Source organism: Streptomyces sp. NPDC051051 (assembly GCF_040682975.1).
Classification (GTDB): Bacteria; Actinomycetota; Actinomycetes; order Streptomycetales; family Streptomycetaceae; genus Streptomyces.
In genome coordinates this window covers 1-56,038 of record NZ_JBFBCB010000022.1, presented here as the reverse complement: position 1 = coordinate 56,038, position 56,038 = coordinate 1, and the positions used below count along the sequence as shown (strand labels likewise).

Genomic DNA, 56,038 nt, shown 5'->3' with positions numbered 1-56,038 from the left:
CGGGACAGAACCCGACCTCGATCCCCGCTACCGTCCCCGCATGAGGAAGACGAGGAAGACGACGTCCACCGCCCAGGCCCCCCTGCTCGGCCCGCGCGCCCTCAACCGGGCCACCCTCGCCCGCCAGCTCCTCCTGCGCCGGTCCCGGATGCCGGCGAAGGCCGCGGTGGAACACCTCGTCGGCCTCCAGGCCCAGAACGTGAAGCCGCCCTACTTCGCCCTCGCCGCCCGCCTCGACGGATTCGCACCGGAGCGGCTGTCGGCGCTCATGGCCGACCGCGAGGTCGTCCGCATCGTGACCATGCGCTCCACCCTCCACACCCACACCGCGGACGACTGCCTCACCCTGCGGCCGCTGGTGCAGCCCGCCCGCGACCGCGAGCTGACGGCCTTCCGCACGAAGCTGCCGGGAGTCGACCTCGACCGGCTGACCGCCCTCGCCCGTGACCTCGTCGAGGCCGAGCCGCGCACCATGAAACAGCTGCGGGAGGCGCTCTCCGCGAAGTGGCCGGACGCCGATCCGCAGGCCCTCGCCATCGCCGCCCGCTGCAGGCTCCCGCTGGTCCAGGTCACCCCGCGCGGGCTGTGGGGGAGGAGCGGGCAGGTCGCGCTCACCACCGCCGAGCACTGGCTGGGCCGCCCCGCCGAGCCGGCCCCGGCACCCGAGGCCGCCGTCCTGCGCTACCTCGCCGCCTTCGGGCCGGCCTCCGTCAAGGACATGCAGACCTGGGCCGGACTGACCCGGCTGCGCGAGGCCTTCGAACGGCTCCGCCCGCGGCTCGTCACCTTCCGCGACGGCGACGGCGTCGAACTCTTCGACCTCCCCGACGCCCCGCGACCCGACCCGGACACCCCGGCCCCGCCGCGTTTCCTGCCCGAGTTCGACAACCTGCTGCTGTCCCACGCCGACCGCCGCCGGGTCGTCCCGCCCGAGTACCGGGGCCGTTCCTGGCAGGGCAACCAGGCCTACGCCACCCTCCTCGTCGACGGTTTCCTCGCCGGGGTGTGGAAGCCGGAGGCGGACGCCCTCGTCGTCGAGCCGTTCGGCCGGCTCGGCGAGGAGCGGCGGCGGGAGGTGACGGCCGAGGGGGAGCGGCTGCTGCGGGTGATGTACGGGGAGTCGTCGTACGGCGTCCGGTTCGGCACGGTGGTCCGGTAGGAGCCGGGCACGGGTGCCGCGGGGATCCGGCGCGTGGAAAGGGGGCGCTGCGGGCCGCTCGTGGAGGCTCGCAGCGCCCCCCGGTCATTCACCTGAGGGATGCTCAGGGGTTCTTCCGGGTCGCGCGGTGACTTACGAGTTCACCTGCGCGGTCACGAGGTTGGAGAAGGTGGTCAGCCGGGTGTAGACACCCGGGTAACCGGCCTGCGCGCAACCCTCGCCCCATGAAGTGATGCCTGCCAGGACGCCCCCGATGAGCAGGGGACCGCCGCTGTCGCCCTGGCAGGTGTCTACGCCGCCGGAGGTGTATCCGGCGCACACCATGTCGCTCGCGACGAAGTCGGAGCCGTAGCTGCCCGCGCAGCTGGAGTCGGACACGATCGGCACGGTCGCGGTGCGCAGCTGGTTGGAGGAGCTGCCGTTCGCCGAGGTCGTGCCCCAGCCGAGGACGCGGGCCGTGGTGCCGGCCGCGTACACGCCGGTCTGGGAGGAGGTGACGTACGGCGCCGTGGTGTACGGCATCGACGTGGACAGGGTCAGGACGGCCACGTCGTCGCCGTTGGTGGCGTCGGTGTAGGCCGGGTTGATCCAGATCTTGCTGACCCGGCTGACCGTGCCGTTCGTGCCGCTGAGGTAGGTGCGGCCGCCGACGACCCGCACGCTGCTGGTCGTCTCGCCGACCATGCAGTGGGCCGCGGTGACCACCTTGGTCGCCGACACCAGGGTGCCGCCGCAGAACTGGTTCTGCGAGGCGTCCGTGATCTGCATCATGAACGGGTACGCGGTCGTCGTGGTGGTGGTGCCGCCGACGATCGGCTGGGGGGCTGCGACAGCGGTGGGGGCGCTGAGCAGGGCGGTCGCGACCGCGGCGGCCGAGGCCGTCGCGAGGGCCGCGGCCTTCTTGGCACGGGTGAGCCCGAACATCGATCTCCTTGCTGAGGGAGTTGCCGGTGGGGGGTCGCGCGGGTGTGGGGGGAGTGCACGGGGGTCTCGGGACCGACCCCCGTGTGCCCGGCGAGCGGCACGTCCCCTACGCTAGGACCGGGTGCGTCACGGCCCCAATGAGGGAACCCCCTAAGGGAGTTGGGGAGGGAAAACCCTCGGTCGCACCGGGAACCCGCGCTCAGGTCCCCGGACCGGGGCCCCGCGCTCCGCGAACCCGGGCGCACCGGACCCGCGCAGCCGGTGAACCCGCCCGGCCGTCACTTCGCGTGGTGCCCCGCCGCCAGCCGGACGATGTCCACCCGCGAGCGGATCCCCAGCTTGCGGTAGACCCGGGTCAGGGTCGCCTCCACCGTCTTGACGCTGATGAACAGCCGCGCGGCTATCTCCCGGTTGGTGGCGCCCTCCATCACCAGCGCCGCCACCTGACGCTCCATCGACGCCAGCCCCTCCAGCGCGTCGAACGCGGGCACCGGCGCCGGCACGACGGCCGGCCCGGCGGGCTCCTCGGCGGCCGCCACCTCCACCTGACGCAGCCACGGCAGTGCCCGGCACCGCCGGAACAGCCGCGCCGCCTCGTCGTACGACGTCGGCCCCGGCCGCCGGGTGCGCAGCCGGGCCATGGCGAACGCCGCCCGCGCCTCCTCAAGCCCGTACCCGAGCTTGGCGAACCGGTCCTGAACGGACGTCAGACGGGCCAGCGCGCCCTCCTGGTCGCCCCGCGCGGCCCGCACCAGCGCCTCCGCCCGGTCCAGCGTCGCCAGGATGCTCTCGCGGCCCAGCCGCAGCGCGTCCTCGCGCGTGACGTCGACGACCTCCTGCGCCTCGCCCGGCTCGCCCACCCGCACCAGCGCCTCGGCGAGGTCGCCCTGCCAGCGGCCGCGGGCCGGGTCGTTGATGCCGAGTCCCGTCTCCAGCTCCCGCACCCGGCGCAGCGAGGCCACCGCGTCCGCGGCGTCCCCGGCGACCAACTGGGCGTGCCCCAGGGCGGCCAGGGCCCGCGACAGGTACATCTGGTCGCCGTCCTCCTCGGCGCGTCCCGCGGCCTCCCGGGCCAGCTCCAGCGCGCGGCCCACCTCGCCGCCGGACGCCTCGGCGAGGGAGGCGAGCATCGCGGAGGCACCCAGGCCGATCCCCGAGTCGCGGGCCAGCCGCAGGCTCTCGCGGGCCAGGTCCAGGGCGCGCCCGCAGTGCCCGGAACGCAGTTCGGTCTCCGCGAGGAAACGCTGGAAGTGCACCTCGCTCTCGACCATGCCGCGCCGGCGCGCCTCGCGCAGCAACGCCGTGATCGTCGAGCGGCCCTCGGACAGCTGATCGCTCATCAGCAGCCAGCGGAACCTGGCCGTGCCCGCCCCGTTGTGATGGCACGCCACGTAAGGGTCCTGAGGCTCCTTCAGCGCCCGCTTGATCGTCATGGGCGCGTCCGGATGCCCCATGAGCGTCTCCGTCGACGCCTGGAGGGCCAGCGCCATCAGCTCGCTGCGCCGGTCGGCGCCGCGCGCGGCCAGCTCCGCGGCGTGCGCCGCCTGCTCACGGGCCTCCGCGAAGTCCCCCTGCACCACCAGTCCGCGCCAGGCCAGCTGGTAGTGGACCTGAGCGAGCAGCACGGGGTCGTCGCCCGCGTCGGCGAGCACCTGCGGGTAGACGGCGTCGACGTCCCCGAGCGCCTGCCCGGCCGCCTCGATCACCACCATCCAGGCCCGCACCCGCTCGGCGGGCGCCGTCGCCCGCGTCAGCACCTCGCGGGCGATGTCCCGGGCGAGGTCCACCTCGCCGGCGATGATCGCGTCCTCGGCGGCCTCCAGCCGCCGCTCGTCCGGGGCCGGCCCGCCGTCCGCGGGGGTGTGCCGGGCCGCGAGCAGCCCGAGCGAGGCCGCCACCGAGGGCGCCCCCCGGTCCCGGGCCAGCGCGGCGGCCTCCGAGAGCCGGGCGGCCACCTCGGGGTCGGTGCCGGTGGTCGACAGCGCCAGGTGCCGGGCCCGCTCGATCGGGTCGGAGGCGGCCGTGGACAGCGCGGTGTGCGCGGCCCGCCGCTCCTGCGCGGGCGCCTCCGCGTACAGCGCCGCCGAGATCAGCGGGTGCGCGAAGCGTACGGCCGGCCCCTCCTGCTCCGTCGCCAGCAGGCCGAGCGCGGCGGCCTGGGCGGTCTCCGCCTCGGCGTTCTCGCGGCCGGCCGCGTGCAGCAGCGCGAGCGTGGGGCGGGCGCCCGCGCTGGCCACCAGCAGGGTGCGGCGCGCCTCGTCGGAGAGCATGTCGAGCCGGCTGAGCACCAGGGCGCGCAGCGAGGTCGGCACGGGCAGCGGCTCGCCGGGGCGCGGCGGGGTCGGGTTCTCGCCGAGGGCGCGGCCCAGCTCCAGGGCGAACAGGGGGTTGCCGCCGCTGGTGCGGTGGATCTCGCGGACCGTCGAACGGGGCAGGTCGGTGTAGCCGCGGTGGTCGAGCAGCGCGGAGACCTGGGCGCGCGAGAGGGGGTTCAGGCGGACGGCGAGGGTGTCGGGCGGAGACGCGCGTAGATGGCGGTCGTACTCCTGCCCCTCGGTCCGGACCGCGCAGAGCAGCTGGACGGGGGTGTCGCCGAGGCGGCGGGCGGCGAAGCCGAGGAGCTCGGCGCTCGCGGAGTCGAGCCACTGCATGTCGTCGGCGACGAGCAGCACGGGCCCGGCGGCGGCGAGGGCGCGCAGCGCCGAGAGCACGGCCAGGCGCAGGGCGAGGCCGTCGCGTTGCAGCGTCGACTCGCCGCGGCCGGTCAGCGCCGACTCCAGGGCGGTGCGCTGGGCGGAGGGCAGCTTGTCGGCCACCTCGTCCAGGACCAGGCCGAACAGATCGGCCAGGGCCAGGAAGGGGAGGTGGCTTTCGGACTCGGTGGCCGAGCAGCGCAGGACGGTGCGCGCCGCGTCGCCGTAATCCGCGGCCAATGCCCGCAGCACGGTCGACTTTCCTATTCCGGCCGGGCCGTGCAGCAGCACACTGCCGCCGCGGGTCAGCTGCTCGCGGGCGGAGGTGAACAGCTCGTCCCTGCCGATGACCAGGTCGGGGCGGCATCTGGCAGGCTCCTTGAAGTCCCGTCGCACGGTCACCGCTCCCTCCGAGTGTCGTGTCCGACCGAATTCTAGGCAACGTCTCTTTGAAATCCGGAAGGACGGCGTCGTGAGGGAGATAACAACGGGAGCATACGGAAATTCATCGAGGTGACGTTTGAATGAACACTCATCGTACCGGTCCCTCCCTGGCTTGATCCTTACGCTCCCGCACGGCCCCGCCGCCGCTACGGCAGCACCCCCGCCCTCCGTGCCGCGACCACCGCCTCCCCACGGGTGTGGGCGCCCAGCTTCCGCATCGCGGACCGGAGGTAGCCCTTGACCGTCTCCGGGCGCAGGCCCAGCCGTTCGGCGGCCGTCCGGTTGGTCGCGCCCGCCGCCACGTACGCCAGCACGTCCAGCTCGCGGGGCGCCAGGGCGACCGTCGGCGACGGCGCGCCCCGGGTGAGCAGCCCGCAGGCCTCCAGGAGCTCCGCGCGCAGCACCGGGTCGGCGATGCGCGGGGCGAGGGCCCGCAGGCAGGCGTGGGCCTCCCGCACCTGCTCCCAGCCCGCCGCCGACCCGGCCCGCGGCTCCGGGCGGGCCGCCGCCAGCAGATCCCGGGCCTCGTCCCCGACCGCCAGGGTCTGCTCGACGTCCCGCGCCACGTCGACGGCCGCGTTCAGCGTGCGGTCGCCCAGCGGCTGGGCCGTGCGCAGCGCGCCGTACAGGACACCGCGCACCCGGCGGCGTACGACCACCGGGACCGCGAGGACCGAGCGCAGGCCCTCCTCGGCGACCGCCGTGTCGTACTCGTGGCTGATCTGCCGGGAGAGGGAGTAGTCGGTCACGGCGCACGGACGGCCCAGGGCGACCGCCTTTCCGCCGAGCCCGTTGCCCGAGGTCACCGCGAGCCCGCGCAGCGCCGGGGTGGCCGCGCCGCTCAGCTCGCTGATGCGCATCCGCGGGCGCCCCGGCTCGACGAGCCCGCCGAAGGCGACCGGCAGTCCCGTCGCCCGCCGCAGCCGCGCCAGCGCGCCGCGCATCTCCATCGCTCCGGCCGTGTCCGCCGCTGTCACCTGCCCGCCCTTCTCCGCGGCGGTTCGCCGCGGTGCCCCCCGTTCGGGGGTGGTGAGACCTGTATCACGGATTACACGATGGCAGAGAGCCGCCCGGCAATGGTCCGGCAACCAGGAGGACAGATGACGACGGCGACGGAGCAGTTCCGCAGGGCACGGGACTTCCTGCTGGAACACCGAGAGGACTACGAGACCGCTTACGAGGGCTTCGACTGGCCCCGGCCCGCGCACTTCAACTGGGCCCTGGACTGGTTCGACGTCATCGCGGACGGCAACGACCGCACCGCGCTGCACATCGTCGAGGAGGACGGCTCCGAGGTCCGCCTCTCCTTCGCCGAGCTGTCCGAGCGGTCCGACCGCGTCGCCAACCTGCTGCGCGAGCGCGGGGTCGGCGCCGAGGACCGGATCCTCGTCATGCTCGGCAACCAGGCCGAACTGTGGGAGACGGCGCTCGCCGCGATGAAGCTGCGCGCGGTGGTCGTCCCGGCGACACCACTGCTCGGCCCCGCCGACCTGCGCGACCGCGTCGAACGCGGCCGGGTCCGCCACGTCGTGGTGCGCGCCGAGGACACCGGCAAGTTCGACGACGTGCCCGGCGGCTACACGCGCATCGCCGTCGGCGGCGTGCCCGAGGGCTGGCAGCGGTACGAGGACGCCCAGCAGGCCTCCGCCGAGTTCCTGCCCGACGGGCCGACCCTCGCCGACGACCCGCTGATGCTGTACTTCACCTCCGGTACGACGGCCCGCCCCAAGCTGGTCGAGCACACGCACGTGTCGTATCCGATCGGGCACCTGGCGACCATGTACTGGATCGGCCTCCAGCCGGGCGACGTGCACCTGAACATCTCCTCACCCGGCTGGGCCAAGCACGCCTGGTCGAACCTCTTCGCGCCGTGGAACGCCGAGGCCACCGTCTTCATCCACAACTACACGCGTTTCGACCCGGCCCGGCTGATGGCGGAGATGGACCGTGCGGGGGTGACGACCTTCTGCGCCCCGCCGACCGTGTGGCGCATGCTCATCCAGGCCGACCTCACCCAGCTGCGCACCCCGCCGCGCGAGGCCGTGGCCGCGGGCGAACCGCTGAACCCCGAGGTCATCGAGCAGGTCCGGCGGGCCTGGGGCGTGACCGTCCGGGACGGCTTCGGCCAGACGGAGACGGCCGTGCAGATCGCCAACAGCCCCGGTCAGACGCTGAAGACGGGCTCGATGGGCCGCCCGAGCCCCGGCTACCGCGTCGAGCTGCTCGACCCGGTGTCCGGCGCGCCCGGCGCCACCGAGGGCGAGATCGCGCTCGACCTGTCGGCCCGGCCGGTCGGCCTGATGGCCGGTTACCACGGCGACGCCGACCGCACGGCGGAGGCGATGGCGGGCGGCTACTACCGCACCGGCGACATCGGCGAACGCGACGAGAACGGATACATCACCTACGTCGGCCGCAGCGACGACGTCTTCAAGGCGTCCGACTACAAGATCAGCCCCTTCGAGCTGGAGAGCGCGCTGCTGGAGCACGAGGCCGTCGCCGAGGCGGCCGTGGTCCCCGCCCCGGACGAGCTGCGGCTGGCCGTGCCCAAGGCGTACGTCGTCCTGGCCGAGGGCTGGGAGCCCGGTCCCGACACCGCGAAGGTCCTGTTCGAGCACTCCCGCGAGACCCTCGCGCCCTACAAGCGCATCCGCCGCCTGGAGTTCGCGCCGCTGCCCAAGACCGTCTCCGGCAAGATCCGCCGCATCGAGCTGCGCGAGGCGACGGCCGGGGGGTCGGCGGACGAGTACCGCGAGGAGGACTTCCGGTGACCGCGGCGTCCTACAGCCACGGCACGAGCACCACGGCGCTGCTCGGCGACACGATCGGCGGCAGTCTGGACCGGGCCGTCGTCGCCTGGCCGGAGCGCGAGGCGCTGGTCGACGTGCCCTCCGGTCGGCGCTGGACCTACGCCGGGTTCTCGGCGGACGTCGACCGGCTGGCGTGCGCGCTGCTGGCGAGCGGGGTCGCCAAGGGGGACCGGGTGGGCGTCTGGGCGGTCAACTGCCCCGAGTGGGTGCTCGTCCAGTACGCCACCGCCCGCGTCGGCGCGATCATGGTGAACATCAACCCGGCCTACCGCACGCACGAGGTCGCGTACGTCCTCCGACAGGCCGGTGTCTCCCTGCTGTTCGCCTCCGCCCGCCACCGGACGAGCGACTACCGGGCCATGGTGGGCCAAGTGCGCGGCAGCTGCCCGCAGTTGCGGGAGGCGGTGTTCTTCGGGGAGCCGGAGTGGGACGCCCTGCTCAGCCGTGCGTCCGCGGTCCGGCCCGAGGAACTGCGCGCCAGGGCGGACGAGTTGTCGTGCGACGACCCGATCAACATTCAGTACACCTCGGGCACCACGGGCTTCCCCAAGGGGGCGACCCTCTCCCACCACAACATCCTCAACAACGGTTACTTCGTGGGGGAGATGATCGGGTACAGCGAGCAGGACCGGGTCTGCATCCCGGTGCCCTTCTACCACTGCTTCGGCATGGTGATGGGCAATCTCGCGGCGACCTCGCACGGCGCCTGCATGGTGGTCCCGGCACCGTCCTTCGACCCGAAGGCGACCCTGGACGCCGTCCAGCGGGAGAGGTGCACCTCCCTGTACGGCGTCCCGACCATGTTCATCGCGGAGCTCAACCTGCCCGACTTCGCGGCCTACGACCTCTCCTCCCTGCGCACCGGCATCATGGCGGGCTCGCCCTGCCCGGTCGAGGTGATGAAACGGGTGGTCGCCGAGATGCACATGGCGGAGGTCTCCATCTGCTACGGCATGACCGAGACGTCCCCGGTCTCCCTCCAGACCCGCCGCGACGACGACCTGGAGCACCGCACCGGCACCGTCGGCCGCGTGCTCCCGCACATCGAGGTCAAGATCGTCGACCCGGTCACCGGCGTGACCCAGCCGCGCGGCACCGCCGGTGAGCTGTGCACCCGTGGGTACAGCGTGATGCTCGGGTACTGGAACGATCCCGAGAAGACCGCGGAGGCCGTCGACCCCGGCCGCTGGATGCACACCGGCGACCTGGCGCACATGCGGGAGGACGGGTACGTCGAGATCGTCGGCCGCATCAAGGACATGATCATCCGCGGCGGCGAGAACATCTACCCGCGCGAGGTCGAGGAGTTCCTCTACGGCCACCCGATGATCAGGGACGTCCAGGTCGTCGGCGTACCGCACGAGAAGTACGGCGAGGAGGTGCTGGCCTGTGTGATCCCGCACGACGCCGCCGCGCCGCCGACCCTGGAGGAGGTGCGCGCCTACTGCGAGGGCAGGCTGGCGCACTACAAGATCCCGAGCCGGCTCCAGGTGCTGGACGCCTTCCCGATGACGGTGTCCGGGAAGGTGCGCAAGGTGGAACTGCGGAACGACTACGGCGGCCGGTGACGCCGGGCCGGTGCGGCGGCCGGCTCAGGCGCCGCGGGTGCCGAACCGCTCGGCCGCCGCGTTGACCGGCCGGGGCGTGCCCGTCGGGTCGAGGACGAACAGGGGGACGGCGAGGGAGTCGGCGCGGGCGCGGGCCTCGGCGGTGTAGCCGGCGAGGGAGAAGTACCCGCAGTCCGCCGAGTCCGTCATCGCCGTCAGCCACAGGCACTCCACGTCCCGCAGCGAGGCCGGGTGCACGCCGGGATCGACGTGCGCCAGCAGCCCGCGCCCGGCGAGTCCGACCCCGGACGTGGGCCGCTGATCCGCCCGCCGGACGTCCCGGTGCCCGAGCCATCGCAGATACAGCGCGACGGCGGTGACGGCATCACGGGCGGTGCGGACGGCGACGGACCGGAAGGGGGCGCGGGCGGGCGGGGAGGCATCGGCTGCGACGCCGGGCCGCCCGGTGTCCCCGGTCCTCGCCCCGGGGTTCTCGGTCTGCGGCCCGGTGCCCCCGGCCGACGCTTCGGGGTTCTCGGCGTGTGGCCCGGCCGGCCCGGCGTGAGGCTCGGCTGCTCCGGCCTCCTGCTGCCCGGCCGGCCCGGTTCGCCCACCGGTGGCCCCGGCTCCCGCTTCCCGCTCCGGATCGGCCACCGGGATGCGCAGCACCGCTCCGCAGGCACAGCCCAGTTCCGGGCGGGGCCACGGGGTGTGGCCACCGCAGGACGGGCAGCGCAGGGTGATCCACTCCTCCTCCCACGCCCGGTGCGCGACGACGGCGGGAGCCGTGCGGCGGTCGAGGCGGGGCGCCACGGAGGCGCCGCACGCGCAGGGATAGGAGGCCGCGGTGTAGACGCGCTCGCGCCGACAGGCCGGGCAGCGCACCGGCACGCTCTCGGACATGGCACCCATCGTCCTCCAGGCCGCCCCCGCTTGTCCGTCTCTTGACGGTGTTCCCCGCCTCCTCCGGTACCGGAGGGCCCCGCGTGGTCGCGATGTGCCCGTGCCCGGGGGCGTCGAAGCCTGTCGGGCCGTGTTCGGAGGTTGATCCGAGGTGGTCGTACCCGGCCTACGCCTGGTGCTGTCCGTGGTGCTCCGACAGTCCGGGCCAGTCGTCGGGACCGCCGCCCTGCCATTCGACGAGGTCGGTCTCCTCCACCTCGACGCGGTCCAGGTCGGCGAGGCGGAGGATCTCGACGACGTCGTCGAGGTGTGTGGCGATCCCGAGGGTGGCATCGTCCCGGGTGACCCGGCGGGAGCCGTCCAGAGCCGGCGGATGGACCACGATGTGCGGATGCTGCGTCGGATTGCCCATGCCCTCAGACTCCTGCGGGTGAGGCCCGTCCGCACGCCGGGGACGGGCAGGGGCCGCCCGTCCCCGCTCGACGCCCCCGGAGGGGTGCCGCGGAGCCGGGGCTCCGACGCCGCCCGGACCGACCCGCCGGTCGGTTAAGGTCGGGTCCGGGAGCCGTGCGAGCGGTTCTGCCGTACGCCGACAGGCCGTGCCCGGACCGCCTCCCAGGGGAGGGCAGTCATGAAAAGCACAGGTCAGGTAGGTCAGAGAGGTGTGGGGCGCGTGCGACTGAGGGTTGAGTTCACCACCGAGCCCTTCGATCTCGACGAGGCGCCCGCGCACGCGCTGGTCGCCCGCGAGGTCGTCGAGGCCGCCGACCTGGACGCCGTGGACGTCGGCCCCTTCGGAAACACCGTGGAGGGCCGCGCCGACTCCGTGCTCGGCGCGGTCGACGCCCTGCTCCGCAGGACCCTGGAGGCGGGCGCCACCCGGGTCTCCCTCCAGGTCAACGTGCTCGGGGAGGGCGAGTGACCGGGACCGGGCAGGAGTCCTTCATCGCCGCCGTGAAACCCCTGGTCGACGCCATGGGCGGGGAACTGGTCCCGCCGGACGAGGCCGGCCCCGACGACGTCGTGCTGTCCTGGGAGGACGCGGACGCCGTCGCCGTACGGCTGCCGCAGCTCGCCGACTCCCTCGACCACATCCTGGCCGCGATGGAGCGCAAGAAGGGCAAGCCCCTCGCGGACCTGGACCGCAAGGCCAAGCAGGAGGTCGTGCGGACGCTGGAGGCGCGCGGCGCCTTCTCGGTGCGGCACGGCGTGGAGACCGTGGCCGGCGCACTCGGCGTGAGCCGTTTCACCGTCTACAACTACCTCAACCGCGAGAAGGGGAGCTGAGCGGACGCCGGCGACCCCGAGGGACCCCGGGTTTCGTTAACCCGGAATTTTCAACAAAGTGTTGACGGGTTGTGGCGGGTGGGCGTTAGCTGGCCGCAGTCCGTTCAGCACGACGGCCGTTCACGGCCACGGAGGCTCCCGTGACGTCGACTTCCCCGCTCCCGGGGCTGGCCCGGTTCAACGCCCTGGAGGAGTCCGCGGCCCGCGCCGCGCTCCACGAGGCCTGCGCCTCCACCACCTGGGCCGGGCACCTGCTGGCGGCCCGCCCGTACGCCACGGCCGAGGATCTGTACGCCACCAGTGACGCCGCCATGGTCCACCTGACCGCCGCGGACCTGGACGAGGCGATGGCCGGGCACCCGCCCATCGGCCGCCCCCGGCCCGGCGACCCGGCCTCCGCCCGCGAGCAGCGCGGCATGGCCGGCGCCTCCGAGACGCTGAGGGCGCAGATGCTCGAACTGAACCTGGCCTACCAGGAGAGGTTCGGCCATGTCTTCCTGATCTGCGCGACCGGCCGCACCGGCGAGCAGATGCGGGACGCCGTGCGGGAACGGCTCGGCAACCCGCCGGAACGCGAACGGGAGATCGTCCGCGCCGAACTGGGCAAGATCAACCGCATCCGCCTGGCACGACTCGTCGGGGACGACCGAGACGACCGAGAAGGACGCCCGACACCATGAGCACCAGCACCGGTACCGGCACCACCGCCTCCGTGTCCACGCACATCCTGGACACCAGCGTCGGCCGCCCCGCGGAGGGCGTCGCCGTCCACCTCTCGGCCCGCCCGGGCCGGGACGCGGACTGGCGGGCGCTCGGCGGTTCCGCGACCGACGCGGACGGCCGGTGCAAGGACCTCCCGCCCCTGCCGGAGGGAACCACCCAGGTACGGCTCGACTTCGCCGTGGAGCCGTACCTGGAGACAACCGCGAGGAAACAAGCCGATGCGCAGCAGGACGCCCCCGCGAACCGGGACGGCGGACCGGGCGTGTTCTTCCCGGAGGTGGCGATCACGTTCGCCGTCGTGCCGGGCGAGCACTACCACGTGCCGCTGCTGCTCAACCCGTTCGGCTACTCCGTTTACCGAGGGAGCTAGCTAGATGCCCACCCTTCTGGGACAGAACCAGTACGGCAAGGCCGAGAACCGAGTCGTCAGGATCACGCGGGACGGCGACACCCACCACATCAAGGACCTCAACGTCTCGGTGTCGCTGAGCGGCGACATGGACGAGGTCCACCACTCCGGCTCGAACGCCCACGTGCTGCCGACCGACACCACGAAGAACACGGTGTACGCGTTCGCCAAGGAGTACGGCATCGAGTCCGCCGAGCAGTTCGGCATCCACCTCGCCCGCCACTTCGTCACCTCGCAGGAGCACATCCACCGGGCCCGCATACGCGTCGAGGAGTACGCCTGGGCGCGGATCGAGACGCCCGGCAGCAAGCACTCCTTCGTCCGCCAGGGCCAGGAGACCCGCCTCACCCAGACGACTTTCGACGGCTCGACGTGGGAGGTCGTCTCCGGTCTGAAGGACCTGGTGGTCATGAACTCCACCGACTCCGAGTTCCGGGGCTACGTCAAGGACAAGTACACGACGCTCCCCGAGACCCGCGACCGCGTCCTCGCCACCGAGGTGTCCGCCCGCTGGCGGTTCAACTGGACCGACGGCGAACGGGAGATGCCGGACTGGGAGGAGTCCTACGAGCAGACGAGGAAGCACCTGCTCCAGGCGTTCGCCGAGACCTACTCCCTCTCGCTCCAGCAGACGCTGTACCAGATGGGCTCGCGGATCATCGAGCACCGCGACGAGATCGACGAGGTCCGCTTCTCCCTCCCGAACAAGCACCACTTCCTCGTGGACCTGGAGCCGTTCGGGCTGAAGAACGACACCCCCGACGGAGCCGTGTACCTCGCCGCCGACCGGCCCTACGGCCTCATCGAGGCGACCGTCCTGCGGGACGGCTGCGAGGCCCGCATCCCGGTGGACCTCACCACCCTCTGACACCCCCACCGCGGCACCCGTGGCCGGGGAAAAGGCCACCGGCGGGGAGGCGTCACCATGTCCCCTCCGTCCCGCCCCCGGCCACGGCACTCGAACCTCCCGGGGTCCTGCCGTGCCCTCTCCCTCCCACCGCAAAGGACGAACCATGGCAGCAGACCGGCGCATCGTCATCGAGAACTGCGCGATCGCGACCGTCGACGCCCACGACACCGAGCACGCGGACGGGCACGTCGTTATCGCCGGCAACCGCATCGAGACGGTCGGCGCGGGTCCGGCCCCGGAAGGCCTGGAGGACGTCGCCCGCCGCATCGACGCCACCGGGCACCTGGTCACTCCCGGCCTGGTCAACACCCACCACCACTTCTACCAGTGGATCACCCGCGGCCTGGCCACGGACCACAACCTGTTCGACTGGCTGGTCGCGCTCTACCCCACCTGGGCCCGCATCGACGAGCCGATGGTCCGCGCCGCCGCGCAGGGCTCCCTCGCGATGATGGCCCGCGGCGGCGTCACCACCGCCATGGACCACCACTACGTCTTCCCGCACGGCTCCGGCGACCTGTCCGGCGCGATCATCGGCGCCGCCCGCGACATGGGGGTGCGCTTCACCCTCGCCCGCGGCTCCATGGACCGCGGCGAGAAGGACGGCGGCCTGCCCCCGGACTTCGCCGTCGAGACCCTGGACGGTGCGCTCGCCGCCACCGAGGAGACCGTACGGCGGCACCACGACGCCTCCTTCGACGCCATGACCCAGGTCGCCGTCGCCCCCTGCTCCCCCTTCTCCGTCTCCACCGAACTCCTCCGTCAGGGCGCCGAGCTGGCCCGCCGGCTCGGCGTGCGGCTGCACACCCACGGCTCCGAGACGGTCGAGGAGGAGAAGTTCTGCCACGAACTGTTCGGCATGGGCCCCACCGACTACTTCGAGTCCACCGGCTGGCTCGGCGAGGACGTGTGGATGGCGCACTGCGTCCACATGAACGACTCCGACATCGACGCCTTCGCCCGTACGAAGACCGGTGTCGCGCACTGCCCGTCCTCCAACGCCCGCCTGGCGGCCGGGATCGCACGGGTGCCGGACATGCTCGCGGCCGGCGTCCCGGTCGGCCTCGGCGTCGACGGTACGGCGTCCAACGAGTCCGGCGAACTCCACACCGAGCTGCGCAACGCCCTCCTGATCAACCGCCTCGGCGCCCACCGCGAGGCCGCCCTGAACGCCCGCCAGGCGCTGCGCCTCGGCACCTCCGGCGGCGCCCGGGTCCTCGGCCGCGGGAGCCAGATCGGCTCGCTGGAGCCGGGCAAGCTCGCCGACCTGGTGCTGTGGAGGATGGACACCCTCGCCCACGCCTCCATCGCCGACCCGGTGACCGCGCTGGTCTTCGGCGCGGCGGCCCCGGTCACCGCCTCCTTCGTCAACGGCCGTCAGATCGTCGAGGACGGCCGGCTGCTCACCGCCGACGAGGACGCGATCGCCCGCGCCACGCGCGAGGAGGCCCGGCGGCTGGCCCGGATCGCCGCCCGGGGCTGACCCGCCGAGACTCCGGCCGGGAGGGACGGCTCCCGGCCGGTGGCCCTGGACCTGCAGGGGACCACGGCGGCCGTGACCGGGGCGCACGCGGACGCGCGCGCCCCGGAAACGGTCCGGCCCGCGCCACGGCGTCGTCCACGGCGAGGGCCGGTCGGTCAGAGTCCGAACAGGCCGGGGTCGGAGGCCAGTTCCTTGAAGTGGTCCTGGGGGTCGGTGACCATCCGCCGGGTCTTCAGGTCCAGCAGGCCGCCCACCCCGGAGAGTTCGGCCGCGACCGTGCCGTCCGTCCTGCGGATGGTCTGCTCGATGCGGAACGTCTTGCCGCCGCTCCACTCGAAGACGCACGTCACGTCGACCTCGTCGCCCGCCAGCAGTTCGCGCCGGTAGCGGATGGTGGTCTCCAGAGCGACGGGTCCGACGCCCCGGCCGATCAGTCCGGCCTGGGTGATGCCGGCGGCCCGGAGCAGCGACCAGCGCGCGTGCTCCGCGTAGTTGATGTACACGCTCTGGTTGAGATGGCCCTGCACGTCGGTCTCGTATCCGCGGACGGTGACCCGCACGGAAAACGGCTCGCTCACGGCTTCCCCTTCTCGTCGACGAGCACGGTCGATGCCCTGCCCGCCGATCTTGGCACGCCCGTCACACCCGGCGCGGGGAAGCCAGCAGATAACGCGTCCTGTTCCGGGGGTCGGTGTGCTCGCTCGCCTGCCAGCCCGCCTTCTCCAGGGTCGCCGCGCAGTCCCGCAGCGTCCCGTCGTCCGGCCCGCGCACGGCGACGGCGTCCGGCTGCGGGGTGGCGCGCACCCGGTAACCGTCGGCGTCCGGTCCGGCGGGCCGGTGGCCGGCCGCCTCCAGCGCGAGCGCGGCGGCCGGCACCAGATGCGTACGCTCCCACCCGCACGGCCGGTCCACCGCCCCGTCCGGGTTGGTCATCCGGCGCAGCTCCAGCAGTCCCTGCCAGGCGCTGCGCACCTCCCGCAGCCGCGCCGGCCCGCCGTCCGGCGGTTCCACCTCCCCGCCGACCCGCGCGGTGAACACACCGGTCCCCGCGTGCGGGGAGTCATGGGCGGCGGGCTCCGCCTCGGGCTCCGCCTCCCGGATCCGGTGCCCGGCCGGGGTGAGGAAGTGGTCGTGCGGCGGGCGCGGGTGCCGGAAGGCGAGCCCCCGCCCGACCAGCGCGGCCAGCTGGGCCCCCGTGCCCCGCAGGCGCCCGGTGACGGGATCGGCGGCGTCGATGACACGCCGCTGGGCGGCTGTCGGCGGACGTGTCACGGTGTGCTCCCTCCCCGGCGGCGGTACGGCTGTACCACCGCTACGAAGGTTACGGCCCGGCACCGACAACCCGGCCCGACCATCGACGGCCCGGCTCTCAGGCCCCCGGCCGGATGTTCCACCCCGCGATCACGTGCCGGCCGTGCTCCGTGCCGAGCCGGCACAACGCCCCGGTCGCCAGCTGGAACAGGGCGCCCTCCGACGGCGGCAGCCCGAGCCGGCGGGCCGTGAGCACCCGCAGGAAGTGCCCGTGCGCCACCAGCACCACGCACCCCTCCGTGTTGGCGAGCGCCGCGTCCGCCATCGCCAGCACCCGGTCGGCACGCTCCCCGACCTGCTCCGGCGTCTCACCGGGATGCGCCTGCGGGCCGGGCGCGACACCGTCCGTGAACAGGAACCAGCCCGGCCGCTCCCGCTGGATCTCGACGGTCGTGACGCCCTCGTACCCGCCGTAGTCCCATTCCTTCAGGTCCGCGTCGACCTGCACCTCGTGCAGCCCGATCAGTTCCGCGGTCTCCCGCGCCCGCTGGAGCGGGCTGGAGAACGCCGCGCCGATCCGGTGCGAGCGGATGAGCGGCACCAGGCGCCGCGCCTCGTCCCGGCCGTGCTCGGTGAGCGGGACGTCCGTCAGTCCGGTGTGCCGGCCGGAGCGCGACCACGCGGTCTCTCCGTGCCGGACCAGGAAAAGATCACCCATGCCGCACAGAGTCGCACAGGCGTGCGCCGGTGCCCCGCACCGCGGGGTGCCGGACTGTCGTGGGCCGTGATCCGCGGACGCCGCGCCCCCGCGGTCTCCTACTGCCGGTAACCGCTCAGGAAACGTCCGATGCGTCCGATCGCCGCCTCCAGGTCCTCCGCGTGCGGGAGGGTGAGGATGCGGAAGTGGTCCGGGGCCGGCCAGTTGAAACCGGTTCCCTGGACCACCTGGATCTTCTCGCGCAGCAGCAGGTCCAGGACGAACTTCTCGTCGTCGTGGATGGGGTGGACCTTGGGGTCGATGCGCGGGAACGCGTACAGGGCGCCCCGGGGTTTCACGCAGGAGACGCCGGGGATCTCGTTGAGCTTCTCCCAGGCGATGTCGCGCTGCTCGTACAGCCTGCCGCCCGGCGCGGTCAGCTCCCGGACGGACTGGCGGCCGCCGAGCGCGGCCTGGATGGCGTACTGGGCGGGCGCGTTGGCGCACAGCCGCATGGAGGCCAGCATGGTGAGGCCCTCGAGGTAGTCCTTCGCGTGCTGCTTCGGGCCGGTCACGACCAGCCAGCCGGAGCGGAAGCCCGCCACCCGGTACGTCTTCGACAGCCCGCAGAAGGTCAGGACCACCAGGTCGGGGGCGAGCGCGGCGGCCGAGTGGTGCACGGCGTCGTCGTAGAGGATCTGGTCGTAGATCTCGTCGGCGAAGACCATCAGGCCGTGCCGGCGGGCCAGGTCGAGGATGCCCTCGATGATCTCCTTCGGGTAGACCGCGCCGGTGGGGTTGTTGGGGTTGATGATGACGACGGCCTTGGTGCGGTCGGTGATCTTGGACGCCATGTCGTCCAGGTCCGGGTACCAGTCGGCCTGCTCGTCGCAGAGGTAGTGGACCGCCTTGCCGCCCGCGAGCGTGGTGACGGCCGTCCACAGCGGGAAGTCGGGGGCCGGGATGAGGATCTCGTCGCCGTCCTCGACCAGCGCCTGTACGGCCATGGAGACCAGCTCCGAGACGCCGTTGCCGAGCCACACGTCGTCGACGTCGACGTCCAGGCCCCGGTCCTGGTAGCGCTGGGCGACCGCCCGGCGGGCCGGGAGGATGCCGCGCGAGTCCGTGTAGCCGTGGGCCTGCGGGAGCATCCGGATCATGTCCTGGAGGATCTCCTCCGGCGCCTCGAAGCCGAAGACCGCAGGGTTGCCGGTGTTGAGGCGCAGCACGCTGTGCCCCGCCGCCTCCAGCGCGTTGGCGTGCTCGATGACCGGGCCGCGGATCTCGTAACAGACCTCGCTGAGCTTGTTCGACTGCCGGAACTCCATGCGCCCCTCCGGTATCTGGTGTTGCTTGGTTTTACCAAGTTCGAGCTTGGAAAGTCCAACGACATGTCTAGACTGCGTCGCATGCCACCTCGCCGAAGCTACGACCAGTACTGTTCCGCCGCCCGCGCCCTCGACGCCGTCGGCGACCGCTGGACCCTGCTGATCGTCCGGGAGCTGCTCGCCGGCCCGCGCCGCTACACCGACCTGCACGCCGACCTGCCCGGCGTGAGCACGGACGTCCTCGCGTCGCGGCTGAGGGACATGGAGCGCGACGGACTGGCGACCCGGCGCCGGCTGCCGCCGCCCGGCGCGGCGTACGTCTACGAACTCACCGGACGGGGGCGCGCGTTGCTGCCCGTGCTCCAGGCCCTCGGCGCGTGGGGGCAGGCGGAACTCGGTGAGCGCGGGCCCACCGACGCGATCCGCGCGCACTGGTTCGCACTGCCCCTGCTGCGCGCGCTGGAGGGCGGGGGACTCGTGGAGGTCCGGCTGGAGGAAGGCCGCTTCCACCTCTTCGCCGGAGCGACGGAGGGCCCCGTCTACGGCCACGGTGCGGCCCCCGGCGAACCGGACGCCCGGCTCGTCATGGACACCGGCACCTGCACGGCCGTGGCCCAGGGTGAGCTGAGCCTGGTCGAGGCCGTGCGTGCCGGACGCGTCGAGGTGAGCGGCGAGGGCACCCTCGCCAAGGAGCTGCGGGAGGCCTGAGGAAGGCAGAAGGCCCGCTCGGGGCGGGCCTTCTGAGGGAGCGACAAGCGACAAGCGTCAGGCGCCCGGCGGCACCTGCCTCGGCCGCCCCGGACCACGGGTCAGCACGTATCCGCCGATCCCGGCGAGCGCGGCCAGCACGCCGCCGATCGCGGTCCACACCCAGCGGTCCGACCACCAGCCGGACGACCAGCCGTCGTCCGGCTCGATGCTCGACAGCACGGCGGAGGCCGACGAGTCCTCCTCGTCCTTCGCCGCCGACGTCACGGCGATGCCCGGCACCAGGGGTTCGGCCAGCGAGCCGTCCACCGCCGCCGCGCCGCCGATGTCCTTGGACTCGACCCGCAGTTCGGCGTCGACCGGCAGACCGAGGTCGGCCGTCTTCAGACCGACGACGGTCAGCCGGACGTAGTACGTGCCGGGCAGCGGGTCGTCGGCCCACGGCTCCGACCAGGCGCGGACCGTGCGCAGGACGCAGGCCAGCTCCACCGAGCCGGCGCCGGGGGCGGCGGTGCGGGTCTGCGCGCCGTACTGGCATGCCTGGCGGCGCCGCAGACCGTCGTAGACGTCGACCTGCCAGGTCTGCCCGGCGTGCTCGGCGGGCAGCTTCACCTTCGCCTTCACGGTGGGCCGCTGTTCCGCGTCGGCCGGGAACGACCAGTACAGGTAGTCGCCCGCGGAGCCGCTCGCGGTGGCGGTCTCCCCCTGGCCGACCTCCGTCGCCGTACGGAACGACGTGCCCGCGGTCGTGGGCGCCGAGCCGTCGTCCGAGGGGCTCGCGGACGGCGTGGAGTCGGCGGCGGCCGGCGCGGCCGCGAGGCCGAGCGCCAGCAGGGCCGTGCTCAGTGCACGGGTGAACCGTGCCCGGTCGGTTCGCGCACGGTTGATCCGTACCTGGTCGATCCGCATCAGTTGGTCCTCCAGACCGCGACACGCCAGCGTGACAGCCAGCCCCACAGCAGACCCGCCAGGAAGCCGGCCAGCACCAGGGCGCCGAGCAGCCACCAGCCGCGTCCGAGACCGAACGAGGCCACGTCGCTCGCCTGCGACGGCCCCTCGACCACGTCCACGGTCAGTTCCAGCGGCATGCCCGGCGTGGTCTTCACGCCGGCGGCCGCCGAGTAGGAGTTGGTCACCTGCACGCACACCGTCTCGGCCGGCGCCTCGTCGTCGTCGCTCTCCGCCTTCGGGTAGCGCAGACCCGTCGAGATGACGTCGGTACGGCCGTTGCCCGCCGCCTCACCGCGCACGATCTCCCGGCCGTGCACCGTGACCGCCCGCAGCAGCACCCCGTAGTCGGGGTTCATCGCCCGGTCCGCGGACACGCTCACCGAGGCCCGCAGCTCCTTGCCCGGGTCCAGGTCCACGCGGTACCAGCGCTCCTGGCCGAACTCCTCGCGGTCCGTGTACAGGCCCGACTTCAGCGTCGGCGCCTTCGCGCAGGAGTCCGCGCCCTGCGTGGCGACCGGCGTCACCACGGGGTCCGCCGCCCGGTCCACCAACTGGTTGACCCGGTCAGTGAGTTCGTCGGTGTGCTCGACCGAGGTGTAGCTGCCGCCGGTGGCCTCGGCGATGCAGCTGAGCTGCTGCCGCATCTTCACGTTCGGCACCAGGCCGAGGGTGTCGATGGTCAGGCCGATGCCCTTGGCCGCTATCTCGCGGGCCACCTCGCACGGGTCGAGCGGGGCGCAGGTGTCCTCGCCGTCGCTGATCAGCACGATCCGCTTGGAGCCGGTGCCCCCGTCGAGGTCGCCGGCCGCCTTCAGCAGCGCGGGGCCGATCGGCGTCCAGCCGGTGGGGGACAGGGTGGCCACCGCCGTCTTGGCCTCGGTGCGGTCCAGCGGGCCGACCGGGTAGAGCTGCGCGGTGTCCTTGCAGCCCCTCTTCTGGTCGTCGCCGGGGTAGTTGGCGCCCAGGGTGCGGATGCCGAGAAGGACGTTCTCCGGGGTCGCGTCCAGTACCTCGTTGAACGCCTGCTTGGCCGCGGCCATCCGCGTCCCGCCGTCCATGTCCTTGGTCCGCATCGAACCGCTGACGTCGAGAACCAGGTCGACCTTGGGCGCATTGGCTGTGGTCTCGTCGGCGACCGCCCCGGCCGGGAACGCGAGCCCGGCCGCGAGCGCGGCGAGCAGGGCGCAGACGCCCGCCGCCAGCCGTTGTGTTCTGATCATCGGCGGATCCTATTGACCAGAGGTGTCCCGCTTCAAAACGGGTTCAGAACTCGTGCCCCGCGAGCGGATTGGGCAGCCGCGCCCACTGGTCCCCGGACACGTCAGGCGACAGCCGCATCAGCGTCAGCGCCTTCACCGGCACCGGCTCCTCGCGCAGCGCCCGCAGGTCCGCCGTGTCCGGCACCTGCGCCACGGCCGCCGCCAGCGCCGTGCCCAGCGCCTCCCCGCCGCCCACGGTGGCGGCCAGCGCGCCCGCGACCAGTGAGCCGAACAGCTTGCGGCGCAGGGCCCGCACGTCGTCCGTCAGGATCCGGGCCGGCAGCTCCTGCGCCGCCACGCCGTGCCGGGCCAGCCGCGCCGGGCTGACCCGGATGTCGGCCAGGTCCCGGTAGACCAGCCGCACCGGCGCCCCCGACGCCGACAGCACGACCAGCAGGTTCTGCCCGTGCGCCTCCAGCGCCACGCCCTGCTCCAGCAGTCGCAGCCCCACGGTCAGTGCGAGCCGGGCGAACTCCGCCGACCAGGCGGGCGAGGACGGCAGTCCGGTGGTGGCGAGGGCGGCCACCGGGACGACGTGCTCGCCCGGCCCCGCGTACACGGCAGGCGACTCCCGCAGCACGGCCGCCAGGTCCGGGGAGTTCGCGGTGACCGCCCCGAGCGAGCGGGTCGTGTGCAGCAGGCCGTCCGTGCGTTCCGCCATGCCCTCCGCGAACGCAGACAGGGCCGCCGAGGCGGCGACCGAACCCACCGAGATGTCCCGCACCGACGACGTGAGCCGGGCGCTCAGCGCCGTCTTCACGTGCGGTCCGCCCGGCACCGCGAGCGTGCGCAGCGACATCAGCGGATGCGCGGCGACGCCCTCCGCGCCCGACCGCTTCAGCACGTGCGCCGCCTGCCAGGGATGCACGGGGATCATCAGCCGTCCGCCGTCGCGCAGTCCGGCGGGCCATCCGCCCGACACGAGGCACTCGTCGGCCGGCACCGGCAGCAGAGCCAGCCGCACCGGCGGCGGCCGGTGCTCCGGCCCGTACGCCAGCTGCTCGGCCACCGAGAAACCCGGCCGCGAACGGCAGTTGGGGTGGTACGGGTGCCCGTCGACCACCCGCTGCTCCCACTCCCAGTCATGGGCGGGCCACTCCCGCGGGTGGTGCCGCTCCGGCTCCTGTCCCGCCCGGGACAGCGCCAACGACGCCGTACTGTCCGCCAGTTCGGCGGCGAAGCCGTCGCCGTACGGCACGGCGAGGGCCGTCGTCAGCCGCGCGGGATCGTCGTACGCCGTCCCGTCCAGGTCGACGGCCCGCACCCGGTCGGCGGTCGCGTACGGGTCGGCGTGCGGGCCGTGCAGGCGGCGGCCGTCGGCGAGGCGCAGCGTCAGGCCGTCCCGGGACGGCTCCCGGCGCACGACCCACGGCAGCGGCTCGTGCGCGAGCGCCCGCCACAGGCGGGTCAGCACGGCCGCACGGGCGCCGGGCAGCTCGGCCGCGAACCGCGCGTCGAGCGCGGGGCGCACGGCGGCGAGACCGGCGGCCAGCTCGGCCTCGGCGGTGGGGGGACGGTGCACGGGCGGGCTCCTCGGGTACGGGTCGGTCACAGGTCGGGCACGAGCGGGAGGTCACGGACGGGTCGTGACCCCGGCGATACTGATCGTCTCCGCCCGAAAGAACCGTAAGGAACCAGTGGAACGCGTGGACCTCATCCCCCCGGTCGACGGCCTCGCCGCGCGTGCCGACGCCCTCGCGGCCGCGCCGCTGCTGAACTGTCTGCTGCGCGAGGTGGCCGAACCGCGGCCCGGGGACGGCGTACGGCAGGTGTACCGGCTGCCCTCCGGACGCCTGCTGCGGGTGCGCGGCACCCGGCGGCCCGCCGAACCCGAGGTGCACGCGGACGGCGCCTGGCACCGACTGGACCACCGCGGCCTCGTCGGCCTGGTCGGCACGGAGCTGCACCACCGCACCGGTTTGACCAACCCCGGGCTGCCCGCCGAGATGCTGGACAGCAGGGACGCCGTCGCCGCGCTCCTCGCCGCGCGCGCGCGTGCCACCCCGCCCGAGGACCCCTACCTGCGTTCCGAGCAGTCCCTCCTCACCGGCCATCCGCACCACCCCGCCCCCAAGACCCGCGGCGGCGGTCCGCCCGAGAGCTGGCTGGCGTACGCGCCCGAGGCGTACGCCCGCTTCCCGCTGGTGCTGCTGGGGCTGCGCGAGGACACGGTGGTGGAGGAGGGCGACACCACCGCGCTGGACGCTCTCGGCGAGGCCCCGCCCGGCTACCGGCTGCTGCCCGCCCACCCCTGGCAGCTCGACCTGGCCCGTACCGCGCTCGCCCCCGCCTTCGCCGACGGCCGTCTGATCCGGCTCGGCACCACGGCCTTCGACGTGCGGCCCACCGCCGCCGTGCGCACGCTGTACGCACCCGAGCGGGACCTGTTCCTCAAGGTCAGCCTCGACGTGCGCATCACCAACGACATCCGCCGGCTGTGGCGGCACGACCTGCTGGGACTGCGCCGGACCGACGCGGCCGTCGGCAAGGCCTTCGAAGCGGCCGGCGGCCCCGCGGCCTGGCTCAGCGACCGCGGGTACCGCACCGCCGGCTTCGCCTTCGAGGAACTCGCCGTGCTGGTCCGCGACGGGCTGCACGCGCACGTGACGCCCGGCGCGACCCCGCTGCTCGCCGCCGGCCTGGTGGAGGGCTTCGAGGGCAGCCCGCTCACCGGCGCGGCCGACCCGGCGCGCTGGTGGGAGGCGTACCTGCGCGCGGTCGTCCCCCCGGCGCTCGCCGCCTTCGCCGACCACGGCGTCGTCCTGGAGGCCCACCTCCAGAACACCCTCGTCGCCGTCGACGCCGCCGGACTCCCGGTCCAGGCGCTGTTCCGGGACGCCGAGGGCGTCAAGCTGCTGCCCGACGTCGAGCGGGCCGCCGGCTGGGAGCGGCTCGTGTACTGCCTGGTCGTCAACCACCTCACCGAGGTCGCCGCCGCCCTGGCCGAACACCACCCCGGCCTCGACCCCTGGCCCGCCGCCCGCCGCGAGCTGGCCCGCCACGACCTCCCCGAGGTGCGCGCCCTCCTCACCGCGCCCACCCTGCCCGGCAAGACCAACCTCCTGCTGCGCTGGACGGGCGCGGACGGCGCCGACGCCCGCTACCTGCCGTTGCCCAACCCGCTGGCCGGTACGCGAACACCGTGACGGGTGCGAGCAGGCCCGTTCCAGGCGCACGGCCTGTACGCTGCGTCAGCGTACGGGCACATTCCGTGGACGGTACGACGGTTCGTGCGTCACGCTGAGTGCCGTCGGGTGGGGGACGGCGAACAGCGCGTGCGAGGAACCGGAGGTGGCCGCGGATGACCGAGGGCGGCGTGGTGGAGGACGAGGGCGTGTCGTGCGGCGAGGCGGACCGGGAACCCGATCCCTCGGACAGCCTGCGGACGTTCGGGGCGGTCATGCAGGCGCTGCGCGAGCACGCGGGTTACAGCAGAACCGAGTTCGCGAACCTGGTGAGCTTCTCCAGGCACACGGTGGAGTCGGTGGAGCTGGGGCGGCGGATGCCCGACGCGGCGCTGGTGGAGCGCTCCGAGGAGGCGCTCGGCAACACCGGGGCGCTGCGGAAGGCGTCGAAGTACGTGACCCGGGGACGCGGGGACGTGGGCCTCGCGGCGTGGTTCCGGCAGTGGGCCCGGCTGGAGCGGGTGGCGGTGAGCCTGTGCACGTACGAGTGCCGTCTGGTGCCGGGGTTGCTGCAGTCGGAGGGTTATGCGCGGGCGGTGTTCGAGGGGACCGTTCCGGTGGCGCCGGACGGCCTGCTGGAGGACTTCATGGCCCGGCGGATGGAGCGGCAGCGGATGCTGTCCGAGCGGCCGACGACGCCGTTCGGTTTCATCGTCGAGGAGCACGTCTTCCGGCGCAGGTTCGGGGGTCCTGACCACATGCGGGAGATGCTGGACCGGGTGCTGGAGCTGAGCGCACCGCGCAACGTGACGCTTCAAGTCATCCCGTTGGAGGCGGGGTTGCACGCCTGTCTGGATGGGCCGGTGCAGTTGCTGGAGACTCCGAAGGGGCAACGACTCGCGTACTCCGAGGGGCAGCAGAACGGCCGTCTGATCTCCGACGTGAAAGAGGTGAGCCTCCTCTGTCAGCGCTATGACACACTGCGCTCGCAGGCCCTGAACGCCACGGACTCGCGGGGTCTGCTGGAGCGACTCCGAGGAGAGCTATGAGCACGAGGCCGGAACCGGCGTGGTTCAAGTCCAGCTACAGCGGCAGCCAGGGTGACAGCTGCGTGGAGGTCGCCGTGACCGAACAGGCCGTGTGCGTGAGGGACTCCAAGGACGTCACGCGCCCGCACCTCGCCGTCGGCCGTGGGGAGTGGGCGCGGTTCGTGGGGTTCGTGACGGACGTGTGAGCCGTGGCGCGGGACGGGGGCGCGCGGGTCAGAGGCGTCGGATCACCCGCAGGCCGTCCGTGCCAGAGGTCGCTCGACGTGCCGTCGATGATCGGCCTGACGCCGACGTCGGTCGTCGTCGGCCCGTCGGGTGTCCTGCGGCTGGAGAGGAAGCGGCTCTCGCCGTGCTGGTCGACGCCCCCGTGGATGCCGGTGCGGGAGACGACACCGTCGCCGGGATCGTTCCAGAAGAGCAGGTCGCCGATCCGCAAGGCGTCGAGCGGGGACGGCGCGTCGGTGGCCCGGGCGACGACGGCACCGGGACCGGCCCCGGCCTGCCACCGCGGCCTGCGCGGCGGGTACGCCGGATGTCCGTCGTCCTGCGGTCCGGGGGCGGAGGACGACGGGAGGAAGTCTGTGTCACGCTTGGTCACCGTGCTCGCCTCACGCCCGAGGCGAGGCAAGGGCCGCACCGCCGTGGACGGACTGCCGGGAGACAGGAAGACGAGAATGCCGCTCGAAGAGCCGCGGGGCCTTCGGCCATGCTGAGAGAGGTCACCGCGACCCGCTACGTCGAACCCCTCCGCTCCGGCGGCTCCGTCCCCGGAGTCGTCGAGGCCGACGACCTGGGGACGTACGTCGTGAAGTTCACCGGCTCCGCGCAGGGCCGCAAGGCGCTGGTCGCCGAGGTGGTCGTGGGCGAGCTGGCGCGGGCGCTCGGGCTGCGCTTCCCGGAACTGGTCCTGGTCCACTTCGACCCGGCCGTCGCCGACGACGAGCCCCACCAGGAGGTGCGCGACCTGCACGCCGCCAGCCAGGGCCTCAACCTGGGCATGGACCACCTGCCGGGCGCGCGGGACTTCACCCCGGACGTCGCCGACGTGTTCCCGGTGGACCCCCTGGAGGCCGGCCGGATCGTCTGGCTCGACGCCCTGACGGTCAACGTCGACCGGACCGTGCACAGCTCCAACCTGATGGTGTGGCCCACGCTCGGCACCGTGCCGCCGCGCCTGTGGCTGATCGACCACGGGGCCGCCCTCGTCTTCCACCACCGCTGGGACGGCTCAGACCCGGCGAAGAGGTACGACTTCCGCCACCACGCCCTCGGCCGCTACGCGCCCGACGTCCGGGCCGCCGACGCCGAACTGGCGCCGAAGGTGACCGAGGAACTGCTGCGGCGGATCGTGGCCGAGGTCCCGGACGCCTGGCTCCTGGACGAGCCCGCCTTCGCGACCGCCGACGAGGCCAGGACGGCGTACGTGGACCACCTCCACGCGCGCGTACGGGCCTCCGCGGCGTGGCTGCCCACGGACTTCCCCACCGGGGACGAACTCGCCGCCGAGGAGGCCCGGCGGGCGGCGAGGACGCGGCAAGGACGGCCGGACTGGCTCAAGCGGGTCCCCGACCTGCACGGCAAGCCGGCCGCGGAACAGGATTGGTCGGTACACCTCGGATGACGGACACACGGCCCGAAGAGGGCGACCCGCGGCGGGTCGAGATCGAGTACTGCACCCAGTGCCGCTGGCTGCCCCGCGCGGCCTGGCTGGCGCAGGAGCTGCTCACCACCTTCGAGGCGGAGCTGACCGAACTGGCCCTCAGGCCGGGCAGGGGCGGGGTCTTCGTCGTCCGGGTCGGCGACGAGGTCGTCTGGGACCGCCGCGAGCAGGGTTTCCCGGAGCCCACCGCGGTCAAGCGGCTCGTCCGCGACCGGGTGGCCCCAGGACGGTCCCTGGGCCACTCGGACGGACCGGGCGGACCGGGCGGACCGGATGGAACGGACGGGCCGGACGGGTCAGGCAGGCCGGACGGGCCGGAATGAGCGGTCGGGGGCGTCAGCCCTCGAGCTGCTCGTAGGCCGGCAGGGTGAGGAAGTCGGCGTAGTCCTCGTCGAGGGCGACCGTCAGCAGCAGGTCGTGGGCCTGCTGCCAGTGGCCGGCCGCGAAGGCCTCCTCGCCGGTCTCGGCGCGGATCGCGGCCAGTTCGGCGGCGGCCACCTCGCGGGTCAGCTCCGGCGTCACCCGCACCGTCGTGCCGTCGCGCTCGACCTCGACGCCCGCGTTGCTCCACTGCCAGATCTGCGAGCGGGAGATCTCGGCCGTGGCCGCGTCCTCCATCAGGTTGAAGATGGCGACCGCGCCCAGTCCGCGCAGCCACGCCTCGATGTAACGGATGCCGACCTGCACGGCGTTGACGAGACCGGCGTACGTCGGGCGCGCCTCCAGCGAGTCGACGGCGATCAGGTCGGCCGCCTCGACATGGACGTCCTCGCGCAGCCGGTCCTTCTGGTGGGGCCGGTCGCCGAGCACCCGGTCGAAGGACTCCATGGCGATCGGCACCAGATCGGGGTGGGCGACCCAGGAACCGTCGAAACCGTCGTTCGCCTCACGGTCCTTGTCGGCCCGGACCTTCTCGAAGGCGACCTTGTTGACCTCGGGGTCCCGGCGGGACGGGATGAAGGCCGCCATCCCGCCGATGGCGTGGGCGCCGCGCTTGTGGCAGGTGCGCACGAGGAGTTCGGTGTAGGCCCGCATGAACGGCGCGGTCATCGTGACGGCGTTGCGGTCCGGCAGCACGAACCTGGCCCCGCCGTCCCGGAAGTTCTTCACGATGGAGAACAGGTAGTCCCAGCGGCCCGCGTTCAACCCCGAGGCGTGGTCGCGGAGTTCGTAGAGGATCTCCTCCATCTCGTACGCGGCGGTGATCGTCTCGATGAGGACGGTCGCGCGCACGGTGCCCCGCGGGATGCCGACGTGGTCCTGCGCGAACACGAACACGTCGTTCCACAGCCGGGCTTCGAGGTGCGACTCGGTCTTCGGGAGGTAGAAGTACGGTCCCTTGCCGAGGTCGAGCAGCCGCCGGGCGTTGTGGAAGAAGTACAGCCCGAAGTCGACGAGGGCGCCGGGGACCGCCCGGCCGTCGACCCGCAGGTGCCGCTCGTCGAGGTGCCAGCCGCGCGGACGCATGACGACGGTCGCCAGCTCCTCGTCGGGGCGCAGGGCGTACGACTTGCCGGACCCCGGGTCGGTGAAGTCGATGTTCCCGCGGTACGCGTCGATCAGGTTCAGCTGGCCGCCGACGACGTTCTCCCAGGTGGGCGCGGAGGCGTCCTCGAAGTCCGCGAGCCAGACCCTCGCGCCCGAGTTGAGGGCGTTGACGGTCATCCTGCGGTCGGTGGGGCCGGTGATCTCGACGCGGCGGTCCTCCAGCGCGGCGGGCGCGGGGGCCACCTTCCAGGAGTCGTCGGCGCGGATCGCGGCGGTCTCCGGGAGGAAGTCGAGCGTGCAGGTGCGGGCGATCTCGGCGCGGCGCTCCGCACGGCGGGCGAGGAGTTCGTCACGGCGCGGCGTGAACCGGCGGTGCAGCTCGGCCACGAAGGACAGGGCCGCGTCGGTGAGGACCTCCGACTGCCGGGGCAGGGGTCCGGCGTCGACGACGGCCGCCGGGGACGGCACGGGTGCGGACATGAGCTGTCACTTCCTTCAGCGAGCCTGGCACCGGGTGCCAGGAGACCCGGGTACGGCGGGGAGCGCTCGGGGAGCGACCGAACGCTTCTGACCGGTGGATACTAGTTTCCTCATCGTGGAAGTTCAATGGTTTGTTGATGTCGGGACTCTCCGGGTCGCGGGGAGGCGGCTCCGCGTGCCGCTCCGCGTGCCGCCCCGTTCACCCGGGTCACTCGAGGTGGGCCAGATCGTCGACGGTGTCGATGTCGTACGGCCGTGCCACGTCCCCGCACTCCACCGGCCGGATCTCCTCCTCGTGGGCCGTCAGGTAGTCGCGTGCCCCCCGGTCGCCGGTCGCGGTCGCCGCGACGCCGGCCCAGTGGGCGGCGCCGAGCAGCACGGGGTGCCCCCGCCTCCCGTCGTAGGCGGCGGACACCAGTGACGTCTCGTCCTCGTAGGAGGCGAGCACCCGCGCCAGCGCCCGCTCCCCGATGCCCGGCTGGTCGACCAGGCAGACCAGCGCGGCCCGCGCCCCCGTCCCGGCCAGCGAGTCCAGGCCCGCCCGCAGCGAGCCGCCCATGCCCCGCTCCCAGTCCGGATTCACCACCACCACGCACCCGCCGAGCCGCGCCCGCTCCCGTACGGCGTCGGCGGCGGCCCCCAGCACCACGTGCACGCGCGTGCAGCCGGCCGCGCGCAGCGCCTCGACCGCGTGTTCGACGAGCGGGCGTCCCCGGTGCGTCAACAGCGCTTTCGGGCGTCCGCCGAGGCGCCGCCCCCCGCCCGCGGCGAGGAGCAGTCCGGCGACCTGGGCTTCCGTGTGCGTCATGGTTCCTGCATACCTGACGGGGCGCCGGCCGCGTGGTGTCGCGGGGCTGAATTCCGGCCCCCGGTGTGGCGCCGCGGGCGCCGCGTGGCGTTTACTGGCCCGCGTCCTCGGCGCGCCTGACCACCGTCACGAGGACGCCATGTACGTACGCACGGGAACGTGCGCAGGAGGGGGAGCCGGGTTGCGGAGCTTGGGGCAGAGGCCGGTGACCGGCAGCGAAGAGGATCCGAGGGTGGTGGAACTGCGGACGGCGGTGTCCCGGCTGCGCCGCGAACTCGCCGCGCATCCGGCCGAGTTCCCGGACCGGATCATCGCCGAGGACGAACTCGCCGCGCTCGCCGCGATGGCGGCCGACGGCATTCCGGAGACACCCCGGCTGCGCCGCTCCCTGCTGCTGATCGCGGGTGCGATCGGCTCGGTGAGCGCGCTGGCGCGGGCGTTGTCGGACGTGCGGAGCGCGGTGGAGCTGTTCGGGGAGCCGGGGCGCGGGTGAGGGCCCGTCGGGCGGGTGGCCCGCCCGGCGGGGTGAGGGGACCTCAGGCCCTCGTGCCGCCCGGGTGCGACAGCGCCTCGGACAGTTCCCGGGCCACCTGCTGGAGCACCGGCACGATCCTTTCGGTGGCGGACTCGGTGACGCGGCCCGCCGGGCCGGAGATCGAGACGGCCGCCGCGGTGGGGGAGTCGGGCACCGGGACCGCGAGGCAGCGCACGCCGATCTCCTGCTCGTTGTCGTCCACCGCGTAACCGGTGTTGCGGACCTCCTCCAGGGCCGCCAGGAAGCCCTCCGGGGTGGTGATCGTCCGGTCCGTCGCGGCCGGCATGCCGGTGCGGGCGAGCAGCGCGCGCACCTCGGCGTCCGGGAAGCCCGCGAGCAGGGCCTTCCCCACGCCCGTGGAGTGCGGCAGGACGCGACGGCCGACCTCGGTGAACATCCGCATCGAGTGCTTCGACGGCACCTGCGCCACGTACACGACCTCGTCGCCGTCCAGCAGCGCCATGTTGGCCGTCTCGCCGGTCTCCTCGACCAGGCGGGCCAGGTGGGGGCGGGCCCAGGTGCCGAGCAGCCGGGCGGAGGACTCGCCGAGACGGATCAGCCGCGGGCCGAGCGCGTAGCGGCGGTTGGACTGCTGGCGGACGTACCCGCAGGCGACCAGGGTGCGCATCAGCCGGTGGATCGTCGGCAGCGGGAGTCCGCTGCTCGCGGACAGCTCGCTGAGGCCGACCTCCCCGCCCGCGTCCGCCATCCGCTCCAGCAGGTCGAAGGCGCGCTCGAGGGACTGGACCCCGCCGCTGCTGGACTTGGCTGAGTCGGTGGTGCTGGACGTCGGCACGGCGCGTTCCTTTCGAAACCGGCGGGAAGGGCTGAAGCCTACCCGGCGGCCGGTCGGCTCCTCGCTGGTGCGGGACGGTGTTCTGTTTGTCGGAATGTTGATTTCGGCATGCGGAAAAAGCCGGAGTGGCGGCGGTGGGCGCACGGTGGAGGAGCGGGCCCTTGACGGGCGACGGCCGGGAGTGAAGACTCCTTCAACAGAACGTTGAATTTTGTTACGGGGAGGTTGCGCGGGGGTGCGCCCCCGAGTGCGTCCCCGGCCTCCTTCCGTCTCCCGGAAGTGAACGGCGGCAGAGAGGGATCCGGGTGTCCGACGCCGAACTGGTACTGCGCTCGACGCGCGTCATCACTGCGGAAGGGACCCGCGCCGCCTCGGTCGCGGTGTCCGCCGGCACGATCACGGCCGTACTCCCGTACGACGCCGCCACACCGCCCGGCGCCCGCCTGGAGGACCTCGGCGACGACGTCCTGCTGCCCGGCCTCGTCGACACGCACGTCCACGTCAACGACCCGGGCCGCACCGAATGGGAAGGGTTCTGGACCGCCACGCGCGCGGCGGCGGCCGGCGGCATCACCACCCTCGTCGACATGCCGCTCAACTCCCTCCCACCGACCACGACGGTCGAACACCTCCGCACCAAGCGACGGGTGGCCGCCGACAAGGCGCACGTCGACGTCGGCTTCTGGGGCGGCGCCCTGCCCGACAACGTCAAGGACCTGCGCCCGCTGCACGACGCCGGGGTCTTCGGCTTCAAGGCCTTCCTCTCGCCGTCCGGCGTGGACGAGTTCCCCCACCTCGACCAGGACCGACTGGCCCGCTCGCTGGCCGAGATCGCCGGGTTCGACGGCCTGCTGATCGTGCACGCCGAGGACCCCCACCACCTCGACGCCGCCCCCCGGCAGGGCGGTCCCAGGTACGCCGACTTCCTCGCCAGCCGTCCGCGCGACGCCGAGGACACCGCCGTCGCGAGCCTCGTCGCGCAGGCGAAACGCCTCCACGCGCGCGTGCACGTCCTGCACCTGTCCTCCGGCGACGCACTGCCGCTGATCGCCGCCGCGAAGGCCGAGGGCGTGCGTGTCACGGTCGAGACCTGCCCGCACTACCTCACCCTCACCGCCGAGGAAGTGCCCGACGGGGCGAGCGAGTTCAAGTGCTGCCCGCCCATCCGCGAGGCCGCCAACCAGGACCTCCTGTGGCAGGCGCTGGCCGACGGCACCATCGACTGCGTGGTCACCGACCACTCCCCGTCCACCGCCGACCTCAAGACCGGTGACTTCGCCACCGCCTGGGGCGGCATCTCCGGCCTGCAACTCAGCCTCGCCGCCGTCTGGACGGAGGCGAGGCGGCGCGGCCACGGCCTGGAGGACGTGGTCCGCTGGATGTCGACGCGCACGGCGGCACTCGTCGGCCTCGACCGCAAGGGCGCCATCGAGGCGGGCCGGGACGCCGACTTCGCGGTTCTCGCGCCCGACGAGACGTTCACCGTCGACCCGGCGGCCCTCCAGCACCGCAACCGCGTCACCGCCTACGCCGGCAAGACCCTGCACGGCGTCGTGAAGTCCACCTGGCTGCGCGGCGAACGCATCGTCGCCGACGGCGAGTTCACCGACCCGAAGGGCCGCCTCCTCACCCGCGGCCACTGAACCCGCGGCCACCGGCGCGCCCCGCACCCGCCCGCACCCGGCCGACCTCCGAAAGGAACCCCTGATCACCGTGACGGCGATTCCCGGCTTCACCGGCGACGCGAACCCCTACGGCGGCGGCGACCCCTACGCGGACCACCGCACCGCCGACCTCCCCTTCACCCACCACGCCAACCTCGCCGACCGGCAGCTCGGCGCCGCCGTCGTCGCCGCCAACGACGAGTTCTTCGCCCAGCGGGAGAACCTGCTGCTGCCCGGACCCGCCGAGTTCGACCCCGGGCACTTCGGGCACAAGGGCAAGATCATGGACGGCTGGGAGACCCGTCGGCGCCGCGGCGTCTCCGCCGAGCACCCGTGGCCGGCGGCCGACGACCACGACTGGGCGCTGGTCCGGCTCGGCGCGCCCGGCGTGATCCGCGGGATCGTCGTCGACACGGCCCACTTCCGCGGCAACTACCCGCAGGCCGTGTCGGTCGAGGGCGCCTCGGTACCGGGTTCGCCGTCGCCCGGCGAACTCCTCGGGGACGACGTCACCTGGACGACGCTCGTCCCGCGCACCCCCGTCGGCGGCCACGCGGCGAACGGCTTCGCCGTGTCGGTCGAACGGCGCTTCACGCACCTGCGGGTCAACCAGCACCCCGACGGGGGCATCGCCCGCCTCCGCGTGCACGGCGAGGTGGTCCCGGACCCCGAGTGGCTCGCGGTCCTCGGCACCTTCGACGTCGTCGCCCTCGAGAACGGCGGGCAGGTCGAGGACGCCTCCGACCTCTTCTACTCACCGGCCGTCAACACCATCCGGCCGGGACGCTCCCGCAAGATGGACGACGGCTGGGAGACGCGGCGGCGCCGGGACCGGGGCAACGACTGGATCCGTTACCGGCTGGCGGCGCGGGCGGAGATCCGGGCACTGGAGATCGACACGGCGTACCTCAAGGGCAACAGCGCCGGCTGGGCGGCGGTGTCCGTGCGGGACGGCGAGGAAGGCGACTGGCGGGAGGTCCTCGCGCGCACCCGCCTCCAGCCGGACACGAACCACCGCTTCGTGCTCCCCGCGCCGGTGGTGGGCACCCACGCGCGCGTGGACATCTACCCGGACGGCGGCATCTCGCGCCTGCGCCTCGTCGGCTCCCTCACGGAGGAGGGCGCGGCGACCCTCCGGGCCAGGCACCAGGAACTGGGCGGCTGAGCCGGGGCATCGCGCCCGTCCGGGGACGGCGGCCCCGGGGCCGGGCCGGGAAGGGGTGGCGGGGGGATGCCTTTCGGGGGAGCCCCGGGGCTCACACCGCGTGGCCGCCGTCCACCGCGAACTCCGCCCCCGTCACATAGGCGGCGCCCGCCAGGTGGGCCACCGTCGACGCCACCTCCGCCCCCGTCCCGAACCGCCCCAGCGCCGTCATCGCCGCCTGGCCCGCCGCGTACGGCCCGTCCGCCGGATTCATGTCCGTGTCGATGGGCCCGGGATGGACGAGGTTCGCGGTGATCCCCCGCGGCCCCAACTCCCTGGCGAGCCCCTTGGTCAGCCCGACCAGCGCCGACTTGCTCAGGGCGTACAGCGTTCCCCCGGGCCCCGGTACCCGCTGGACCATGCAGCTCCCGATCGTGATGATGCGGCCCCCGGCCGCCATCCGCCCGGCGGCCGCCTGCGAGGTCAGGAAGACACCCCGCACGTTCACCGCGAGCACCCGGTCCACGTCGGCGAGCGACAGGTCCTCCAGCGGACCGAGCACCCCGATCCCCGCGTTGTTCACCAGCACGTCGAGCCCGCCCAGCGCCTCGGCCGCCGCCCCGACCGCGCCCGCGGACTCCGCGGCGTCCGCCGAGTCCGCCCGCAGGGCCACCGCCCGGCGCCCCAGCGCCTCGACGGCCCGTACGACGTCGCCGGCGGCCTCCTTGCCGTTCACGTACGTCAGCGCCACGTCCGCGCCCTCGTGCGCCAGCCGTACCGCCGTCGCCGCGCCGATGCCGCGGCTGCCGCCGGTCACCAGGGCCACCTTGCCGTTCAGTGTCTTGTCCGAAGTCGTCATGGGTCCATTCCAGCGCCGGACGTCCGGCCCCGCTGGCGGCGAACGGACGCCGACCTCGGCCGTGTCGGGTCCCGGCGCAGGTTAACTGCCGGAAAACTCATCGCACTTGACGGAAAAATCTTCCAAGTTGTCATTGACATGCCATCGTCTACGCGCGTCATCATGAGGGCATGAGATTCCCCCCACGAATCACTCGCGCCGGCGGCGCCGCCGCCCTCCTGTCCGCACTCCTCGTCGGCGGAACCGTCTCCGCCGGACCGGCGAACGCCGCGGCGACCGCGGTCGGCAGCATCTGCTACAGCGACCTGCCTTCGCAGGCGTACACCACGCTGCGGCTGATCGACCAGGGCGGCCCGTTCCCGTACGCGCAGGACGGATCCGTCTTCCAGAACCGGGAAGGCGTCCTGCCCTCGAAGTCCTCGGGCTACTACCACGAGTACACGGTCAAGACGCCGGGCTCCTCCACGCGCGGCGCGCGGCGCATCGTGACCGGTCAGCAGTACGAAGAGGACTACTACACCGCCGACCACTACGCGAGCTTCGACCTGGTCGACCACGACTGCTGACCCCGCCGGCCCGCGGAGAACGGCGCCACCGGCCGGGAGCCCGGTCCGCGTTCAGCCGGGTTTCCGGCTCTCCGAGGCGGCGAACAGGGCGAACGCGAGCACCAGGAGCGCGACGCTCGCGTAGACCTCGTGGCCGTCGAGGACGCCGAGCCGCTGCACGAGTCCCCAGTGCAGGTCGGTGAACTCGTGCACCAGGCCGGCGACGCCCTGCACGAGGGCGAGGAAGCCGGCTGCCTCCAGTAGTTGTCCCATGCCCCAGACCCTCGCCCCGCGGTCCCCCACACACATCGGCCGCGGGGCGAGACGCCGGCGCCGGAAGGCTCGCGTCGGCGGAGGGCGGTACATCCGCGGTCGGCGACCGGGTCCCCCCTTGGCGGGCTGCCGCGCGCACCCTCCGGCTGCGGCCGAGTACACCCTCGGCCGGCGGTGCCGCTCCTTTCGTCGCTGTCCCTCCGGCGCAGGTCGCCGATCCCGGCCGGGACGGGGTGGCGCGGCTCCGCGCTGCGTGGATTTGCCGACCATGAGGGGTTTTGCCGACCATGAGGGGTGACGACCGGCCGACGCCGGCAACGGCGGCAGCGGCCTTCCCGACGCGGCGATGGCTGCTGCACTGTTCATGAGCGTCGCCACCGTCAAGACCCACGTCTCCCGCGTCCTGGCCAAGCTCGACCTCGACAACCGGGTGCAGATCGCCCTGCCGGCGTACGACGCGGGACTGCTGGAGGGCGGCGACTGACGGCGGACCCGTCGGCCGGGGCGGGCACTCGGGGGCCGCCCCGGCCGTTGGACCGGTGACGGGAGGGGAACGCGATGGGTGAAGACGTGATCGACCTGGGGGAGTTCGGAGAGGAGTTCCGCCGCGACCCGCATCCGGTGTACGCGCGCCTCAGGGAGCACGGCCCGATCCACCGAGTCCGGCTGCCCGGACCCGACGCCCGCCACGAGACGTGGCTCGTCGTGGGCCACGAGGAGGCGCGTGCCGCGCTCGCCGACCCCAGGCTGGCCAAGGACGGCAGCCGCATCGGCGTGACCTTCCTCGACGAGGAACTGATCGGCAAGTACCTCCTCACCGCCGACCCGCCCCAGCACACCCGCCTGCGTGCGCTGGTCTCCCGCGCCTTCACCGTGCGGCGGGTGGAGGAACTGCGCCCGAGGATCCAGCAGATCACCGACGACCTGCTCGACGCGATGCTCCCGCACGGCCGTGCCGACCTCGTGGAATCCTTCGCCTACCCGCTGCCGATCACCGTCATCTGCGAACTGCTCGGCATCCCCGAGATCGACCGCACGGAGTTCCGCAAGCTGTCCACCGAGGCCGTCGCCCCCACCAGCGGCGACGGCGAGTACGACGCCTTCGTCCGGCTCGCCGAGTACCTCACCGAGCTGATCGAGGACAAACGCGCCGCCGGGCCGGGCGGCGACCTGCTCAGCGACCTCATCCGCACCACCGCGGAGGACGGCGACCGCCTCTCGCCCGGTGAACTGCGCGGCATGGCCTTCGTCCTCCTCATCGCCGGCCACGAGACCACGGTCAACCTCATCACCAACGCCGTCCAGGCCCTCCTCACCCACCCCGGCCAACTCGCCGCCCTGCGCGCCGACATGACCCTCCTCGACGGTGCCGTCGAGGAGACCCTGCGGTACGAGGGCCCGGTGGAGAACGCCACCTTCCGCTTCGCCGCCGAGCCGCTGGAGATCGCCGGCACCCCCGTCGACCGGGGCGAGGGCGTGATGGTCGGCCTCACCGCCGCGGACCGCGACGGCGCCCGCTATCCCGCCCCCGACCGCTTCGACATACGCCGCGACACCCGCGGCCACCTCGCCTTCGGCCACGGCCTCCACTACTGCCTGGGCGCCCCCCTGGCCCGTCTCGAGGCCCGCACGGCGCTGCGCTCCCTCCTCGACCGCGCCCCCGGACTCGCCCTGGACGGCCCGCCCGGCGAGTGGCTGCCGGGCATGCTGATGCGGGGGGTGCGGAGCCTGCCCGTGCGCTGGTAGAACGGGGCGGACCCGCGACGGTCGCCCCGTCCCGGCGGCGTCCCCGGGTCAGTGATCCGCCCAGCCAGGGAGAGCCATGACGACGTCACCGGCCGGCCACTTCGACCTGGCGGCCGCCCGCGCCGCGCTGGACAGCCAGCCCTTCAGCCGGCTGATCGGCGCGCGCCTCACCGCCTTCGGCGAGGGCGGCGCCACCCTGGAGATCGACCTCAGGGAGGAACTCCACCAGCAGAACGGCTTCGTGCACGGCGGAGTCCTCTCCTACGCCGCGGATAACGCGCTCACCTTCGCGGGCGGAGCGGCACTGGGACCGGCCGTGCTCACCGGCGGCTTCTCCATCCAGTACGTCCGCCCCGCCACCGGCCGTACGCTGCGCGCCCGCGCCGAGGTGGTCCAGGCGGGCCGCCGCCAGGCGGTCGTCCGCTGTGACCTGCACACCGTCGCCGAGGACGGCACCGAACGGCTGTGCGCGGTGGCGCAGGGCACCGTACTGGCGGTGCCGGGCGAGCAGGAGGCCGGTCCGGCGGTGCGGTGAGGTGCGGCCCGCCGTGGACGGCGCCCGCACCGCGTGCTCCCCGCACCGCACCGCGTCGCGGCACCGCGCACACCGCAGGCACCGCGGACGCATCGCCCGCACCGCGGCACCGCACGTGCCGCGGGTACCGCCCGCACGTCCGCACCGCCGGGGCACGGCGCGCACCGCGAGCACCGCCCGCTACGCCCCCGGCGCCCCCGGGATCTCCGCCAGCGACACGGCCCGCCGCTCGCGCCGGGACACCTCGCAGGCCTCGGCGATCCGCAGGGCCTGGAGGGCCTCGCGGCCGTCGCAGGGGTTGGCCCGCCCGCCCCGTACGACGTCGACGAAGGCGATCAGCTCCGCCTCGTACGCGGGACCGAAGCGCTCCAGGAAGCCGGTCCACGGCTTGTCGGCCGCCGGCGGCCCGGTCGGCTCGGTGGAGGCGATCGGCGTGCGGTCGTCGAGTCCCACCACGACCTGGTCGAGTTCCCCGGCCAGCTCCATGCGGACGTCGTACCCCGCGCCGTTCAGCCGCGTCGCCGTGGCCGTGGCGAGGGTGCCGTCGTCGAGGGTGAGGACCGCGGCCGCGGTGTCGACGTCTCCCGCGGCGCGGAACATCGCGGGCCCGGCGTCCGATCCGGCCGCGTACACGTCGGTCACCTCGCGCCCGGTCACCCAGCGCAGGACGTCGAAGTCGTTGATCAGCGCGTCCCGGAACAGGCCGCCGGAGAGCGGCAGCCACGCGGCGGGCGGCGGTGACTGGTCGGAGGTCACCGCGCGCACCGTGTGCAGCCGTCCGAGCCGGCCCGAGCGGACCGCCTCGCGGGCGCCCGTGTACCCGGCGTCGAAGCGGCGCTGGAACCCCATCTGGAGGATCGTTCCGGCGGCCTCCACCTCGGCGATCGCCGCCAGGGTGCCGACCAGGTCCAGGGCTATCGGCTTCTCGCAGAACACCGGCAGCCCGGAGCGCGCCGCCCGGCCGATCAGTTCGGCGTGGGCCGAGGTCGTCGTGGTGATCACCACCGCGTCCACGCCCCACCGGAAGATCTCCTCGACCCCCGGCGCGGCCGTCTCGCCCAGCCGCAGCGCCAGCTCCGCCGCCCGCGCGGGTTCCGTGTCCGTCAGGATGAGGGATCCGACCTCGCGGTGACGGCTGAGTGTGTTCGCATGAATGGTGCCGATGCGGCCCGTCCCGATGACCCCGATGCGCATGGAATCAAGGTGACGTCGGAGGCCGCGACCTGTCAATGCGTTTGTCCGGACAATCTGACTACACGACTTCCCGTCAACCGGCCACGGAGCTACGCTCGAGCCCGTGCCGAAACCAGAGGTGGACCCGACCGTGCAGCTCGAACTCCGTGTGGACCGAAGCTCTCCGGTGCCGTTGTACTTCCAGCTGTCCCAGCAGCTGGAGGCGGCGATCGAGCACGGAGCGCTCACCCCGGGCAGCCTGCTGGGCAACGAGATCGAGCTCGCCGCCCGGCTCGGCCTGTCCCGCCCGACCGTCCGCCAGGCCATCCAGTCCCTCGTCGACAAGGGCCTGCTGGTCCGCCGCCGGGGCGTCGGCACCCAGGTCGTGCACAGCCAGGTCAAGCGGCCCCTGGAACTGAGCAGCCTCTACGACGACCTGGAGGCGGCCGGCCAGCGCCCCGCGACGACGGTCCTGGTCAACACCGTCGTCCCCGCGTCCGCCGAGGTCGCCGCCGCGCTCGCGGTGGCCGAGGGCAGCGAGGTGCACCGCGTGGAACGGCTGCGGCTCGCCCACGGGGAGCCGATGGCGTACCTGTCCAACCACATCCCCTCCGGCCTGCTGGACCTGGACACCGCCCAGCTGGAGACCACGGGCCTGTACCGGATGATGCGGGCGGCCGGGATCACCCTGCACAGCGCCCGTCAGTCCATCGGCGCCCGCGCCGCCACCGCCGCCGAGGCCGAGCGCCTCGCCGAGCCGGAGGGCGCCCCGCTGCTCACCATGCGGCGCACCACCTTCGACGACACGGGCCGCGCGGTCGAGTTCGGCGACCACATCTACCGCCCCGCCCGCTACTCCTTCGAGTTCCAGCTGCTGGTGCGGCCGTAGCGCACACCCTCCCGAGGGCCGCCCGCGTCGCAATGTCCGGACAATGCGACCGGCTCGCGGTCCCCGGCCGCGCGCCGCGTGATCCCCGTGTTCGATACTGGGGCGTTTGCGTCCGGTGAGAGAACGCCGGAGGCGCGCGTACGGCAGCACACGGCAAGAAGGGCACGGCCTCGTGGCACGGTTTGGGACCTGGACAGGGATCGCGTTGGCGGGGGTGCTCTGCGTCTCCCTCGCGGGGTGCAGCAGTACCGGGGGAAAGCGTGCCGAGGACGCCCGGAAGGCCGCGGCCGCGCAGGGCCGGGCGGCGGTCGACACCCCCCGCTGGACCTTCGCGATGATCACACACTCGGGCGACGGCGACACCTTCTGGGACATCGTCCAGAGCGGCGCTGAGCAGGCCGCCGTCAAGGACAACATCAACTTCCTGTACTCCCACGACGACGAGGCCCAGCAGCAGGCGCAGCTCGTCGACGCGGCGGTCGACAAGAAGGTCGACGGCATCATCGTCACCCTCGCCAAGCCCGACGCGATGAAGGCCGCCCTCGCCCGCGCCCGCAAGGCCGGCATCCCCGTGATCACGGTGAACTCCGGCTCGGCGGAGTCGAAGGCGTTCGGCGCGCTCACCCACGTCGGCCAGGACGAGACGATCGCCGGCGAGGCCGTCGGCGAGGAGCTGAACCGGCGCGGCAGGAAGAAGGCGATCTGCGTCCTGCACGAGCAGGGCAACGTCGGGCACGAGCAGCGCTGCGACGGCGTCGCCAAGACCTTCACCGGCACGGTGACCGACCTCTACGTCACCGGCACCAACATGCCCGACGTGCAGTCGGCCATCGAGGCCAGGCTCCAGGCCGACCCGTCGACCGACGCCGTCGTCACCCTCGGCGCGCCGTTCGCCGACACCGCGGTCAAGGCCCGGCAGGGGGCCGGCAGCAAGGCCGAGATCGACACCTTCGACCTCAACGCCAAGGTGGCCGCGGGCCTGGCGGACGACACCCTCGGCTTCGCCGTCGACCAGCAGCCGTACCTCCAGGGCTACCAGGCCGTCGACCTGCTGTGGCTGTACAAGTACAACGGCGACGTCCTCGGCGGCGGCGGGCCCGTCCTGACCGGACCGCAGATCATCACGAAGGACCAGGCGGACGAGCTGGCCGCGTACACCGGGCGGGGCACCCGATGAGCGCGGTCACCCCGGACGAACGCCTGCTGCGGGTCTCCCCGCTGCGCAAGCTCCTCGGCCGCCCCGAACTGGGCTCGGTCGTCGGCGCGCTCGCGGTGTTCGTCTTCTTCGCCCTCGCCGCCGACAGCTTCCTGCGCGCGGGCAGCCTCAGCACGGTCCTGTACGCGTCCTCGACCATCGGCATCATGGCCGTCCCGGTCGCGCTGCTGATGATCGGCGGCGAGTTCGACCTCTCGGCCGGCGTGATGGTCACGTCCTCGGCGCTGGTGTCGTCGATGTTCAGCTACCAGATGACGGCGAACGTCTGGGTCGGCGTCGGGGTCTCCCTGCTGGTCACCCTGGCCATCGGCGCCTTCAACGGCTTCCTGCTCACCCGCACCGGGCTGCCCAGCTTCATCATCACGCTCGGCACCTTCCTGATGCTGACCGGCATGAACCTCGGCTTCACCAAGCTGATCGACGGCACCGTCTCGACGAAGACCATCGCCGACATGGAGGGCTTCGCCGGCGCCCACGACGTCTTCGCGTCCACCCTGACCGTCGGCGGCGTCAACATCAAGATCACGATCCTGTGGTGGTTCGCCCTGGTCGCGGTGGCCTCCTGGATCCTGCTGCGCACCCGCGCCGGCAACTGGATCCTCGCCGTCGGCGGCAACCAGGACGCCGCCCGCGCGGTCGGCGTCCCCGTCGCGAGGACCAGGATCGGCCTGTACATGGGCGTCGCCCTCGGAGCCTGGATCTCCGGCCAGCACCTGCTGTTCTCGTACGACGTCGTCCAGTCCGGCGAGGGCGTCGGCAACGAGCTGATCTACATCATCGCCGCCGTCATCGGCGGCTGCCTGATCACCGGCGGCTACGGCAGCGCGGCCGGATCGGCGGTCGGCGCGCTCATCTTCGGCATGACGAGCAAGGGCATCGTCTTCGCCGAATGGAACCCCGACTGGTTCACGTTCTTCCTCGGAGCGATGCTGCTCCTCGCGACCCTGCTCAACGCCTGGGTCCGCAAGCGGGCGGAGGCCACCAAGTGACCCGGACACAGGGACAGACACAGACGCGGACCGACAGCCGTACGCCGCTCGTCGAACTGTCCGACGTCAGCAAGCGCTACGGCAACGTCCGCGCCCTCGAAGGCATCTCCCTGGAGGTCCACGCCGGCCGCATCACCTGCGTCCTCGGCGACAACGGCGCGGGCAAGTCCACCCTCATCAAGATCATCGCCGGTCTGCACGGGCACGACGGCGGCACCCTGAGCCTCGAGGGCGAGGAGACCCGGCTGTCCTCCCCGCGCGAGGCCCTGGACCGCGGCATCGCCACCGTCCATCAGGACCTGGCCGTCGTCCCGCTGATGCCGGTCTGGCGCAACTTCTTCCTCGGCTCGGAACCCCGCAAGGGCACCGGCCCCTTCAAGCGCATGGACGTCGACCTCATGCGCCGCACCACCCACGCCGAACTCCTGCGCATGGGCATCGACCTGCGCGACGTGGACCAGCCCATCGGCACCCTCTCCGGCGGCGAACGCCAGTGCGTCGCCATCGCCCGCGCGGTGTACTTCGGCGCGAAGGTCCTGATCCTCGACGAGCCGACGGCCGCCCTGGGCGTCAAGCAGTCCGGCGTGGTCCTGAAATACGTGGCCGCCGCCCGCGACCGGGGCCTGGGGGTCGTACTGATCACCCACAACCCCCACCACGCCCACCTGGTGGGCGACCGGTTCGTGCTGCTGCGGCGGGGGACCATGGTGGGAAGCCACACCCGGGACGAGATCACCCTGGAGGAGCTGACCGAGCAGATGGCGGGCGGCAGCGACCTGGACGCCCTGCGCCACGAGCTGCGGCGTCCCTGAGGGGCGCGGGGCGGTGCCGCCGCGCGGGCGCGACAGGCCGCGACGCGCCCGCGGCCGGCAACGCGCGCGCACCCTGCCTCCCGCGTTCGGCACCGCAGGTACCCGTGCGGCAGAATCGGCCACGATGAGCACCTACCGCGACCTCACCGCCCCCATCGGCTCCCGCCGAGCCACCGCGCTGCGCACGGTCGGCACCCGCGAGCGCCGCTCCCACCTGACCGCACCCCGGGTGCCCACGGTCGGGATCGACATCGGCGGCACCAAGGTGATGGCGGGCGTCGTCGACGCGGACGGCAACATCCTGGAGAAGGTCCGCACGGAGACCCCGGACAAGTCCAAGAGCCCCAAGGTCGTCGAGGACACGATCGTGGAACTGGTCCTGGACCTGTCCGACCGGCACGACGTGCACGCGGTCGGCATCGGCGCCGCCGGCTGGGTCGACGCCGACCGCAACCGCGTCCTGTTCGCCCCCCACCTGTCCTGGCGCAACGAGCCGCTGCGCGACCGCATCGCCGGCCGCCTCGCGGTGCCCGTCCTCGTCGACAACGACGCCAACACCGCCGCCTGGGCGGAATGGCGCTTCGGCGCCGGCCGAGGCGAGGACCACCTCGTCATGATCACCCTCGGGACCGGCATCGGCGGCGCCATCCTGGAGGACGGCCAGGTCAAGCGCGGCAAGTACGGCGTCGCGGGCGAGTTCGGCCACATGCAGGTGGTGCCCGGCGGCCACCGCTGCCCGTGCGGCAACCGCGGCTGCTGGGAGCAGTACAGCTCCGGGAACGCGCTGGTCAGAGAGGCCAAGGAGCTGGCCGCCGCCGACTCCCCGGTGGCGTACGGGATCATCGAGCACGTCAAGGGGCAGATCGGTGACATCACCGGCCCGATGATCACCGAGCTGGCCCGCCAGGGCGACGCGATGTGCATCGAACTGCTCCAGGACATCGGCCAGTGGCTCGGCGTCGGCATCGCCAACCTGGCCGCCGCCCTCGACCCGTCCTGCTTCGTGATCGGCGGCGGTGTCTCCGCCGCCGACGACCTGCTCATCGGCCCCGCGCGCGACGCGTTCAAGCGGCAGCTCACCGGACGCGGCTACCGTCCGGAGGCCCGGATCGTCCGCGCCCAGCTCGGCCCCGAGGCCGGCATGGTCGGCGCCGCCGACCTGGCCCGCCTCGTCGCCCGCCGCTTCCGGCGCGCCAACCGGCGCCGCGTCGAGCGCCACGAACGCTTCGAGCGGTTCGCGGAGGCCGCCCGCCGCGCCACCGGGGACACGGCGTGACGGCCGCCCTGTCCCACCGGTCCGCGTCCCCGGACGAACCGTCCCGCACACCCGAGACCCGCGGCCACGTGATCCGCCGCCGCGCGCTCACCCTGCTCATCATCGGGCTGCTCATCGGCGTCCCGGCCGGCTACCTGGTGATCTCCGCCAACCAGAGCCGCGACAGCGGCAAGGACAAGGAGGCCAAGTACTCGGCGACCGGACTCACCGAGGCCTGGCCGTCCAAGGTCCAGCAGCGTCTCTACCAGGTGCCGGTCCCGCACCCGTCGAACAAGGTCGCCTACTACGAGACGAACAACTGGCGCACCAGCCGTCTCTACGTCCAGTTCCAGACCACCCACGCGGGCCTGGACGCCTTCCTCGCCGAACTCGGCTACAGCCGGTCCGACCTGGAGAAGGACGACATCACGATCAGCGAGCGCGACCGGGACGTCACCGGCTGGAAGTTCTCCGGACCCGGCTCCCGGCCCGGCGACTACTACGGCTTCGTCCGCAAGCAGAAGGACCCCCAGCCCACCCAGGACGTGGTGGTGAACACCGGCAACCCGATATTCCCCATGGTGTACGTCGTCTCGCGCACCGTTCCCTAGGGTCCCTCCCCTCCCCGGGGTTCTTCCCTCGGACCGATTGTCAGACCCCGCCCGTAGAGTCGGAGACGACTGATCCGACATGCGGGCGGGAGGTGGACACTGCGCATGAGCGACACGACCGGGGTCGCCGGACACCCGGCGCAACTCGTCGGCGCGCGCCTCGCCGCCGTCTTCCTGCCCGCGCCCCTCCCGCGCGAGGGCCGGGTCGCCTTCTGGGACCCGGACGACGGCCCGCTGTCCGGGCCGGCGCACGCCGAACGCACCGAACTGACCGTCGTCCGCCGGCACGGGACCTCGGTCCGCCGCCGACAGGCCCCCGCCCTCTCCCTGCCCGTCGAGGCGGCCCTCCCACTCCTGGTGCGCGCCCGGCACGACCCCGCCGCCCACCCCGCGACCGCCTGCTGGGGCGCCGCCGCCCTGCACGCGCTGCGGCTCACCGCCCGCGGCCGGCTCCTGCCGGGCCTCACCCCGACCGGCCACGACGCCTGGCGGGCCGGCCCGCTCGAACCGGAGGACGTCGCCCACCTGCGCGCCGTCGCCGCCGCCCTGCCGTACGAGGGCCACGCCGTCCCGCTGCCCGGCCCCGGCCCCCTCCGGCTGCCGCAGCCGGAGTCCCTGATGCGCTCCTTCCTGGACGCCGTCGCCGACACCCTGCCCCGCACCCCCGCCGCGCCCCACGCGTCCGGGAGGCCCTTCGCCGACCGCCGGCCGCAGCGGCTGCCCGACGCCCAGGACTGGGCGGCCGAGGTCGCCGCCGGCATGGACGCGGGCGTGCGGATCTCCCTGCGCCTCGACCTGTCGGCGTACGACCTGTTCGACGACGGCGAAGGAGCCCGGCGCGCCGGAGCCGCCGTCGTCCAGGTGCACAGCCTCGCCGACCCGACCCTGGTGACCGACGCGGCGGACCTGTGGTCGGGCCGGGCCGACGCCGCCTTCGGGCCACGCGCCCGCGTGGACGCCGCCCTGGCCCTGCGACGCGCCGCCCGGGTCTGGGCGCCCCTCGCCCGCCTCGCCGACCAGGACGCGCGCACCCTCGACGTGCTGGCCCTGTCCGAGGACGAGCTGGGCGACCTCCTCGGCGTGGCCGCGACCCGCCTCGCGGCGGCCGGGGTCGCCGTGCACTGGCCGCGCGACCTCGCCCAGGACCTCAGCGCGGCCGCGGTGGTCCGGCCCGCGCCGGGCTCCGCGACCGACGGCACCGGCTTCTTCGAGAGCGAGGACCTGCTCCGGTTCCGCTGGCAGCTCGCCCTCGGCGGCGACCCCCTCAGCGAGGCCGAGATGGACACCCTCGCCGAGGCCCACCGCCCCGTCGTCCGGCTGCGCGACCGGTGGGTCCTCGTCGACCCCGCCCTCGTCCGCAAGGCCCGCAAACGCGAACTGGGCCTGCTGGACCCGGTGGACGCCCTCGCCGTCGCCCTCAGCGGCACCGCCGAGGTCGACGGCGAGACCGTGGAGGCGGTCCCCGTCGGCGCGCTCGCCACCCTGCGCGACCGCCTCACCGCCGGCCTCCGGCCCGCCGAGCCGCCCCCCGGCCTCGACGCCACCCTCCGCGACTACCAACTGCGCGGCCTGGCCTGGCTCGACCTCATGACCTCCCTCGGCCTCGGCGGCTGCCTCGCCGACGACATGGGCCTCGGCAAGACGGTCACCCTCATCGCCCTCCACCTGCGCCGGGCCCGCCCCGAACCCACCCTCGTGATCTGCCCCGCCTCCCTCCTCGGCAACTGGCAGCGGGAGATCACGCGGTTCGCCCCCGGCGTCCCCGTCCGCCGCTTCCACGGCTCCGACCGCACCCTGGACGACCTCACCGGCGGCTTCGTCCTCACCACCTACGGCACCATGCGCTCGGCCGCCGTCACCCTGGCCCGGCAGCCGTGGGGCCTGGTCGTCGCCGACGAGGCGCAGCACGTCAAGAACCCCTTCTCGGCCACCGCGAAGGCACTGCGCACCATCCCCGCCCCCGCACGCGTGGCCCTCACCGGGACTCCCGTCGAGAACAACCTCTCCGAGCTGTGGGCCCTCCTGGACTGGACGACGCCGGGCCTGCTCGGCCCCCTGAAGGCCTTCCGGGCCCGCCACGCGCGCGCGGTGGAGAACGGCGAGGACGAGGAGGCCGTCGAGCGGCTCGCCCGCCTGGTCCGTCCGTTCCTGCTGCGGCGCAAGAAGTCCGACCCCGGCATCGTCCCCGAGCTGCCGCCCAAGACCGAGACCGACCACCCCGTCCCGCTCACCCGCGAACAGGCCGCGCTGTACGAGGCGGTGGTGCGCGAGTCGTTGCACGTCATCGAGACGGCGAACGGCATCGCCCGCCGGGGCCTGGTCCTCAAGCTGCTCGGCGCGCTCAAGCAGATCTGCGACCACCCGGCGCTCTACCTCAAGGAGCAGGCCCCCGCCACCGGCGACGCCCTCGCCGCCCGGTCCGGCAAACTCGCCCTGCTCGACGAGTTGCTGGACACCCTGCTGGCCGAGGACGGCTCGGCCCTGGTCTTCACCCAGTACGTCGGCATGGCCCGGCTGATCACCGCCCACCTGGCCGGCCGCGCCGTCCCGGTGGACCTCCTGCACGGCGGTACGCCGGTGCCCGAGCGCGAGCGCATGGTGGACCGTTTCCAGGGCGGTGCGACCCCCGTCCTGGTCCTGTCGCTGAAGGCGGCCGGCACCGGCCTGAACCTCACCCGCGCGGGCCACGTCGTCCACTTCGACCGCTGGTGGAACCCGGCCGTGGAGGAACAGGCCACCGACCGCGCCTACCGCATCGGCCAGACCCAGCCGGTCCAGGTCCACCGCCTCATCACCGAGGGCACCGTCGAGGACCGCATCGCGGAGATGCTCCAGGCCAAACGCGCCCTGGCCGACGCGATCCTCGGCTCCGGCGAGTCCGCCCTCACCGAGCTGACGGACCGTGAACTGTCCGACCTGGTCAGGCTGCGGAGGGAGGCGTGATGGCGGAGGCGGGCACAAGCGGTCCGGCCGGGGAGACCGGTCCGGCCGAGGCGGTCCGCAGGGCCCTGCGGGCGGCACGGGAGCGCGCGGACGACGCGGCACCGGCATCCGCACCCACGGAACCCGCCGAGGCGCGTCCGGACCAGCCGCGGCAGGAGACCGCGCCCGCGGAGTCCGGCGCGCGGCGGCCCGAAGGCACTCCGCCCCGCCCGGGGGACGCCGCCCGCGCGGCTCTGCGGCGCGCGGCCGACGCGCCCCGGCCCCGTGAGGAGGCCCCGCGGACCGACGTCCCCCCGGCAGCGGACGTACCCCCGGCCCCCCACGGGCCGCGGGGCAGGTCCGGCGCGCGGCCCGGCGACGCGGCCCGGGAGGCCCTGCGCGCGGCCCGCGCACAGGCACGACGGACGCCGCCGGAAACCGGCGAACCGGGAGACGGCGCGAGTGCGCTCCGGGCTGCCCGCCCCGGCGCGTCCGCGAGCGCGGGCCGTCCCGGCGACCGTGCCGCCGTGGCCCGCGCGCGGGACGTACGGACCTTCGCCGAGGACGCCTTCCGGATGCCGCCGGAAACCGGCCCCGCGGCGGCGGCCGAAGTCCCCGGGCCGGCCGGTCCGCCCTCCCGGACCCCCGATCCCGCCGTCCCTTCCCCGGACGCCCCCGCCGCCCGTTCCGAAGCCGCCCCCCGTCCTGATCCCGCCCTCCCCTCCATGGCCGCCCCCGCCCGCGACGGCGATCACCGCCGCACCTTCCCCGCCTTCCCTCCCCGGCCGGCCGAGGCGGGCGGCGGATTCGCCGAGACCTGGTGGGGCGACGCCTGGATCACCGCGCTCGAGGAGGGCGCTCTCGACGCCGAGCGGCTGGCGCGTGGTCGGGGGTACGCCGAGCGGGGCCACGTGGACGCCATCACCGTCACGCCCGGCCTGGTCCTGGCGTACGTGCGGGGCAGCCGGGCCCGTCCCTACCGCGTCCAGGTGCGTCTGCGCACTCTCGGCGACGAGGACTGGGAGCGGTTCCTGGACGCCGCGGTCGAGCGGCCGGGGCACATCGCCGCGCTGCTCGACAAGGAGATGCCCGAGTCCCTCGCCGACTGCGGCGTACCGCTGCTGCCCGGCCCGGGCGACCTCGCCCCCCAGTGCAGCTGCCCCGACCGCGGACACCCCTGCAAGCACGTCGCCGCCCTCTGCTACCAGACCGCGCGGCTCCTCGACGCCGACCCGTTCGTCCTGCTCCTGCTGCGCGGCCGGGGCGAACGCGAACTGCTCGACACGCTGTCCCGCCGCAACGCCGCGCGGGCGGCCCGCGCCGCCCGGGAGCAGGAACCGGAACCCGTGCCGGGCATCCGCGCCACCGACGCCCTCGCCGCACGCCGACTCCCGCCGTTGCCGGCCCCCCTGCCCCCGCCGCCGCACCCCGAACAGCCGCCCGCCTACCCCGCCGTGCCGAACGGCCCCGACTCCTTCGCCCTCGACCAGCTCGCCACCGACGCCGCCCTGCGCGCCCACGCGCTGCTGACCACCGGTCACGACGAGATCGGCGGGCTGACCCTCTGGCAGGACGCCGTACGGCTCGCCGCGGCGCGTCCCGGCTCCGGCCTGACCGCCACCAGCCGCGCCCTCTACGCCTCCCTGGCCTCCGCCGCCGGCCGTACCCCGGGCGAGCTGGCCCGCGCGGTCGCCGCCTGGCGGCAGGGCGGCCCGGACGGACTCGCCGTCCTGGAGGACCTCTGGGACCCGCCCGCCGGCCGTTTCGACCGGGCCCGCCCGCTTCTCCGCGCCGCCGACCTCCCCGCCTTCCGCCCCTGGCGCAACCACCTCACCCACCCCCGCGGCCACGTCCAACTCCGCCTCGGCCGCGACGGTCTGTGGTACCCGTACGAATCGGAGCCCGGCCAGGACGACTGGTGGCCACGCGGCACCCCCGACACCGACCCGGTGGGCGCCCTGACCGGCCTGGCCACCTGGGCCGACGACCTGTGAACCACCCGCTCCGGTCGGCGCCCTTCGACGACGTGTCCGGTGATGACGAGCCCCGTGGACCGTCTGCCGCGCCTCGGCCGCGTGCTCGACGAGCCGGACCCACCCCGGCGGGACCCTCCTGCCGCTGACGCCATCCGTCCGGTGCGCGGGGCGCGTGAGTCGCGGCGTGCGCCGCAAACAGTGCGCGGTCGCGCACTCTGATCGGGATCCTGCCGGAAGACGCGCCCGTGCTGATCCTGGGTCCCGCCCTGGGCGCCTCCTGGCACAGGTTGCAGATCGCGTCCTGTGCGGTCCAGGTAGTCCATGCGAGGCGTATACGCGCAGGTCAAGGTCTTGTGGTCCGGGAGTGTCGACCCTGTTCGTGAGACGTGCGTGAGAGCGCCGGTGATACGGCAAAGCCCCCGCCGGGATGACCTGGCGAATCCTCTCGGAAAGGCTTGCTCCCTGCAGGGGCTCGGCGAGCTGGTCGTGAGGGAGCATGCGGCCATATCTGCCCATGGGACGGCCCGGGTGCGGCTGACGACACCGCTCTTTCCGAAACGTCCCACCCCAGTGAAGCAATATCTGTTCCCGTGAGGTGAGAATTTGACGGATCATGCAGGAAGAGTTTTTCGCTGCAATGGGCGGAGTGGAATTATGTAACGTGCGCAGGCCGTTCCGGCGTGCTACTGTCGTTCTCGGTTGCAGTTGTGGTTCCCAAAACTTCAAGTGCCCCCGACCAGGTTTCTGCCGGTCGGGAGCACTTTTGTGAATCCGGTCATTTTCCGGGCGGGGTGATCATCGCGGCGACACGGTGTCCGCACGGTGCGGATTCCGATGCACTGCCCCAAAGGAGATATGACATGGCTGCTGGTACCGTGAAGTGGTTCAACGCGGAAAAGGGCTTCGGCTTCATCGAGCAGGACGGTGGCGGCGCGGACGTGTTCGCCCACTACTCGAACATTGCCGCGCAGGGCTTCCGTGAGCTGCTCGAAGGTCAGAAGGTCACCTTCGACATCGCGCAGGGCCAGAAGGGCCCGACGGCCGAGAACATCGTTCCGGCCTGACGCTCACGCACCATCTGTAGCTGGGGCCCGCATCCTTCGGGGTGCGGGCCCCAGCTGCACGCATCTCCCGCGGCGGTTTCACCCGCGGGACGACGCGGAGGGATCCGCAGTCCAGCCACGAGCAGCTGCTCCTCCAGGATGCAGGCGCATCCTGGAGAGCTGCACCGCAGCCGACGCTCGGATCTCAAGTCCCCATCGTGTGACTAATTTCAGCATTTGCGCTCCCGGAGATTTCTGCCGGCCGGATCTGCTTTCTTTTGCCGCCGGTCCATACTTGTAATTCTCCATGCTGCTCATCGGTGCGGGAATTCCTTGATATGTGCCACATCGAGGAAGGTTCCGCATGAACCACACGTACACGAACGACCGCCCCGCTCGCGCCCGTAATGGCAGTGCCGACGCCGGAAGGGGTGGCAGCCGCTTCGGCTCGCAGGCACCGCGCCGTTCGGGCGGGCCGGCGCGCTCCGGCGGTTACGGTCGCCGGCCCGCCGCGGTGCAGGGCGAGTTCGCGCTCCCCGAAACGATCACCCCCGCGCTGCCCGCCGTTGAGGGCTTCGCCGATCTCGCCATGCCTGAACAACTGCTGACCGAACTCGGCAAGCAGGGTGTGACCGCACCGTTCCCGATCCAGGGAGCGACGCTGCCGAACTCCTTGGCGGGCCGCGACGTCCTGGGCCGCGGGCGCACCGGTTCCGGCAAGACCCTCGCCTTCGGCCTCGCCCTGCTCGCCCGCACCGCTGGACAGCGTGCCGAGTCCCGCCAGCCGCTGGGGTTGATCCTCGTACCGACGCGTGAGCTGGCGCAGCAGGTGACCGACGCGCTCACTCCGTACGCCCGCTCCGTCAAGCTGCGGCTGGCCACGGTGGTGGGCGGGATGTCCATCGGCAGGCAGGCCGGCGCTCTGCGCGGCGGCGCCGAGGTCGTCGTCGCGACCCCGGGCCGGCTCAAGGACCTCATCGACCGCGGCGACTGCCGGCTGAACCAGGTGGGCATCACGGTGCTGGACGAGGCCGACCAGATGGCCGACATGGGGTTCATGCCGCAGGTCACCGCGCTGCTCGACCAGGTGCGTCCCGACGGGCAGCGGATGCTGTTCTCCGCCACCTTGGACCGCAACGTCGACCTGCTGGTGCGCCGCTATCTGACCGACCCCGTCGTGCATTCCGTCGACCCGTCGGCCGGTGCGGTCACGACGATGGAGCACCACGTCCTGCACGTCCACGGCGCCGACAAGCACGCCACCACGACCGAGATCGCCGCCCGCGACGGCCGCGTGATCATGTTCCTGGACACCAAGCACGCCGTCGACCGGCTGACCCAGGACCTGCTCAACAGCGGTGTCCGGGCCGCCGCGCTGCACGGCGGCAAGTCGCAGCCGCAGCGCACCCGCACGTTGGCGCAGTTCAAGACGGGGCACGTCACCGTGCTGGTGGCGACCAACGTGGCGGCGCGCGGCATCCACGTCGACAACCTCGACCTCGTCGTCAACGTCGACCCGCCGACCGACCACAAGGACTACCTCCACCGCGGCGGCCGTACCGCCCGCGCCGGCGAGTCCGGCAGCGTCGTCACCCTGGTCACGCCGAACCAGCGCCGAGGCATGGTCCGCCTGATGTCGGACGCCGGGATCCGGCCGCAGACCACCCAGATCCGCTCGGGCGACGAGGCCCTGAACCGGATCACCGGAGCCCAGGCCCCTTCCGGCATCCCGGTCGTCATCACCGCACCGGTGGTCGAACGCCCCAAGCGCAGCGCCACCTCCCGAGGCCGACGCCGCCCCGCCTCGGCGACCCGGCGCGCGCCTGCGCGCCAGTCTGTCGTCGGCGCGGTGGCCTAGGCCTTTCATGATCAGGAATCTGGCCCATCTCTGCAGGAGGCACCTTTGACGCTGGTTCAGACGCAGCCCCGCCCGGAGGACGTCAACCCCGTGCACAGGACGGTGGCTGAGGTCATGGACGCGGCCGGACCGCAGGTCTGTGACGACATGAGCGTCGAGGTGGCGCTGGCCGTCATGGCCGCCGCACGCACGGGCCGGCTCGTCGTCTGCGACCAGGACGGCCAGTGCACCGGCCTGGTCACCCGGACCGAACTCGCCGCCGTCCGCGACAGCTCCGACTACACGGATCGCGTCCGCCTGCGCGACATCCTCGGCGACCACGGCTCGTTCGCCTCACCCGTGACCACGATGGCCGAAGCCGAGCACGCGATGTACACCCGTCACCTCGGTGCCCTGCCGGTGGTCGACGAGCAAGGCAGCGCTCTGGGCGTCCTCGCCCTCTGAAACGCCTCACCCTGGTCGGACCGTTCCCCCCTTCTCCCTGTGAGGCCACATGCGCTGCGTCATCGCCCGCTTCCCCTTCGAGCTCACCAAAGGCGGTGTGCTGGAATCGCTGAAGGGCATCAAGCCCGAACCGGTCACCGGCGAATCCGTGATCATCGGCCGTCGTCACTATCCCGTCAAGCAGGTCGGCCAGGTCATCACGCGCCAGGACCGCCGTGACTTCAGCGCCGCCGAAGTCCTCCGGGCCATGGCCCAGCTCGGCTTCACCTGCCGCGCCCTCCCCAAGGCCGCGCCTCTGGGCATCCTCGGCTCGCAGCACGCCTCCGCGATGCTCGGCACCCGCCGTGACGGTCTGACCGGGTAGACAGGCACGAGCCGACATCTGACCAGCGGTATGGGCCCGACCGGTACGCCGGTCGGGCCCATACCACTTCGGGAGCCGGGCAGCCGGTGACGACAGCGCCACCGGTGACCACGGTCAGGGACATCCGATTGCTCTACGCGGACCCCACCAGGGCGGCGACGCCAACGAGCAACTCGTCAGGCTTCGACATGGGGCGGACTGTGTCCGCCGGCCATCCGGCTGCTCGAGCGGTGACGCCACCGGGCAAGGCAGGCGCTCACGGTCTTGCCGCCGGAGGCCCGGCGGGTGACCGCAGTGGCGTGGACGAGGCCGGTGACCATGGGCCGGCCGGAGCCCTCGGTGCCGCCGTTCGGGCCAGGGGTGCGCATGCGCGGCACATGCCGGCTGGGATCGTGAACGGCGACCTCGATGGTGTCGGGGTGCGCAGTCGGTGGACGCGGTGTTGGCCGGTGCCGCCGACGGTGGCCGCGGCGCAGGCGGCGCCGTCACGCCCAGCCCGACATGCCACGCGGTGGTGGGTCACCGTGAGCGCCGGACAGAGCCTCGCAGCTGCTTGAACCATCCATGGGGACCTGTCGAGGCAGACTGGTCGAGGCGGAGTACCTCATCTTCCGGCGCGCGGAAATCTATACTCGCTGGAGTAGACATTGGTCGACGGTGTGGTTAAGGTTTCCGTCGTAGCCGAGATCGAGAGAGGCCCGGCAGAGATGAACTGCCGGGCAGTAGTACGCAGTTGCAGTTCGCAGGGCGGTGCGGTGGTGGAGTTCCGAAGCCAGAGCGGTTGCAGGACGGCGACGGGACTGACGACCGGACCGGGTGGCCCGCAGTGATCAGGGGCCGCCATGAGCAGTACCGCAGTGGCAGTACCAGTAAGTGAAGATTCGCAGTACCCAGCAGTGAAGTCGGTTAGCAGTACCTCGGTGAAGGCGTCGGCTGCGGGCGCGCGCACCGGGAGGTTCGGCAGTGGGGTTCCAAGCCAGAGCAGACGCAGGACGGGCGACGGGGCTGGCTGCCGAAGAGTGGCGCTGTTCGAGGCCACCAGCAGTTCGCAGTTCCCGTTAGTGAGTAGTTGATCAAGAGGGAAGAACGGAGGAACCCCGCGCCATCAGGATCGCCCGGGTGGAAGTCTTGGACCCGGGTACCGCAGGACATCGATAGTGAGGTGGTCTCCGGTCAAGCAACCGCGATCCCCGCGCCCCCGACAGCATCTCGGTCGGGTCTGCGGAAACAGAAAGCCGGTGCAGTATCAGGGCCGGCAGATGGTGTAGCAGTTCCTTCGGGGCCCTGGTGCCGGTGCGGCACCAGGGCCCCTCCATGTGTTCCACAGAGAGGTGCAATGACTGCAGACGACTCGTTCGGCCGTCTCGATGACGACGACTACCCCGCCTACACCATGGGTCGGGCCGCCGAGATGCTCGGCACCACGCAGAGCTTCCTCCGTGCCATCGGCGAAGCCCGCCTCATCACCCCGCTCCGCTCCGCAGGCGGCCACCGCCGCTACTCCCGCTACCAGCTGCGCATCGCCGCCCGAGCCCGGGAACTCGTCGACCACGGCACCCCCATCGAGGCCGCCTGCCGCATCATCATCCTCGAAGACCAGCTCAAGGAAGCCCAGCGCGTCAACGCCGAATACCGCCGCGCCACCGAGTCGGCGAACCCGACCGCAGCAGCATGAGATGAGCGTGCCCGTCCGCGTCGGCGGGCACCGCACGCACGATCTGCCGTGCGGTGTGATCGTTTCCTCTGGTGACGCGGCGTGTGGGCGTGTAGCGTCTGCGTCAGCTGTCGTGGTTCGGAATTCCCTCTTGCCCACGCCTTCGGTGTGGGCGTTTTGCTGTGCTGTGCCGCAGGGACCAGGGCGATCACCTCCGCCTTCCACATGGAGTGGAAGGCGTTCATCGACTGGAAGGCACCAGACATGGCAACGGGAACTGTGAAGTGGTTCAACGCGGAGAAGGGCTTCGGTTTCATCGCCCAGGACGGTGGCGGCCCGGATGTCTTCGCGCACTACTCCGCGATCAACTCCACGGGGTTTCGTGAGCTCCAGGAGGGCCAGGCCGTGACGTTCGACGTCACCCAGGGCCAGAAGGGTCCGCAGGCCGAGAACATCAACCTGGCCTGACCTCGCAGACCGGCCCGGGGGATCGCGCACACTGCGTCCGGTGAGCGCCGCCCGTGCGGGCTCTGCCGCCCGCCGGCACGCCCTAGACCGCGCAGATCGCGCAGACCGGGCAGATCGCGCGGTTCACCGCGTCGGTCCGATGCCGCTGCCGACCCCGCCGCCCGTGTCCGC

The 56,038-nt window shown here is 73.1% G+C and carries 53 protein-coding genes and 2 pseudogenes; 36 read left to right on the top strand and 19 right to left on the bottom strand.

The genetic code is table 11. The features are described from left to right. Positions 1–40: 40 nt before the first annotated feature. The gene (locus AB0N31_RS18405) at positions 41–1,159 is read left to right on the top strand and encodes a winged helix DNA-binding domain-containing protein (protein WP_366059420.1); all 1,119 of its coding nucleotides are present in this window, start codon (positions 41–43) and stop codon (positions 1,157–1,159) included. 132 nt (positions 1,160–1,291) lie between these two features. On the opposite strand, the gene AB0N31_RS18400 is transcribed toward AB0N31_RS18405, so the two are convergent. The 3 genes from AB0N31_RS18400 to AB0N31_RS18390 form a co-directional block, all read right to left on the bottom strand. Then, a complete protein-coding gene (locus AB0N31_RS18400; protein WP_366059419.1) occupies positions 1,292–2,083 on the bottom strand; it encodes a serine protease in 792 nt (263 codons plus the stop codon). A 278-nt stretch (positions 2,084–2,361) separates the two neighbouring features. After that, positions 2,362–5,178 (bottom strand): AAA family ATPase, encoded by a 2,817-nt coding sequence (locus tag AB0N31_RS18395; RefSeq protein ID WP_366059418.1) that lies wholly within the window; start codon positions 5,176–5,178, stop codon positions 2,362–2,364. 188 nt (positions 5,179–5,366) lie between these two features. Next, positions 5,367–6,170 (bottom strand): LuxR C-terminal-related transcriptional regulator, encoded by an 804-nt coding sequence (locus AB0N31_RS18390; protein ID WP_366059479.1) that lies wholly within the window; start codon positions 6,168–6,170, stop codon positions 5,367–5,369. A gap of 150 nt (positions 6,171–6,320) precedes the next feature. On the opposite strand from AB0N31_RS18390, the gene AB0N31_RS18385 reads away from it, so the two are divergent. Beyond that, positions 6,321–7,991: an AMP-binding protein gene (locus tag AB0N31_RS18385; RefSeq protein ID WP_366059417.1), complete on the top strand. Its 1,671-nt coding sequence runs from the start codon at positions 6,321–6,323 to the stop codon at positions 7,989–7,991. After that, positions 7,988–9,598: an AMP-binding protein gene (locus tag AB0N31_RS18380; RefSeq protein ID WP_366059416.1), complete on the top strand. Its 1,611-nt coding sequence runs from the start codon at positions 7,988–7,990 to the stop codon at positions 9,596–9,598. Before AB0N31_RS18385 ends, AB0N31_RS18380 begins: the two co-directional genes overlap by 4 nt. Before the next feature lie 24 nt (positions 9,599–9,622). Here the strand turns inward: AB0N31_RS18380 and AB0N31_RS18375 are convergent, their stop codons facing one another. Both AB0N31_RS18375 and AB0N31_RS18370 read right to left on the bottom strand, forming a co-directional pair. Next, positions 9,623–10,480, bottom strand: coding sequence for a hypothetical protein (locus tag AB0N31_RS18375; RefSeq protein ID WP_366059415.1), 858 nt, complete (start codon positions 10,478–10,480; stop codon positions 9,623–9,625). A gap of 166 nt (positions 10,481–10,646) precedes the next feature. After that, positions 10,647–10,892, bottom strand: coding sequence for a hypothetical protein (locus AB0N31_RS18370; protein ID WP_366059414.1), 246 nt, complete (start codon positions 10,890–10,892; stop codon positions 10,647–10,649). Positions 10,893–11,153: 261 nt separating this feature from the next. On the opposite strand from AB0N31_RS18370, the gene AB0N31_RS18365 reads away from it, so the two are divergent. The 6 genes from AB0N31_RS18365 (at position 11,154) to AB0N31_RS18340 (ending at position 15,292) form a co-directional block, all read left to right on the top strand. After that, the gene (locus AB0N31_RS18365) at positions 11,154–11,402 is read left to right on the top strand and encodes a thiamine-binding protein (protein WP_366059413.1); all 249 of its coding nucleotides are present in this window, start codon (positions 11,154–11,156) and stop codon (positions 11,400–11,402) included. Further along, positions 11,399–11,767, top strand: a complete 369-nt coding sequence (locus tag AB0N31_RS18360) for a helix-turn-helix domain-containing protein (RefSeq protein WP_366059412.1) — start codon at positions 11,399–11,401, stop codon at positions 11,765–11,767. The genes AB0N31_RS18365 and AB0N31_RS18360 overlap by 4 nt, the downstream gene beginning before the upstream one ends. A 140-nt stretch (positions 11,768–11,907) precedes the next feature. Beyond that, entirely contained in the window at positions 11,908–12,447 is a 540-nt protein-coding gene (gene uraD / locus AB0N31_RS18355; RefSeq protein ID WP_366059411.1) for a 2-oxo-4-hydroxy-4-carboxy-5-ureidoimidazoline decarboxylase, read from the top strand. Further along, on the top strand, positions 12,444–12,860 hold the full coding sequence (gene uraH / locus AB0N31_RS18350; protein ID WP_366059410.1) for a hydroxyisourate hydrolase: 417 nt from the start codon (positions 12,444–12,446) through the stop codon (positions 12,858–12,860). Before uraD ends, uraH begins: the two co-directional genes overlap by 4 nt. A gap of 4 nt (positions 12,861–12,864) precedes the next feature. Beyond that, positions 12,865–13,767 carry a factor-independent urate hydroxylase gene (pucL, locus tag AB0N31_RS18345; protein WP_366059409.1) on the top strand — a complete coding sequence of 301 codons (903 nt, stop codon included), beginning with the start codon at positions 12,865–12,867 and terminating at the stop codon, positions 13,765–13,767. Positions 13,768–13,912: 145 nt separating this feature from the next. After that, positions 13,913–15,292 carry an 8-oxoguanine deaminase gene (locus tag AB0N31_RS18340; RefSeq protein WP_366059408.1) on the top strand — a complete coding sequence of 460 codons (1,380 nt, stop codon included), beginning with the start codon at positions 13,913–13,915 and terminating at the stop codon, positions 15,290–15,292. 155 nt (positions 15,293–15,447) lie between these two features. Here the strand turns inward: AB0N31_RS18340 and AB0N31_RS18335 are convergent, their stop codons facing one another. The 4 genes from AB0N31_RS18335 to AB0N31_RS18320 all read right to left on the bottom strand — a co-directional run bounded on the left by AB0N31_RS18335 (position 15,448) and on the right by AB0N31_RS18320 (position 18,568). Next, positions 15,448–15,870, bottom strand: a complete 423-nt coding sequence (locus AB0N31_RS18335; protein WP_366059407.1) for an acyl-CoA thioesterase — start codon at positions 15,868–15,870, stop codon at positions 15,448–15,450. 61 nt (positions 15,871–15,931) lie between these two features. Then, complete coding sequence (locus AB0N31_RS18330; RefSeq protein ID WP_366059406.1) at positions 15,932–16,564, bottom strand: hypothetical protein; 633 nt, start codon at positions 16,562–16,564, stop codon at positions 15,932–15,934. A 97-nt stretch (positions 16,565–16,661) separates the two neighbouring features. After that, positions 16,662–17,261, bottom strand: coding sequence for a histidine phosphatase family protein (locus tag AB0N31_RS18325; protein WP_366059405.1), 600 nt, complete (start codon positions 17,259–17,261; stop codon positions 16,662–16,664). Positions 17,262–17,359: 98 nt separating this feature from the next. After that, on the bottom strand, positions 17,360–18,568 hold the full coding sequence (locus tag AB0N31_RS18320; protein ID WP_366059403.1) for a pyridoxal phosphate-dependent aminotransferase: 1,209 nt from the start codon (positions 18,566–18,568) through the stop codon (positions 17,360–17,362). 81 nt (positions 18,569–18,649) lie between these two features. Here AB0N31_RS18320 and AB0N31_RS18315 point away from each other — a divergent pair, with 81 nt between their 5' ends. After that, the gene (locus AB0N31_RS18315; RefSeq protein ID WP_366059402.1) at positions 18,650–19,276 is read left to right on the top strand and encodes a winged helix-turn-helix transcriptional regulator; all 627 of its coding nucleotides are present in this window, start codon (positions 18,650–18,652) and stop codon (positions 19,274–19,276) included. Positions 19,277–19,333: 57 nt separating this feature from the next. On the opposite strand, the gene AB0N31_RS18310 is transcribed toward AB0N31_RS18315, so the two are convergent. The 3 genes from AB0N31_RS18310 to AB0N31_RS18300 are packed head-to-tail and all read right to left on the bottom strand — an operon-like array spanning position 19,334 to position 23,008. Further along, on the bottom strand, positions 19,334–20,185 hold the full coding sequence (locus AB0N31_RS18310) for a hypothetical protein (RefSeq protein ID WP_366059401.1): 852 nt from the start codon (positions 20,183–20,185) through the stop codon (positions 19,334–19,336). Further along, the gene (locus AB0N31_RS18305; RefSeq protein ID WP_366059400.1) at positions 20,185–21,447 is read right to left on the bottom strand and encodes a VWA domain-containing protein; all 1,263 of its coding nucleotides are present in this window, start codon (positions 21,445–21,447) and stop codon (positions 20,185–20,187) included. The genes AB0N31_RS18310 and AB0N31_RS18305 overlap by 1 nt, the downstream gene beginning before the upstream one ends. Before the next feature lie 43 nt (positions 21,448–21,490). Continuing rightward, positions 21,491–23,008 (bottom strand): IucA/IucC family protein, encoded by a 1,518-nt coding sequence (locus AB0N31_RS18300; RefSeq protein ID WP_366059399.1) that lies wholly within the window; start codon positions 23,006–23,008, stop codon positions 21,491–21,493. 124 nt (positions 23,009–23,132) lie between these two features. Between AB0N31_RS18300 and AB0N31_RS18295 the strand changes: the two genes are divergently transcribed. The 5 genes from AB0N31_RS18295 to AB0N31_RS18275 all read left to right on the top strand — a co-directional run bounded on the left by AB0N31_RS18295 (position 23,133) and on the right by AB0N31_RS18275 (position 27,643). Further along, entirely contained in the window at positions 23,133–24,632 is a 1,500-nt protein-coding gene (locus AB0N31_RS18295; RefSeq protein WP_366059398.1) for an IucA/IucC family protein, read from the top strand. A 155-nt stretch (positions 24,633–24,787) separates the two neighbouring features. Next, on the top strand, positions 24,788–25,660 hold the full coding sequence (locus AB0N31_RS18290; protein WP_366059397.1) for a helix-turn-helix transcriptional regulator: 873 nt from the start codon (positions 24,788–24,790) through the stop codon (positions 25,658–25,660). Further along, positions 25,657–25,845 (top strand): DUF397 domain-containing protein, encoded by a 189-nt coding sequence (locus AB0N31_RS18285; RefSeq protein ID WP_366059396.1) that lies wholly within the window; start codon positions 25,657–25,659, stop codon positions 25,843–25,845. The genes AB0N31_RS18290 and AB0N31_RS18285 overlap by 4 nt, the downstream gene beginning before the upstream one ends. 521 nt (positions 25,846–26,366) lie before the next feature. Then, the gene (locus AB0N31_RS18280; protein WP_366059395.1) at positions 26,367–27,281 is read left to right on the top strand and encodes a HipA family kinase; all 915 of its coding nucleotides are present in this window, start codon (positions 26,367–26,369) and stop codon (positions 27,279–27,281) included. Beyond that, complete coding sequence (locus tag AB0N31_RS18275; protein WP_366059394.1) at positions 27,278–27,643, top strand: Rdx family protein; 366 nt, start codon at positions 27,278–27,280, stop codon at positions 27,641–27,643. Before AB0N31_RS18280 ends, AB0N31_RS18275 begins: the two co-directional genes overlap by 4 nt. A 13-nt stretch (positions 27,644–27,656) precedes the next feature. Here AB0N31_RS18275 and aceB read toward each other — a convergent pair whose 3' ends face one another. Both aceB and AB0N31_RS18265 read right to left on the bottom strand, forming a co-directional pair. Next, on the bottom strand, positions 27,657–29,288 hold the full coding sequence (gene aceB, locus AB0N31_RS18270) for a malate synthase A (RefSeq protein ID WP_366059393.1): 1,632 nt from the start codon (positions 29,286–29,288) through the stop codon (positions 27,657–27,659). A gap of 208 nt (positions 29,289–29,496) precedes the next feature. Continuing rightward, complete coding sequence (locus tag AB0N31_RS18265) at positions 29,497–30,096, bottom strand: nucleotidyltransferase family protein (protein WP_366059392.1); 600 nt, start codon at positions 30,094–30,096, stop codon at positions 29,497–29,499. Between the two features lie 139 nt (positions 30,097–30,235). On the opposite strand from AB0N31_RS18265, the gene AB0N31_RS18260 reads away from it, so the two are divergent. Next, positions 30,236–30,589 (top strand): DUF5955 family protein, encoded by a 354-nt coding sequence (locus AB0N31_RS18260; protein WP_366059391.1) that lies wholly within the window; start codon positions 30,236–30,238, stop codon positions 30,587–30,589. Between the two features lie 43 nt (positions 30,590–30,632). On the opposite strand, the gene AB0N31_RS18255 is transcribed toward AB0N31_RS18260, so the two are convergent. Beyond that, positions 30,633–31,427 (bottom strand): IclR family transcriptional regulator, encoded by a 795-nt coding sequence (locus tag AB0N31_RS18255; protein WP_366059390.1) that lies wholly within the window; start codon positions 31,425–31,427, stop codon positions 30,633–30,635. Between the two features lie 305 nt (positions 31,428–31,732). On the opposite strand from AB0N31_RS18255, the gene allB reads away from it, so the two are divergent. Continuing rightward, positions 31,733–33,070: an allantoinase AllB gene (gene allB, locus AB0N31_RS18250; protein WP_366059389.1), complete on the top strand. Its 1,338-nt coding sequence runs from the start codon at positions 31,733–31,735 to the stop codon at positions 33,068–33,070. Between the two features lie 70 nt (positions 33,071–33,140). Beyond that, complete coding sequence (gene alc / locus AB0N31_RS18245; protein WP_366059388.1) at positions 33,141–34,256, top strand: allantoicase; 1,116 nt, start codon at positions 33,141–33,143, stop codon at positions 34,254–34,256. 91 nt (positions 34,257–34,347) lie between these two features. On the opposite strand, the gene AB0N31_RS18240 is transcribed toward alc, so the two are convergent. Then, on the bottom strand, positions 34,348–35,094 hold the full coding sequence (locus AB0N31_RS18240; RefSeq protein WP_366059387.1) for an SDR family oxidoreductase: 747 nt from the start codon (positions 35,092–35,094) through the stop codon (positions 34,348–34,350). Positions 35,095–35,264: 170 nt separating this feature from the next. Here AB0N31_RS18240 and AB0N31_RS18235 point away from each other — a divergent pair, with 170 nt between their 5' ends. Beyond that, entirely contained in the window at positions 35,265–35,660 is a 396-nt protein-coding gene (locus AB0N31_RS18235) for a ribonuclease domain-containing protein (RefSeq protein WP_366059386.1), read from the top strand. 51 nt (positions 35,661–35,711) lie between these two features. On the opposite strand, the gene AB0N31_RS18230 is transcribed toward AB0N31_RS18235, so the two are convergent. After that, positions 35,712–35,912: a hypothetical protein gene (locus tag AB0N31_RS18230; protein WP_366059385.1), complete on the bottom strand. Its 201-nt coding sequence runs from the start codon at positions 35,910–35,912 to the stop codon at positions 35,712–35,714. Positions 35,913–36,234: 322 nt separating this feature from the next. On the opposite strand from AB0N31_RS18230, the pseudogene AB0N31_RS18225 reads away from it, so the two are divergent. The 3 genes and pseudogenes from AB0N31_RS18225 to AB0N31_RS18215 form a co-directional block, all read left to right on the top strand. Then, positions 36,235–36,396, top strand: a pseudogene (locus tag AB0N31_RS18225) (LuxR C-terminal-related transcriptional regulator); the annotation flags it as partial. Positions 36,397–36,470: 74 nt separating this feature from the next. Next, on the top strand, positions 36,471–37,658 hold the full coding sequence (locus AB0N31_RS18220; protein WP_366059384.1) for a cytochrome P450: 1,188 nt from the start codon (positions 36,471–36,473) through the stop codon (positions 37,656–37,658). A 76-nt stretch (positions 37,659–37,734) separates the two neighbouring features. Further along, on the top strand, positions 37,735–38,193 hold the full coding sequence (locus AB0N31_RS18215) for a PaaI family thioesterase (RefSeq protein WP_366059383.1): 459 nt from the start codon (positions 37,735–37,737) through the stop codon (positions 38,191–38,193). Positions 38,194–38,373: 180 nt separating this feature from the next. On the opposite strand, the gene AB0N31_RS18210 is transcribed toward AB0N31_RS18215, so the two are convergent. Further along, positions 38,374–39,387 carry a Gfo/Idh/MocA family oxidoreductase gene (locus AB0N31_RS18210; RefSeq protein WP_366059382.1) on the bottom strand — a complete coding sequence of 338 codons (1,014 nt, stop codon included), beginning with the start codon at positions 39,385–39,387 and terminating at the stop codon, positions 38,374–38,376. A gap of 130 nt (positions 39,388–39,517) precedes the next feature. On the opposite strand from AB0N31_RS18210, the gene AB0N31_RS18205 reads away from it, so the two are divergent. From AB0N31_RS18205 to AB0N31_RS18150, 12 genes are all read left to right on the top strand, one after another. Further along, positions 39,518–40,255 carry a GntR family transcriptional regulator gene (locus AB0N31_RS18205; RefSeq protein ID WP_366059478.1) on the top strand — a complete coding sequence of 246 codons (738 nt, stop codon included), beginning with the start codon at positions 39,518–39,520 and terminating at the stop codon, positions 40,253–40,255. Between the two features lie 172 nt (positions 40,256–40,427). Continuing rightward, positions 40,428–41,432, top strand: a complete 1,005-nt coding sequence (locus tag AB0N31_RS18200; protein WP_366059381.1) for a sugar ABC transporter substrate-binding protein — start codon at positions 40,428–40,430, stop codon at positions 41,430–41,432. Continuing rightward, on the top strand, positions 41,429–42,460 hold the full coding sequence (locus AB0N31_RS18195; RefSeq protein WP_366059380.1) for an ABC transporter permease: 1,032 nt from the start codon (positions 41,429–41,431) through the stop codon (positions 42,458–42,460). Before AB0N31_RS18200 ends, AB0N31_RS18195 begins: the two co-directional genes overlap by 4 nt. Further along, positions 42,457–43,272: an ATP-binding cassette domain-containing protein gene (locus AB0N31_RS18190; protein WP_366059379.1), complete on the top strand. Its 816-nt coding sequence runs from the start codon at positions 42,457–42,459 to the stop codon at positions 43,270–43,272. Before AB0N31_RS18195 ends, AB0N31_RS18190 begins: the two co-directional genes overlap by 4 nt. 124 nt (positions 43,273–43,396) lie before the next feature. Beyond that, positions 43,397–44,548, top strand: a complete 1,152-nt coding sequence (locus AB0N31_RS18185; RefSeq protein ID WP_366059378.1) for an ROK family glucokinase — start codon at positions 43,397–43,399, stop codon at positions 44,546–44,548. Then, a complete protein-coding gene (locus AB0N31_RS18180; protein WP_366059377.1) occupies positions 44,545–45,138 on the top strand; it encodes a sugar kinase in 594 nt (197 codons plus the stop codon). Before AB0N31_RS18185 ends, AB0N31_RS18180 begins: the two co-directional genes overlap by 4 nt. 105 nt (positions 45,139–45,243) lie before the next feature. Then, a complete protein-coding gene (locus tag AB0N31_RS18175; protein ID WP_366059376.1) occupies positions 45,244–48,081 on the top strand; it encodes a DEAD/DEAH box helicase in 2,838 nt (945 codons plus the stop codon). Continuing rightward, on the top strand, positions 48,081–50,054 hold the full coding sequence (locus AB0N31_RS18170; RefSeq protein WP_366059375.1) for an SWIM zinc finger family protein: 1,974 nt from the start codon (positions 48,081–48,083) through the stop codon (positions 50,052–50,054). Before AB0N31_RS18175 ends, AB0N31_RS18170 begins: the two co-directional genes overlap by 1 nt. A gap of 842 nt (positions 50,055–50,896) precedes the next feature. Then, complete coding sequence (locus AB0N31_RS18165; protein WP_023586116.1) at positions 50,897–51,100, top strand: cold-shock protein; 204 nt, start codon at positions 50,897–50,899, stop codon at positions 51,098–51,100. Between the two features lie 343 nt (positions 51,101–51,443). Further along, positions 51,444–52,937, top strand: a complete 1,494-nt coding sequence (locus AB0N31_RS18160; RefSeq protein ID WP_366059374.1) for a DEAD/DEAH box helicase — start codon at positions 51,444–51,446, stop codon at positions 52,935–52,937. A gap of 45 nt (positions 52,938–52,982) precedes the next feature. Continuing rightward, the gene (locus tag AB0N31_RS18155; RefSeq protein WP_366059373.1) at positions 52,983–53,381 is read left to right on the top strand and encodes a CBS domain-containing protein; all 399 of its coding nucleotides are present in this window, start codon (positions 52,983–52,985) and stop codon (positions 53,379–53,381) included. 49 nt (positions 53,382–53,430) lie between these two features. After that, the gene (locus AB0N31_RS18150; RefSeq protein WP_366059372.1) at positions 53,431–53,745 is read left to right on the top strand and encodes an SCO5918 family protein; all 315 of its coding nucleotides are present in this window, start codon (positions 53,431–53,433) and stop codon (positions 53,743–53,745) included. A gap of 239 nt (positions 53,746–53,984) precedes the next feature. Here AB0N31_RS18150 and AB0N31_RS18145 read toward each other — a convergent pair. After that, positions 53,985–54,173 (bottom strand): annotated as a pseudogene (locus tag AB0N31_RS18145) (ATP-binding protein); the annotation flags it as partial. 908 nt (positions 54,174–55,081) lie between these two features. Here AB0N31_RS18145 and AB0N31_RS18140 point away from each other — a divergent pair. Beyond that, a complete protein-coding gene (locus AB0N31_RS18140) occupies positions 55,082–55,420 on the top strand; it encodes a MerR family transcriptional regulator (RefSeq protein WP_366059371.1) in 339 nt (112 codons plus the stop codon). 243 nt (positions 55,421–55,663) lie between these two features. Beyond that, positions 55,664–55,867 carry a cold-shock protein gene (locus AB0N31_RS18135; RefSeq protein WP_030052720.1) on the top strand — a complete coding sequence of 68 codons (204 nt, stop codon included), beginning with the start codon at positions 55,664–55,666 and terminating at the stop codon, positions 55,865–55,867. Positions 55,868–56,038: the final 171 nt, after the last annotated feature.

What these genes read in the sequence shown, in the direction of transcription:
- AB0N31_RS18405 (WP_366059420.1), top strand. Translation starts at nt 41, where the DNA reads ATGAGGAAGACGAGGAAGACGACGTCCACCGCCCAGGCCCCCCTGCTC.
- AB0N31_RS18400 (WP_366059419.1), bottom strand. Translation starts at nt 2,083, where the DNA reads ATGTTCGGGCTCACCCGTGCCAAGAAGGCCGCGGCCCTCGCGACGGCC.
- AB0N31_RS18390 (WP_366059479.1), bottom strand. Translation starts at nt 6,170, where the DNA reads ATGGAGATGCGCGGCGCGCTGGCGCGGCTGCGGCGGGCGACGGGACTG.
- AB0N31_RS18385 (WP_366059417.1), top strand. Translation starts at nt 6,321, where the DNA reads ATGACGACGGCGACGGAGCAGTTCCGCAGGGCACGGGACTTCCTGCTG.
- AB0N31_RS18375 (WP_366059415.1), bottom strand. Translation starts at nt 10,480, where the DNA reads ATGTCCGAGAGCGTGCCGGTGCGCTGCCCGGCCTGTCGGCGCGAGCGC.
- AB0N31_RS18370 (WP_366059414.1), bottom strand. Translation starts at nt 10,892, where the DNA reads ATGGGCAATCCGACGCAGCATCCGCACATCGTGGTCCATCCGCCGGCT.
- uraH (WP_366059410.1), top strand. Translation starts at nt 12,444, where the DNA reads ATGAGCACCAGCACCGGTACCGGCACCACCGCCTCCGTGTCCACGCAC.
- pucL (WP_366059409.1), top strand. Translation starts at nt 12,865, where the DNA reads ATGCCCACCCTTCTGGGACAGAACCAGTACGGCAAGGCCGAGAACCGA.
- AB0N31_RS18340 (WP_366059408.1), top strand. Translation starts at nt 13,913, where the DNA reads ATGGCAGCAGACCGGCGCATCGTCATCGAGAACTGCGCGATCGCGACC.
- AB0N31_RS18325 (WP_366059405.1), bottom strand. Translation starts at nt 17,261, where the DNA reads ATGGGTGATCTTTTCCTGGTCCGGCACGGAGAGACCGCGTGGTCGCGC.
- AB0N31_RS18320 (WP_366059403.1), bottom strand. Translation starts at nt 18,568, where the DNA reads ATGGAGTTCCGGCAGTCGAACAAGCTCAGCGAGGTCTGTTACGAGATC.
- AB0N31_RS18315 (WP_366059402.1), top strand. Translation starts at nt 18,650, where the DNA reads ATGCCACCTCGCCGAAGCTACGACCAGTACTGTTCCGCCGCCCGCGCC.
- AB0N31_RS18310 (WP_366059401.1), bottom strand. Translation starts at nt 20,185, where the DNA reads ATGCGGATCGACCAGGTACGGATCAACCGTGCGCGAACCGACCGGGCA.
- AB0N31_RS18305 (WP_366059400.1), bottom strand. Translation starts at nt 21,447, where the DNA reads ATGATCAGAACACAACGGCTGGCGGCGGGCGTCTGCGCCCTGCTCGCC.
- AB0N31_RS18290 (WP_366059397.1), top strand. Translation starts at nt 24,788, where the DNA reads ATGACCGAGGGCGGCGTGGTGGAGGACGAGGGCGTGTCGTGCGGCGAG.
- AB0N31_RS18285 (WP_366059396.1), top strand. Translation starts at nt 25,657, where the DNA reads ATGAGCACGAGGCCGGAACCGGCGTGGTTCAAGTCCAGCTACAGCGGC.
- AB0N31_RS18280 (WP_366059395.1), top strand. Translation starts at nt 26,367, where the DNA reads ATGCTGAGAGAGGTCACCGCGACCCGCTACGTCGAACCCCTCCGCTCC.
- AB0N31_RS18275 (WP_366059394.1), top strand. Translation starts at nt 27,278, where the DNA reads ATGACGGACACACGGCCCGAAGAGGGCGACCCGCGGCGGGTCGAGATC.
- aceB (WP_366059393.1), bottom strand. Translation starts at nt 29,288, where the DNA reads ATGTCCGCACCCGTGCCGTCCCCGGCGGCCGTCGTCGACGCCGGACCC.
- AB0N31_RS18265 (WP_366059392.1), bottom strand. Translation starts at nt 30,096, where the DNA reads ATGACGCACACGGAAGCCCAGGTCGCCGGACTGCTCCTCGCCGCGGGC.
- AB0N31_RS18260 (WP_366059391.1), top strand. Translation starts at nt 30,236, where the DNA reads ATGTACGTACGCACGGGAACGTGCGCAGGAGGGGGAGCCGGGTTGCGG.
- AB0N31_RS18240 (WP_366059387.1), bottom strand. Translation starts at nt 35,094, where the DNA reads ATGACGACTTCGGACAAGACACTGAACGGCAAGGTGGCCCTGGTGACC.
- AB0N31_RS18235 (WP_366059386.1), top strand. Translation starts at nt 35,265, where the DNA reads ATGAGATTCCCCCCACGAATCACTCGCGCCGGCGGCGCCGCCGCCCTC.
- AB0N31_RS18230 (WP_366059385.1), bottom strand. Translation starts at nt 35,912, where the DNA reads ATGGGACAACTACTGGAGGCAGCCGGCTTCCTCGCCCTCGTGCAGGGC.
- AB0N31_RS18220 (WP_366059384.1), top strand. Translation starts at nt 36,471, where the DNA reads ATGGGTGAAGACGTGATCGACCTGGGGGAGTTCGGAGAGGAGTTCCGC.
- AB0N31_RS18215 (WP_366059383.1), top strand. Translation starts at nt 37,735, where the DNA reads ATGACGACGTCACCGGCCGGCCACTTCGACCTGGCGGCCGCCCGCGCC.
- AB0N31_RS18210 (WP_366059382.1), bottom strand. Translation starts at nt 39,387, where the DNA reads ATGCGCATCGGGGTCATCGGGACGGGCCGCATCGGCACCATTCATGCG.
- AB0N31_RS18195 (WP_366059380.1), top strand. Translation starts at nt 41,429, where the DNA reads ATGAGCGCGGTCACCCCGGACGAACGCCTGCTGCGGGTCTCCCCGCTG.
- AB0N31_RS18185 (WP_366059378.1), top strand. Translation starts at nt 43,397, where the DNA reads ATGAGCACCTACCGCGACCTCACCGCCCCCATCGGCTCCCGCCGAGCC.
- AB0N31_RS18175 (WP_366059376.1), top strand. Translation starts at nt 45,244, where the DNA reads ATGAGCGACACGACCGGGGTCGCCGGACACCCGGCGCAACTCGTCGGC.
- AB0N31_RS18170 (WP_366059375.1), top strand. Translation starts at nt 48,081, where the DNA reads ATGGCGGAGGCGGGCACAAGCGGTCCGGCCGGGGAGACCGGTCCGGCC.
- AB0N31_RS18165 (WP_023586116.1), top strand. Translation starts at nt 50,897, where the DNA reads ATGGCTGCTGGTACCGTGAAGTGGTTCAACGCGGAAAAGGGCTTCGGC.
- AB0N31_RS18160 (WP_366059374.1), top strand. Translation starts at nt 51,444, where the DNA reads ATGAACCACACGTACACGAACGACCGCCCCGCTCGCGCCCGTAATGGC.
- AB0N31_RS18150 (WP_366059372.1), top strand. Translation starts at nt 53,431, where the DNA reads ATGCGCTGCGTCATCGCCCGCTTCCCCTTCGAGCTCACCAAAGGCGGT.
- AB0N31_RS18140 (WP_366059371.1), top strand. Translation starts at nt 55,082, where the DNA reads ATGACTGCAGACGACTCGTTCGGCCGTCTCGATGACGACGACTACCCC.
- AB0N31_RS18135 (WP_030052720.1), top strand. Translation starts at nt 55,664, where the DNA reads ATGGCAACGGGAACTGTGAAGTGGTTCAACGCGGAGAAGGGCTTCGGT.